Origin of the sequence: Sorangium sp. So ce117 (assembly GCF_051524395.1) — a bacterium.
Classification (GTDB): domain Bacteria; phylum Myxococcota_A; class Polyangia; order Polyangiales; family Polyangiaceae; genus Sorangium; species Sorangium cellulosum_B.
Window position 1 is genome coordinate 3,827,843 of the sequence record NZ_CP150309.1, and the last position, 57,671, is coordinate 3,885,513.

General features: G+C 72.9%; 36 protein-coding genes (1 of these 36 cut by a window edge). 19 read left to right on the forward strand and 17 right to left on the reverse strand.

What is annotated here, in order from left to right:
* The 6 genes in view from WMF46_RS14410 to cheB are tightly spaced (at most 10 nt apart) and all read left to right on the forward strand, a layout consistent with a single transcriptional unit that may run on beyond the window.
* Window positions 1-638, forward strand: the 3' end of a protein-coding gene (locus tag WMF46_RS14410) for a chemotaxis protein CheA (RefSeq protein ID WP_437986133.1). Its footprint begins 1,465 nt before the window's first position; the window shows 638 of its 2,103 coding nt (coding positions 1,466-2,103); its start codon lies off the left edge, out of view; it ends in the stop codon at window positions 636-638.
* Window positions 635-1,072, forward strand: coding sequence for a chemotaxis protein CheW (locus tag WMF46_RS14415; RefSeq protein ID WP_437986134.1), 438 nt, complete (start codon window positions 635-637; stop codon window positions 1,070-1,072). Before WMF46_RS14410 ends, WMF46_RS14415 begins: the two co-directional genes overlap by 4 nt.
* Window positions 1,062-3,608: a methyl-accepting chemotaxis protein gene (locus WMF46_RS14420; RefSeq protein ID WP_437986135.1), complete on the forward strand. Its 2,547-nt coding sequence runs from the start codon at window positions 1,062-1,064 to the stop codon at window positions 3,606-3,608. The genes WMF46_RS14415 and WMF46_RS14420 overlap by 11 nt, the downstream gene beginning before the upstream one ends.
* Window positions 3,605-5,962, forward strand: a complete 2,358-nt coding sequence (locus WMF46_RS14425) for a HEAT repeat domain-containing protein (RefSeq protein ID WP_437986136.1) — start codon at window positions 3,605-3,607, stop codon at window positions 5,960-5,962. The genes WMF46_RS14420 and WMF46_RS14425 overlap by 4 nt, the downstream gene beginning before the upstream one ends.
* Window positions 5,963-5,972: 10 nt before the next feature.
* Window positions 5,973-6,803, forward strand: a complete 831-nt coding sequence (locus WMF46_RS14430; protein WP_437986137.1) for a CheR family methyltransferase — start codon at window positions 5,973-5,975, stop codon at window positions 6,801-6,803.
* On the forward strand, window positions 6,800-7,834 hold the full coding sequence (cheB, locus tag WMF46_RS14435; RefSeq protein WP_437986138.1) for a chemotaxis-specific protein-glutamate methyltransferase CheB: 1,035 nt from the start codon (window positions 6,800-6,802) through the stop codon (window positions 7,832-7,834). The genes WMF46_RS14430 and cheB overlap by 4 nt, the downstream gene beginning before the upstream one ends.
* 157 nt (window positions 7,835-7,991) lie before the next feature.
* On the opposite strand, the gene WMF46_RS14440 is transcribed toward cheB, so the two are convergent.
* Window positions 7,992-9,194, reverse strand: coding sequence for a putative sensor domain DACNV-containing protein (locus WMF46_RS14440; RefSeq protein WP_437986139.1), 1,203 nt, complete (start codon window positions 9,192-9,194; stop codon window positions 7,992-7,994).
* Between the two features lie 72 nt (window positions 9,195-9,266).
* Window positions 9,267-10,241 carry a Ku protein gene (locus WMF46_RS14445; protein ID WP_437986140.1) on the reverse strand — a complete coding sequence of 325 codons (975 nt, stop codon included), beginning with the start codon at window positions 10,239-10,241 and terminating at the stop codon, window positions 9,267-9,269.
* 270 nt (window positions 10,242-10,511) lie between these two features.
* Between WMF46_RS14445 and WMF46_RS14450 the strand changes: the two genes are divergently transcribed.
* On the forward strand, window positions 10,512-11,111 hold the full coding sequence (locus WMF46_RS14450; RefSeq protein ID WP_437986141.1) for a cysteine hydrolase family protein: 600 nt from the start codon (window positions 10,512-10,514) through the stop codon (window positions 11,109-11,111).
* Window positions 11,112-11,178: 67 nt separating this feature from the next.
* On the opposite strand, the gene WMF46_RS14455 is transcribed toward WMF46_RS14450, so the two are convergent.
* The 3 genes from WMF46_RS14455 to WMF46_RS14465 form a co-directional block, all read right to left on the reverse strand.
* The gene (locus tag WMF46_RS14455; protein ID WP_437552490.1) at window positions 11,179-11,724 is read right to left on the reverse strand and encodes a DUF3341 domain-containing protein; all 546 of its coding nucleotides are present in this window, start codon (window positions 11,722-11,724) and stop codon (window positions 11,179-11,181) included.
* A gap of 34 nt (window positions 11,725-11,758) precedes the next feature.
* Entirely contained in the window at window positions 11,759-12,199 is a 441-nt protein-coding gene (locus WMF46_RS14460) for a BON domain-containing protein (protein ID WP_437986142.1), read from the reverse strand.
* 370 nt (window positions 12,200-12,569) lie between these two features.
* On the reverse strand, window positions 12,570-17,654 hold the full coding sequence (locus WMF46_RS14465; RefSeq protein ID WP_437986143.1) for a sigma 54-interacting transcriptional regulator: 5,085 nt from the start codon (window positions 17,652-17,654) through the stop codon (window positions 12,570-12,572).
* Window positions 17,655-17,866: 212 nt separating this feature from the next.
* Here WMF46_RS14465 and WMF46_RS14470 point away from each other — a divergent pair, with 212 nt between their 5' ends.
* From WMF46_RS14470 to WMF46_RS14490, 5 genes are all read left to right on the forward strand, one after another.
* On the forward strand, window positions 17,867-18,505 hold the full coding sequence (locus WMF46_RS14470) for a hypothetical protein (RefSeq protein WP_437986144.1): 639 nt from the start codon (window positions 17,867-17,869) through the stop codon (window positions 18,503-18,505).
* 141 nt (window positions 18,506-18,646) lie between these two features.
* Window positions 18,647-19,768: a Kazal-type serine protease inhibitor family protein gene (locus WMF46_RS14475; RefSeq protein WP_437986145.1), complete on the forward strand. Its 1,122-nt coding sequence runs from the start codon at window positions 18,647-18,649 to the stop codon at window positions 19,766-19,768.
* Between the two features lie 118 nt (window positions 19,769-19,886).
* A complete protein-coding gene (locus WMF46_RS14480; RefSeq protein ID WP_437986146.1) occupies window positions 19,887-21,596 on the forward strand; it encodes a hypothetical protein in 1,710 nt (569 codons plus the stop codon).
* Entirely contained in the window at window positions 21,593-23,743 is a 2,151-nt protein-coding gene (locus tag WMF46_RS14485; protein WP_437986147.1) for an SWIM zinc finger family protein, read from the forward strand. The genes WMF46_RS14480 and WMF46_RS14485 overlap by 4 nt, the downstream gene beginning before the upstream one ends.
* Before the next feature lie 286 nt (window positions 23,744-24,029).
* Window positions 24,030-25,658, forward strand: coding sequence for a reverse transcriptase family protein (locus WMF46_RS14490; RefSeq protein ID WP_437986148.1), 1,629 nt, complete (start codon window positions 24,030-24,032; stop codon window positions 25,656-25,658).
* Between the two features lie 297 nt (window positions 25,659-25,955).
* Here the strand turns inward: WMF46_RS14490 and WMF46_RS14495 are convergent, their stop codons facing one another.
* Window positions 25,956-26,918 (reverse strand): alpha/beta hydrolase family protein, encoded by a 963-nt coding sequence (locus tag WMF46_RS14495; protein ID WP_437986149.1) that lies wholly within the window; start codon window positions 26,916-26,918, stop codon window positions 25,956-25,958.
* A gap of 146 nt (window positions 26,919-27,064) precedes the next feature.
* Between WMF46_RS14495 and WMF46_RS14500 the strand changes: the two genes are divergently transcribed.
* The 3 genes from WMF46_RS14500 to WMF46_RS14510 all read left to right on the forward strand — a co-directional run bounded on the left by WMF46_RS14500 (window position 27,065) and on the right by WMF46_RS14510 (window position 34,191).
* Complete coding sequence (locus WMF46_RS14500; RefSeq protein WP_437986150.1) at window positions 27,065-27,952, forward strand: helix-turn-helix domain-containing protein; 888 nt, start codon at window positions 27,065-27,067, stop codon at window positions 27,950-27,952.
* 285 nt (window positions 27,953-28,237) lie between these two features.
* Window positions 28,238-33,679, forward strand: coding sequence for a trifunctional serine/threonine-protein kinase/ATP-binding protein/sensor histidine kinase (locus WMF46_RS14505; RefSeq protein WP_437986151.1), 5,442 nt, complete (start codon window positions 28,238-28,240; stop codon window positions 33,677-33,679).
* Between the two features lie 14 nt (window positions 33,680-33,693).
* The gene (locus WMF46_RS14510; protein ID WP_437986152.1) at window positions 33,694-34,191 is read left to right on the forward strand and encodes a response regulator; all 498 of its coding nucleotides are present in this window, start codon (window positions 33,694-33,696) and stop codon (window positions 34,189-34,191) included.
* On the opposite strand, the gene WMF46_RS14515 is transcribed toward WMF46_RS14510, so the two are convergent.
* Window positions 34,192-36,105 (reverse strand): PAS domain S-box protein, encoded by a 1,914-nt coding sequence (locus WMF46_RS14515; RefSeq protein ID WP_437986153.1) that lies wholly within the window; start codon window positions 36,103-36,105, stop codon window positions 34,192-34,194. It lies immediately after the preceding gene.
* Window positions 36,106-36,239: 134 nt separating this feature from the next.
* On the opposite strand from WMF46_RS14515, the gene WMF46_RS14520 reads away from it, so the two are divergent.
* Together WMF46_RS14520 and WMF46_RS14525 are read left to right on the forward strand one after the other, a co-directional pair.
* Entirely contained in the window at window positions 36,240-38,390 is a 2,151-nt protein-coding gene (locus WMF46_RS14520) for a hybrid sensor histidine kinase/response regulator (RefSeq protein ID WP_437986154.1), read from the forward strand.
* A gap of 100 nt (window positions 38,391-38,490) precedes the next feature.
* On the forward strand, window positions 38,491-39,690 hold the full coding sequence (locus tag WMF46_RS14525) for a hypothetical protein (RefSeq protein ID WP_437986155.1): 1,200 nt from the start codon (window positions 38,491-38,493) through the stop codon (window positions 39,688-39,690).
* 169 nt (window positions 39,691-39,859) lie between these two features.
* On the opposite strand, the gene WMF46_RS14530 is transcribed toward WMF46_RS14525, so the two are convergent.
* The 10 genes from WMF46_RS14530 to WMF46_RS14575 form a co-directional block, all read right to left on the reverse strand.
* A complete protein-coding gene (locus tag WMF46_RS14530; protein WP_437986156.1) occupies window positions 39,860-41,227 on the reverse strand; it encodes an MFS transporter in 1,368 nt (455 codons plus the stop codon).
* A gap of 281 nt (window positions 41,228-41,508) precedes the next feature.
* The gene (locus WMF46_RS14535) at window positions 41,509-41,655 is read right to left on the reverse strand and encodes a hypothetical protein (RefSeq protein WP_437986157.1); all 147 of its coding nucleotides are present in this window, start codon (window positions 41,653-41,655) and stop codon (window positions 41,509-41,511) included.
* 302 nt (window positions 41,656-41,957) lie between these two features.
* Window positions 41,958-42,671: a formylglycine-generating enzyme family protein gene (locus WMF46_RS14540; protein ID WP_437986158.1), complete on the reverse strand. Its 714-nt coding sequence runs from the start codon at window positions 42,669-42,671 to the stop codon at window positions 41,958-41,960.
* Window positions 42,668-43,150, reverse strand: a complete 483-nt coding sequence (locus WMF46_RS14545) for a CoA-binding protein (protein WP_437986159.1) — start codon at window positions 43,148-43,150, stop codon at window positions 42,668-42,670. The genes WMF46_RS14540 and WMF46_RS14545 overlap by 4 nt, the downstream gene beginning before the upstream one ends.
* A 47-nt stretch (window positions 43,151-43,197) precedes the next feature.
* Entirely contained in the window at window positions 43,198-45,147 is a 1,950-nt protein-coding gene (locus tag WMF46_RS14550) for a metallophosphoesterase (RefSeq protein ID WP_437987896.1), read from the reverse strand.
* A complete protein-coding gene (locus WMF46_RS14555) occupies window positions 45,147-52,082 on the reverse strand; it encodes an eIF2A-related protein (RefSeq protein ID WP_437986160.1) in 6,936 nt (2,311 codons plus the stop codon). Before WMF46_RS14555 ends, WMF46_RS14550 begins: the two co-directional genes overlap by 1 nt.
* A gap of 63 nt (window positions 52,083-52,145) precedes the next feature.
* On the reverse strand, window positions 52,146-52,313 hold the full coding sequence (locus tag WMF46_RS14560) for a hypothetical protein (protein WP_437986161.1): 168 nt from the start codon (window positions 52,311-52,313) through the stop codon (window positions 52,146-52,148).
* Between the two features lie 127 nt (window positions 52,314-52,440).
* Entirely contained in the window at window positions 52,441-54,714 is a 2,274-nt protein-coding gene (locus WMF46_RS14565) for a hypothetical protein (RefSeq protein WP_437986162.1), read from the reverse strand.
* A 24-nt stretch (window positions 54,715-54,738) separates the two neighbouring features.
* Window positions 54,739-55,398 (reverse strand): class I SAM-dependent methyltransferase, encoded by a 660-nt coding sequence (locus WMF46_RS14570; protein ID WP_437986163.1) that lies wholly within the window; start codon window positions 55,396-55,398, stop codon window positions 54,739-54,741.
* Window positions 55,391-56,209: a class I SAM-dependent methyltransferase gene (locus tag WMF46_RS14575; protein WP_272103694.1), complete on the reverse strand. Its 819-nt coding sequence runs from the start codon at window positions 56,207-56,209 to the stop codon at window positions 55,391-55,393. Before WMF46_RS14575 ends, WMF46_RS14570 begins: the two co-directional genes overlap by 8 nt.
* Window positions 56,210-56,445: 236 nt before the next feature.
* Between WMF46_RS14575 and WMF46_RS14580 the strand changes: the two genes are divergently transcribed.
* Window positions 56,446-56,661: a hypothetical protein gene (locus WMF46_RS14580; RefSeq protein ID WP_437986164.1), complete on the forward strand. Its 216-nt coding sequence runs from the start codon at window positions 56,446-56,448 to the stop codon at window positions 56,659-56,661.
* A 123-nt stretch (window positions 56,662-56,784) separates the two neighbouring features.
* Entirely contained in the window at window positions 56,785-57,240 is a 456-nt protein-coding gene (locus WMF46_RS14585; RefSeq protein ID WP_437986165.1) for a hypothetical protein, read from the forward strand.
* Window positions 57,241-57,671 lie beyond the last annotated feature (431 nt).

Here is a 57,671-nt window from a genome sequence, read left to right on the forward strand (position 1 = left end):
TGGACATCGTGCGCCGCATCGCCGTGGAGCAGCTCAGCGGGGAGCTCTCGGTGAGCACGTCGCCCCGCGCCGGCACCACCTTCACCCTCCGGATCCCGCTCACGTTGACCATCGTGGACGCCTTCTCCTTCCTGTGCGGTGACCAGCTGTTCGTGACGCCCGTCGCGGGCGTCGAGGAGGTCGTGGAGATCGACGCCGCGCGCATCATTCGCGGCCCAGCGCCGGGCGAAGCGCGGGGCGGGGCGATGTCGCCAGCCCTGGGCGAAGCGCGGGGCGGGACCAGGCTGCCGGCGCCCGGCGAAGCGCGGGGCGGGACCATGTTGATCGAGCGCCGCGGCGAGGTCGTGCCCCTCGTCGATCTCGGCGCCCTCTTCGAGCTCGGGGCCTCGCCGGCGCGCAGGGCGCTCGTCGTCCGTCGCCACGGCGCGCCCTTCGCGTTCGGCGTGACCCGCGTGATCGGCCAGCAGGAGGTGGTCGTGCGGCCGCTCGAGGACCCGCTCGTCCGGGTGCCGGGCGTGTCGGGCTCGACGGATCTCGGCGACGGGCGCCCCACGCTCGTCCTCGACCTCGTGACCCTCAGCGGCAGGGTCTCCGCTGGCCGCGGCGGCCGCGGCGCGCTCGCCCGGGTGGCCTCGTGAGCGATCTGCACGTGGTCCTGAAGGTGGCGGACACCGAGTACGTCATCTCGGCGGCGGACGTGCTCCACATGGAGTCGTTCGCCGGGGCGACCCGGGTGCCGGGGGCGCGATCGTACGTCGGCGGCCTGGTGCAGATCCGGGGCCGCGTGGTCCCGGTCGTGGATCTGCGCGTCCGCTTCGGGCTCCCGAGCGCGGAGCCGACGCTGGACTCGCGCGTCATCGTCGTTCATTGCGGCGGCCGCACCGTGGGCCTCCTGGTGGACAGCGCGCGCGAGGTCGTCAACATCGCCGAGGGCGAGCTGAGGCCGCCCCCCGAGGTCATGGCGGAGGAGAGCGCCGGGTTCGTCAGGGCCGTCGCGAAGCTCGGGGAGCGCCTCGTCATGCTCGTCGACGTCGGCAGGATCATCGGTGAGGAGCAGGATCATGGCATCTGATGCAATCGCGGACATCGACGGCGCGCTCGCGCGGGCGGAGCAGACCGAGCGCGCGCTCCGTCAGGCGGTCGCGACCGTCGCCGGCGTCGAGCAGGCGGCCGCGCGGCTCGCCGCCCTCGGCGCCGAGCAGGCCGCGGCCGGCAGGGAGCAGGGGGCCATGGCGGGGGCGCTCGCGGGCGAGCTCGAGGAGGCCGGGTCGGCCGCCCAGGCGCTCGCCCGCTCCGGGCAGCGGGTGGGCGACGCCGTCATCGAGGTCGTGAGGGGGACCGAGGGCATGGCGAGCGGCATCGGCGCGCTCGCCCCCGCGCTCGCGAACGTGAAGGGCGACGCCGAGACGCTCGCCGCGTCGGCGGAGACGACCGCGGCGGCGCTCGAGGAGATCGCCCGCTCGGTGAAGGCGGTGAGCGCCAGCGCCGAGGAGCTCGCGTCCTCCAGCGAGGAGCTCCTCGGGTCGGTCTCCGTGACGAGCGGATCCGCCGACGAGGCGGCGGCCCGCGGCGAGAGCAACGCCGCGGCCATCGAGGAGATCGGGGCCACCATCGAGGAGATGTCGAAGGGCGTCGCGCGCCTCTCGAGCGACGCCAAGGGGGTCGGGGCGCAGATCTCGACCATGGCGGGGACCGTCGTCGGCGTGAGCGGCTCCCTCGATCGCGTCGCGAAGGACGCGATCGAGATGGCGAGCGCGGTCGAGGAGACCGCGGCGACCGCCGAGCAGATGGCGCGGTCGATCCGCGGGGTGGCCGAGAGCGCGAAGGCGCTCGACTCGAGCACGTCGACGACCGCGAGCACGATCACGGAGATCGCGAGCTCGGTCGAGGAGGTCGCGGCCACCGCCGAGAAGAACGCCGCGACCGTCGAGGCGAACGCCGTCGCCGCCGAGGAGCTCGCGCGGACCGCGCAGCAGGTCGCGCAGAGCGCCGAGCAGATCAGCGGGCTCGCGGCCGGCAACGCCGCCACGTCGTCGCAGGTCGAGGCCTCGACGCGGCGGATCGTCGCCATCGTCGAGACCGCGCGCGCGACCGCCGAGCAGGGGGTCGCGACCGCGCGCCAGGGCGCCGCGACGGTCGGCAGGTCCATCGCCGGGCTCGGGAGCATCCGGCAGGCGATGGCCGACTCCGCGTCGGTCATGAAGGAGATGGGCAAGCGGGCGGAGGAGATCGGCGACATCGTCCAGACGATCAACCTGATCGCCGACCGCACGAACCTCCTCTCGCTCAACGCCAGCATCGAGGCCGCGCGCGCGGGGGAGCACGGCCGCGGCTTCGCCGTCGTCGCCGAGGAGATCCGCAACCTCGCCGATCGGGCCGCCGTCTCGAGCGCCGAGATCGCCAAGATCGTCCGCGCGCTCCAGGCGAGCGCCCGGGAGGCGGTGGCCGCCTCGAGCGAGGGCGTGAAGGTCGCGGACGAGGGGACCCGGCTCGCGAGCGACGCCGATCGGGCGCTCACGTCCATCCTGCAGGGGGTCGAGGAGCTCGGCCGCTCGATCCGCGACATCGACCGGGCGAACGCCGATCAGGTGCAGGCGGTGGCCTCCCTGACCCAGACGGCGTCGCGCATGAGCGACGAGGGCAGGGCGGTCGCGCGCTCCGCGGCCGAGCAGACCAAGGCGATCCAGTCGCTCGCGCAGGGCAGCGCGGAGATGCGGCGCATGGCCCGGCAGACGAAGGACGCGACCGCCGAGCAGGCGCGCGCGCTGCGGGACGCCGTGAAGGCCAACGCGCAGCTCACGTCCAGCGCCGAGCGGGTGTCGCGGGCGATGGACGAGCAGGCGACGGGGGCGTCGCAGCTCGCCAAGGTCGCCGCGCAGATGCGCGCGCTGACCCAGCAGACCAGCGTCGCGATGGTCGAGCAGACCCGCGCCCTGGCCGGGATCACCGCGCTCACGCAGGAGGTCTCGGGCGCGTCGCAGCGCATGGTCGCCGGCCTCGCGGAGCAGGCGGGCGGCGCGAACGAGATCGCGCGCGCCATGGACGACATCCGGCGGCTGTCGGCCCAGTCGGCGCGGAGCACCGGCGAGCAGGCGCGGGCGGCGAAGCAGCTGGAGGCGTCCGCCCGCCAGGTCGCGCGGCTCGCGGCGGCGGTGACCGCTGCCATGGCGGACCAGGGCAAGGCGACGGCGTCCCTCGCGAAGGAGGGGGAGTCCGTGCGCCGGATCGCCAGGCAAACGGCGCGGGCCGTGGCCGATCAGGCGGAGGCGATCGCGGCCCTCGCGTCGGGCGCGAACCGGCACACGTCGTCGCTCCAGGCCGCCGAGAAGGGGGTGGGTGAGCTCTCGACCCGGAGCGAGCAGCACGCCGCCTCGCTCTCGCGGCTGCGCGACCCGGTCCGGGAGCTGCTCGCCTCCACGGCCAGGCACGCGAGGGACACCGGCGCGATCGCGAGCGACGCAGGCCAGGTGCTCGATCAGCTCGGCAGGATCCGGCTGGCGAGCGCGGAGCACGCGGACGCGGTCGCGGGCGTCGTCGCGACGGTCGCCCACGCCGTCGCCCACATCAAGGCGAACGGGACGCCGCACCCCGCGCCGGAGACGGCATGATCGCTCGTCGACACGCGCCCGCGGTCTCGGACGCGGAGCGGCAGCGCGTCGAGCAGGTCGAGCGGCTCGCCGCCTCGGGGCCTCCGGGGGCGCCTGAGCTCATCGAGATGCTCGCGGATCCGAGCTGGACCGTGCGGCGGGCCGTCGTCGCGTCGCTCGCGGCGCTCGGCGACGCGGCCGTCCACCCCCTCTGCGCGTGCCTCTCCTCCCGGCGCGACAGCGAGGCGCGCATCGCCGCCACGGTCGACGCGCTCGTCGCGTCGCTGGGCGACGTCGACGTCGCCGTGCTCGCGCTGACCCTGGATCCTCGCCCCGCGCTCGTCGCCGACGCGGCGCAGATCCTCGGCCGCCGCGGCAGCGCGAAGGCCGTCCCCCGGCTCGCGGAGCTCACGTCGCACCCCGACGACAACGTCGCGGTCGCCGCGATCGAGGCGCTCGGCCGGGTCGGCGGCAGGTCCGCTGTCGACTCGCTCGTGGATGCCGTCTCGAGCGGAAATTTCTTCCGTGTCTTCCCCGCGATCGACGTGCTGGGCCGGAGCGGCGACCCGCGCGCGATCGGCCCGCTGGCGGTCCTCCTCGAGGATCCGCGCTACGTGCTCGAGGCGGCGCGGGCGCTCGGCCGCACCGGCAGCCGCGGCGCCGCGGCGCCGCTGGTGCGCCTCCTCGGGCGGCCGAGCGACGGCGTCGTGCGTGTCGCCGCGGCGGCGCTCGCCGAGCTGCGCGAGCGGTACCGCGAGCGCTACGCGACGGTCGCGCCGATCGACGAGGCGCTCCGGAGCGAGGCGCCGGCGCCCGGCGTGGCGCGGCGGCTCTCCCAGAGCCTCGCGGGCGCGGATCCGGCCGAGCAGGCCGCCCTCTGCAGCGTGCTCGGCGCGATCGGGGGCGAGGAGGCCCTGCTCGAGCTGACGCGCCTGCTCGACGCCGATCCTCCCGTCGCGAGCGCCGCCGCGGAGGCGCTCGGCCAGCTCTCGCGGAGCGCGGACCCCCGGGTGCTCGCGGCGCTGCGCGACGGCGACAGCGCGCGCAGGCTCCTGCTCCTGCCGCTCGTCCGGGGCGTCGCGGCCGCGGGCGACGTGGAGCGCTGCCTCGCCGATCCGGACGCGGAGGTCCGCGCCGCGGCGTGCGACGCGCTCGCGCGCATCGCGGAGCCCGGCTCGGCGCGCGCGCTGTTCCAGGTCCTCGACGACCCGAGCCCCCGCGTGGTCCACGCCGCGACGACCGCGATCCAGGGCCTCGGCGGCCCGGACGTCGAGGCGCTCGCGCTCGCCGCGGCCCGCGACGGGGCCCCGGCCGCGCGGCGGACGGCCCTCCGGATCCTCGGGCACCTCGCGCCTCCGTCGGCGCTGCCGGTCTTCCTCGACAGCCTCGGCGACCCCGACGTGCGGGCGCGCGAGCAGGCGATCCATGGCCTCGCGTCCCTCGCGGCGCCGGCGGCGCTCGACGCGCTCGTCGCGGTCGCGGCCGATCCCGCGGCGCGGATCCGGGCCGTGGCGATGCGGGCGCTCGGGCAGTCGCGCCGGGATCCCCGCGTGATCGACGCGCTCCTCGCGGGGCTGGGCGACGGCGACGCGTGGGTCCGGTACTACGCCTGCCAGTCGCTGGGGAAGCTCGGGTGGGAGGCGGCGGCAGGGGTCATCGCCGAGCGGCTCCGGGACGAGAGCGGCCAGGTGCGCGTGGCGGCGATCGAGGCGCTGTCGGGGATCAAGGGCGATCTCGCGCTCGCGGCGCTGGAGCAGGCGGCCCGGGACGGCGACACGGACATGCGGCGGTCGGCGCTGATCGGGCTCGGCATCGCGGGGCGGGAGGCGTCGCTGCCGACGTTGCTCGACGCGCTCTCGTCCCCGGACGTGGCGACCCGGCTGGTCGCGGTCTCGGCCATCTCCGGCTTCTCGTCGCCCGAGGTCCTGCCCGCGCTCGTGCGGGCGGCGAGCGACTCCGACGAGAGCGTGCAGGCGGCCGCGACCAGCTTCATCGCCGGGCGGCCCGGCGTCGAGGCGACGAGGACCCTGGTCGCGCTGCTCGTCACGTCGCGGGCGCAGGGGCCGCTCCTCGCCGCGCTCTCGACGCCCGTGCCGGGCCGGATCGAGGGCATCCTCGACGCGCTGGGGACGGCGGACGACGAGCTCTCGCCGCTCCTGACCGCGGCGCTCGCGCGGATGCGGCTCCCCGGGGCGCACGCCGCGCTCCTCGAGGCGCTCCGGCTGCCGCGCGCGCCGGCGCGGAAGGCGGCCGCCACGACGCTCGCCGCGGTGGCCACCCGCGAGGGCTTCGCGGCGGTCGAGCGCGCCGCGCGGACTGATCCAGATCCCGAGGTGCGGCGCGTGTCCGCGTCCGTCCTCGCGCAGTGGGCCTGATCCCGTGGGCATGACGAGCCGCCTCCCCATCTCTCCGCAGGTCTTCGCGATCTTCAGCGCGCTCGTCGCCGAGAAGATCGGCTTCCACTACGACGCGGGCGATCGCGAGCTGCTCGGCGACAAGCTGTCGGCGCGCGCCCTCGACGCCGGCTTCGACTCGCTGCTCGATTACTACTACTTCCTCCGCTACGACCCGGGGGGCGCGGCCGAGATGGACGCGCTGATCGACGGGCTGGTCGTGGGCGAGACGTACTTCTTCCGCGAGCTCGCGCAGCTCGAGCTCGCGGTCTCGGAGTTCGTCGCGCCGCGCGTGGCGGCGGGCGGCCGGCCGCGGATCTGGTCGGCGGCCTGCTCGAGCGGCGAGGAGCCGCTCACGCTCGCGATGCTCCTGGCCGAGCGGGGCCTGCTCGACAAGGTCGAGCTCATCGCGAGCGACATCAGCGCGCGGGCGCTCTCGCGGGCCCAGGGCGGCGTGCACGGGCCGCGCTCGCTCCGGAGCAACGCCCCGCCGCCTCCGTTCGCCGAGCGGTGGCTGCAGGTGACGCCCGAGCGCGTCGTCGTGAGCGCCGAGCTGCGGCGGGCGATCGACTGGCGGCGGATCAACCTGCTCGACGCGTCCCAGGTCGCGTCGCTCGGGCAGCTCGACGTCGTGGTCTGCCGCAACGTGCTCATCTACTTCCACGACAACACGGCGCGGTGGGTGGTCAAGAACCTCTCGGGGACGCTCTCCGCGGGCGGGATCCTCCTGGTCGGGGTCTCCGAGTCGCTCTTCAGGCTCGGCACCGCGCTCGCCTGCGAGGAGCGGGGCGGCGTGTTCCTGTACCGGAACGTGGAGCCATGAGGCGCCCCGCGGTCCGCGTGCTCGTGGTCGACGACTCGGCCTTCGTGCGCAAGGTGCTGCGGCAGGTCCTCGGCGCGAGCTCCTCGATCGAGGTCGTCGACACGGCCATGGACGGCCTCGACGCGCTGGAGAAGATCGCGCGCTACAAGCCGGATGTCGTCACGCTGGATCTCGTGATGCCGAACCTCGACGGCCTCGGCGTGCTCGCGTCGTTGCCGCGCCAGGGCGCGCCGCGGGTGATCGTCGTCAGCAGCGCCGACGCGGACAGCGATGTCGGGGTCAGGGCGCTCCAGGAGGGCGCGACGGATCTCATCGAGAAGCCGACGGCGCTCGCGACCGATCGCCTCTTCGGCCTCGCGGACGAGCTGGTCCGCAAGGTGCTCGCCGCCGCCGAGGCGAAGGTCCACCGCGTGGAGCCGCCGCTCGCCCCGCCGCCCGCGCCCGGCGCGATCCCGGCGCTCTCGCGCACGCGGCTCGTCGTGATCGGCGCCTCGACCGGCGGCCCGCTGGCGCTGACGCGCCTCCTCGCGGCGATGCCCGCCGGGTTCCCGGTCCCCATCGTCGTCGCGCTGCACATCCCTCCTGGTTACACGGAATCGCTGGCGCGCCGCCTCGACGACGGGAGCGCGCTCTCGATCGTCGAGGCGTCGGACGGCCTCCCGCTCCGGCCCGGGCTCGTGGTCCTCGCGCGCGGGGGGACGCACATCGAGGTCCGGCGCAACCTGACGCGCGCCAGCGTCTGCTTCCCGGCGACGGCCGGCGCGTCCCTCTATTGCCCGTCGGTGGATCTGCTCTTCGCGAGCGCCGCGGCCGAGTTCGGGCCGGGCGTGCTCGGGGTCGTGCTGACGGGCATGGGGGACGACGGCCTGGAGGGCTCCCGGGCGATCCGCGCGGCGGGCGGGAGGATCCTTGCGGAGGCCGAGTCGTCCTGCGTCGTTTACGGCATGCCCCGCCGCGTGCTGGAGGCCGGGCTGGCCGCGACCGCGGCGCCGCTCGAGCAGATGCCTGCGGCCATCCTGCGGCATCTTTGATATCGCACGTCGTTACAGCGGTCAGCTGAGGCATCCCTCAAATTCTCCGGAAAATTCACAGGGAGACGGGGAGACGGGGAGGAAATCTTCGAAATACTCCCTGTCTCCCCGCCTCCCTGTTCAATTTCTCCTCAGAAAAGGGCTGCAAAATAATTCCTTAGAGGGGCCAGTAGACGACCTTCCCCTCGATCTCCTGGAACGTCGCCGCGTTGCCGTCCTGGGAGACGATGAAGGCGATCCGCTCCGGGTACCCCGCGACGAACGCCGCGGCCGCGCGGTGGCGGGTGCCGCGCGCGTCGAGGCTCAGGCTCGCGTCCATCCGCTGGTCGGGGGTGGCGGCGAAGACCTCGGAGATGATCGCCCGCGGAGGCGGCAGCTTCGCGCCGAACGCGAGCACGTCGAGGGCGTGGCTCATCACGACCGCGCCGTCGACGGTCGTCAGCCGCACGATGAGCTCGAGCAGCCGGCTGACGCGCTCGGATCTCTGCAGCGCGTGCTGCGAGTCGCGCGGCGCTGGCCTCCCCACGGACGGCGGGCATGGCCCGTCCGGCAGGTAGGCCTCGTGCGCGCCGGCGAGGTCGAGGATGGCAGAGCCGAGGCACAGGGCAGGGGCCAGCCGCTTCACCTCGGTGTCGAGCTGATTGCCCTCTTCCCCGAAGAGCTGCGGCAGGCCCTCGCCCGGCCCCAGGACGACGAGGAGCCCGCCGCGACCGAGCTCGACCATCCCCTCGACGATGCGCAGCAGGTAGCCGCGCACGTTGCGGGCGAGCGCGCTCGCCTGGTCCCGCGCGACGGTCCGCTCGATGGAGTCGAGCAGCGGCCGGTTCTTGGGCATCCACGTCCGCACGGCGCCGCGCTCGTAACGGACGACCTCCCATTCGCCGCGGTACACGGCCACGACGCCGGGCTTCGGGGCGACGACGCGCACGAGCTGATCGAGCGCGAACGACGGCCGGCCGTGCGGCACCGCGATGCCGGCGACGGCGAGCGACCCATCGAGCGGCACCACGGCCAGGAAGGCGCGCGGCCACGCGCTCGCCGGACCCAGGTTGGCCAGGTGCTCCGCGTCGAACGCCACCGGGGACCCGAACCGCACGAGATCCCACGCGGGCTCTCCGGACTCGAACTCGGCGAGGTGCTCGGCGAACACGACGCCGATCGGGTTGAGCCGCCCCTCCTCCGTCGCCATGGACGCGAAGAACAGCGTCTCGATGAGCTGCGTCAGGATCGCGGCGAAGGAGGGCGGCGCCTCGTCGGCGGCGACGCGGGCGCCGGGAGCCAGCTTCTGCGCCGCGAGCGGGGGCTGCCCCTGCAGCTCGAGAAAAGCCGCCGTGACGTCCGCCGGATACTTGGGGCGCATGATCTCGCTCTACCCTCCTCTGCGCCCCCGGTCAGACCGGCGGGCACCGTGCAGGCCGCTTCTCCGTGCGGGCTACGCGGCCCGACGCGAGCTGCCGCCCTTCCGCTTCGGGGCCTCCGCCTTTCGCACCCTGGACTTGCCGCCTTCTTCCGGCGCTCTTCTGCCGTTCTTCTCACCGTCTTTCGCACCGTTTTTCGCGCCGTCTTTCGCTTCGTCGTTCGCGGCCTTCTCGCCCTTCTGTCCGAGGCTCTTCTTGAGCAGCGCGATGAGGTCCACCGTGCCGGTGGCGCGGCGGTGGCGCTCTTCCTCGACAGGCTCCGCGGGCGCCGTCGTGCGGCCGGATTTCACCTTCTTCTCGATGAGCTTCATCACGTCGTCGCGGTACTCGTCCTTGTATTTCTCCGGCTCCCACGCGGTGGCCATCTCGGCCACCAGCCGCTCCGCCATCTCCAGCTCCCGCTTGCCGAGCCCCTTTCCCTGGGCGTCCATCTCGGGCAGGTCGAGCTCCTCGTCGGAGCGGAGCTCGTGCGCGAACCGGAGCAGGTTCAGCATGAGCCCTCTGCCGTGCGGCCTCACCGCGGCGATGTGCTCGCGCGTCCGGATCACGACCTTCGCGATACCGACCTTGCCCGTCTTCCGCAGCGCCTCGCGCAGGAGGACATACGCCGTCACCGGCGATCGCTTCTTGCCGTTCTGGGACGCGGGAGCGAGGAAGTACGGTTTGTCGTAGTAGATCGGGTCGATCTCCGAGGCGTCGACGAAATCGAGGATGTCCACGGTCTGCGTCGCCTCCACGTTCGCGCGGCGCAGGTCCTCGTCGGACAGGACGACATACTCGCCCTTCTCGTAGGGATAGCCGCGGACGATATCGTCCCAGCTCACCGGCTCGCCCGTCTCCCGGTTCACGCGCTCGTAGCGGATCGGCCCCATGGTGCGCCTGTCGAGCTGCGTGAAGTGGAGCTCGTCGGGCTCCTCGGCGGGGTAGAGGGCCACCGGGATCTGCACGAGCCCGAAGCTGATACTCCCTTTCCAGATGCTGCGAGGCATGTGCGCTCCTTCGACCCGGAAGGCGAACCGAGGGGCCCGCGCCAGGTCCGTCATGGCGAGCAATGCAAGCCGGCGGCCGACGACGCGTCCTCGCTGATCCTGCGCCGCGCGCCCGTCCTGGCCGCCTGGGGGCATCGCTGATCCCGCGCCTCCTGCCGCGCGTTGCCACGGCCGAGGTCGCGTTTCGCCACGGCGGACCGGGCGCGGCGGTGATCGGCGGTGATCGCTGCCCCACGCGCCCTCGCCCGCAGTATATAACCGGCGCACGACATGCCTCGGCGTTCCCACGATCTTCACGGCGCCGCGCCGGACGAGAGCCGGACAGCGCTGCTCCTCATCGACGTGATCAACGATCTGGACTTCCAGGGAGGTGATCGGCTGCTCGCCCACGCGCTCCCGATGGCGCACCGCATCCGGGCGCTGAAGCAGCGGTGTCGCGACGCCGGCATCCCGGCGGTCTACGTGAACGACAACTTCGGCCGCTGGCAATCCAACTTCCACCGTCAGATCGAGCACTGCCTGGAAGAGGGCGTGCGCGGCCGCGAGATCGCGGCGCTGCTGCGGCCTGGAGAGGACGATTATTTCGTGCTCAAGCCCAAGCACTCCGGCTTCTACGGCACCACGCTGGAGATCCTGCTCGAGTCGCTCGGCGCGCAGACGCTCCTCCTCACCGGCATGGCGGGGAACATCTGCGTCCTGTTCACGGCGAACGACGCCTACATGCGCGATTACCGGCTGCTCGTCCCGTCGGACTGCCTGGCCTCCGAGACGGAAGAGGACAACGGCCACGCGCTCCGGCAGATGCAGCGCTTCCTCAAGGCCGACATCACGCCGTCGGACGAGCTCGACCTCGAGCGGCTGCCCGCCTGACACCGGCCGATGCGCGGCGTCAGGCGGGCAGCTGCCCGAGATCAGGTTGGATGACAGAGCGTCACGCTCAGGCGACGGCTCTCTGCTTCGACGAGATCCCCTCTTCGGTGAGGACCGCGACGTCGGTCGCGCCGCCGCGCTCGAGGATCTGCTTGGCGAGCGCGCGCTCGTTGCTGTCCTCGACGTGGACGGAGATGAGGATGTTGCCGCCCTTGATCTTGCCCTCGTACTGCTTGGCCTCGACCTCGGGGATGCCGAGCCCGATCAGGGCGCCGGTCACGCCGCCGAGCGCGGCGCCTGCGGCGGCGCCGCTCAGCGCGGCCATGATGGGGCCGGCCGCGATGAACGGCCCGAGCCCCGGGATGGCGAGGGCGCCGATGCCGGCGAGCAGCCCGAGGGTCCCGCCGACCGCGCCGCCCGCGCTGGCGCCCGCCGTCGCGCCCTCGGGCGCCTTCGTGTGCTTCTCGTGCGCGAAGTCCCGCGTCCCGTGCTTGTCGGGGAAGAGCGCCGAGATGTCGCCGGTCATGAAGCCGGCGCGCTGGAGATCGCCGACGATGATGTCTGCCTGAGCGAGCGTGCTCACGAGGCCAAGGACCGCTTTCTTCGTTGCCATGGTGTCGTCTTCCTTTCGGACCGTTCGTGTCGGTTCAGTCAACGTCGACTTCGAGCTGGTTATCGACCCTCTGCACACCCGGGATCCCGAGGGCGATGGCGGCGATGTCGGCCTTCTCCTTGTCGCTCTTCACCGGGCCGCGCAGCGTCACCACCTGCCCCGTCGTGATGATCTTGACGTTCTTCGCGCTCATCGAGAGCGCGTCGTTCGCGATCACCGCCTGCCGGATCTTCTGGGTGATCGTGCGATCGGCCTCGTTCTCGCCCTGGTCCCCGGGGGTCAGCGCGGCGGGATCGCGATCGCGATCGTTCTTGCCTGTGTTGTCGGCGGCCGTCGTGGGGTTGTTCGCCCGCTGGGCGATCTCGCCTGGAACTGCGGGATTGCCGTCCGAGCGAGTCGTGCCTTCCGCTCGATCGCAGCCGGCCGCAGCGGCGATCGAGAGAGGCAGCAGCAGGACGAATTTTGCTGTGTTCATGCCCGGCACCCCTCGCAAGGCCCGGGCCATCCCCGGCGGAGAGCGCCTGTCGGTGCGTGTTCGTGGCCAGGGTGGAGCATGATCCACGTCACGCCGATGGATGAGATGGCTCTCTCCACGCCGTGTCGTGGGTGACTTTTCAATCGCGTCGGTGCGCGGCGCCGCGCGGCTGGCAAGCTCATGGCTGAAGAGAGGCCGGACTGCCCCAAGTGGGGCGAACTGCCCCGTGCCGGCGATGTCAGAAGGGCAGAACTAACGCTATCGGGCGGAGGACGGTGCGTGTGTACGCCTGTGACGGACGCCGTCCAGAGCGCCAGTCGCCAGCGTCCGATCGGGCCCGCGCTCGCGCTCGGGGCGCTGGAGGAAGGGCTCAGTCGTCGCTGGCGCCTTTCGGCCGTTCGGTCGTGCGCGCGATGGGCGGTTCGATCGGCCGTTCGATTCCGAGCCGCCGCAGCTTCCGGTAGAACGTCGCCCTCGACATGCCCGCCTCGCGCGCGGCCTGGAGCGCGTTCCAGCCGGTCCGCTCGAGCGCGGCGAGCAGCGCGGCGCGCTCGTCGCGCGGCGGTCGCGGCGCGCCGCGGCCGCCGCCTTCCTGCGCGCGGGGCAGGTCCACGTCGTCGGGGCCGATCCTGCGGCCGTCGCACAGCACGACCGCCTTGGTGATCACGTTCTCCAGCTCGCGCACGTTGCCGGGCCAGCCGTGCTGGCCGAGCCGCCGCAGCGCCTCGTGGGACAGCTGCGGCGCCGGGCGGCCCAGCTGCTCGGCGGCGCGGCGCACGAAGTGGAGCGCGAGCTCCGGCAGGTCCTCCAGGCGATCGCGCAGCGCGGGCAGCCGGATCTGCACCACCGCGACGCGGTAGTAGAGGTCCTCCCGGAAGCGCCCGCGCGCGGCCTCGGCCAGGAGATCGCGGTTCGTCGCACAGACGAGGCGGAAGTCCACGCGCACGGCCTCGGCGCTGCCCACCGGGCGCACCTCCCGCTCCTGGAGCACCCGGAGCAGCTTCGCCTGCACCTCGAGCGGCATCTCGCCCAGCTCGTCGAGGAAGAGCGTGCCGCCGCGCGCCGCGACAACGAGGCCGGTCCGGTCCCGGTCGGCCCCCGTGAACGCGCCGCGGACGTGGCCGAAGAGCTCCGACTCGAGCAGCGCGGCGGGGAGCGCGGCGCAGTTGATCCCCATGAAGGGGCCGCTCTTCCGCGGGCCGGCGAAGTGGATGGCGCGCGCGACGAGCTCCTTGCCGGTGCCGCTCTCGCCCGTCACGAGCACGCTGACCGGCGCCTCGACCACGCGGTCGAGCGTCGCGAACACCGCGCGGAGCGCGGGGCCGCGCCCCACGATGGCGCCGTAATCGTAGCGGTGCTCCAGGGCCTGCTGGCGGACGAGCACCTGCTCCTGCAGCCGGTCGATCTCCGCGGCCTGGCCGCGCAGGAGCTCCTCGACGCGGCGGCGCTCGGCCTCGAGCTCCACGGTGCGGCGGCGCAGGTCGTCGACGAGCCGCGCGTTGCGCAGCGCGAGCGCGACCTGGTCGGCGAAGGCGAGGAGCAGGTCGACGTCCTCCGGCGCGAAGCGCGCGCGCCGGAAGCGGTTGTCGAGGTAGAGCGCGCCGAGCACGCCGTCCGGCGAGCGGATCGGCACGGCGATCACGGACCTGAGCCGCATCGCGTGCACCGACGCGTGCTCGTGGAAGCGCGGGTCCTCCTGGGCGTCCACGGTGACAACGGGCTCCTGCGTCGCGATCGCGCGCTCGGCGATGCCGTAGCTGAACTTGAGGTGGCTCCTGCCGACCTTCTCCCGGTCGACGTTGCGCGCGACCGCCACGCGCAGCTCGCCGCCCGGCTGCTCGATCAGCAGGAACCCGCGCTCCGCGGCCGTGAGGTCGATCGCGGCGTCCATGGCCATCGCGAGGATGTCGGCGATCTCGACGGAGGAGTTGAGCCTGCGGAACACCGCGAGGAGCCGCTCGAGCTTGGCCGTGCGCTCGGCCGTCGGCGGCGCCGCGGCCTCGGCCGCCGCGGGCGCGCGCGCCGGCTGCGCCGCGCGGCGCCGGGGGTGGGTCCAGAAGGCGTGCTGCAGCGCCTCCGGCAGCGAGCGTGCCATGGCGGTCCAGGCGGCGGCCGCGCGCTCCCGCTGCGCTGCGGCCGCCTCCGGCTCGCCTGCGAGCTCGTGGGCTTCGGCCAGCGCCAGGCGGACGTCCGCGGCGAGGTCGGGCTGCGCCGCGCGCTCGGCGAGGCCCAGGGCGTGCTCGAGGCGCTCCCGGGCGGCGGTGAGGTCCTGACCGAGGTTGGGCTGACCGAGGTTGGGGGTGCCCTGACCGAGGTTGGGTTGACCGAGGTTGGGCTGACTGAGGTTGGGGGTGCCCTGACCGAGGTTGGGTTGACCGAGGTTGAAACCGCCCTGGTCGGAATCGCCCTGACCGAGGTTGCCGTCGCCCTCGCCGTCGAGCAGCGCGAGCCGCCCCTCCAGCAGCGCCGCGCGCGCCCCGAGGTCGGGCGCCTCCCGGGCGGCGCCGTGCTCCCGCGCCCGCCCCAGCGCGGCCCGCGCGTCCCCCACCGCGCCCCGCGCGAGGTGCGCCCGGCAGAGCTCCAGCTCCTCCTCCACCACCTCCCGCTGCGCCCCTTGCGCCTCGAAGCCGCGCCGCGACCGCTCGAAGCAGCGCGCCGCCTCCTCCGCGTCGCCGGCCGCGAGCGCGCAGTCCCCGAGGACCGAGGCCGCCGCCGCCGCGAAGAACGGCGCGCCCCGCCGCGCGGCCTCCGCCTCCACCCGGGATGCCACGCGGGCGGCCCGCTCGAACGCCCCCACGTCCGCCCAGAGCTTCGCCAGATCGAAATCGAGGACGAGGACCAGGTCCGCCTGGCCCAGGGCCGAGGCGAGCCGCGCCCCGCGCTCGTAGGCGGCGAGCGCTTCCCCGAGCTCGCCCGACTGGTGGCACGCCGTACCCACGTTGAGGCTGCAGCGCGCCACCAGGTCGCCGAGCCCGTGCTCCTCCGCCGTCGCCAGCGCCTGCCGGTAGCCGACGAGCGCCGCCTCGACCTCCCCGGCCCGGAAGGCGTCGATCGCCTGGTACGACAGCGCCCGCACCAGCGCCCTCGGCGCCCGCCGATCGCGGTGCAGCCCGGCGGCGAGCCCGAGGTGCAGCCCCGCGAGCCGGCGCTCCCCGAGGTAGCTCGCCGCGACGCCGACGTCCTCGTGGAGGCTCGCCAGCACCTCCGGCTCGTCGCACCACGCGAGCGCCGGCTCGGCGCGGGCCCGCGCCTCCGCGTGGGATCCGAGCCGCAAGAGCGCCCGGCTCGCCAGATCGGCGAGCCCCGCGCGCTCGCGCGGGGTGGATGATGATGATGACGACGCCGAGCCCTCCCCGCCGGCCTGCTCGCTCCGCTCGGCCTCGTCGAGCCGCGCGAGCGCCGCCGTGGGGTCGCCCAGCTCCAGCAGGCACGCGCCGAGCCGGACGAGCGCCTGCGCGCGCCGCGCGCCGAGCTCTCCGGCCTCGTCGCTCGCGAGCAGGTGCTCCAGCACCTCGCGCGCCCGCGCCGCGCGGCCGACGCGCTGGAGGGTGGACGCGATCTCGAGCCGCGCCTCCGCCGACGTCGCCACCTCGAGCAGCGCCTCCGCGGTTGCGCCCCATGGCCTGGGATCGGCCTCGCGCTCCGCGCGGCGCTCGAGGAACAGGCGCTCGGCGGCCGCCGCGTCGCCCGACAGCGCGAGGTGCAGCACCCGCTGCTCGGCGTGCGCCGGCAGGGCGGCTGCCGCCCGCGCGTGCGCCGCGCGGACCACCTCGCCGCCGAGGGCGCAGAGGAGGGCGGCGAGCGGCCCGGCGCGCGTCAGCGTCCACCCCCCTGCGGTGCGCGCGGCGACGCCGCGGGCGGCGAGCTCGGCCAGGTGCGCGACCGGCAGCCCGAGCGGCGGCAGCTCCTCGTCGGCGACCGCGCCCCCCTGCACGGCCAGCGTCGCCACCGCGTCCCGCAGCGGCCGCCCGAGGCCTCGCAGCCGCAGCGCGTAGCGCGCGCTCGCCCCGGGCGTCGTCGCGTCGAGCCCGGCCACGTCCCCGCTCTCGGCGAGCCGCCCCGCGATCACCACGAGATCGGCGGGCCACCCCGCGCTCGCGCGCAGCACGACCTCCGTCGCGTCGCCCAGGCCGATGTCGTCCATCCAGCGCTGCACCGCCTCGCGCCCGAGCGGCGGCAGCGCGACCTCGCGCGCGCTCCGCCCCGCCTCGGCGGCCACCGCGGCGAGCGGCGCCCGGCCGCCGCCGTGCGGGACGCGCTCGGCGGCGAGGAGCAGGACCGGATCCTCGGGGCCGAGCAGGCGGGCGAGCGCCTCGAGCATCTCCCGGTCCGCCCCGCTCACCTCGTCGGCGTCGTCGAGCACGAGCACCAGCGGCCCGGCCCCCGCCCCCGCGTGTCCTCCCCGCGCCCGCGTCAGGCGCTCGTGCGCGCGCAGGGCGCCCAGCGCGCCGGCGGGGAGCGCCTCCTCGCCGGTCGCGCGGCGCAGCATCGAGGCCACCGGCGCGCTGGCCCTGGCGAAGCCCTCCACGGCCTCCATCCGGAGCTCGGCGCTCCACGTCGCCTCGCGCAGGAGGCGGCTCTTCCCGCAGCCCGGCTCCCCGGCGATCACGCAGACGCGCGGGCCGCGCTCGCCTCGCTCGAGCGCGGCGAGCGCCTCGGCGACCGCGCGCATCTCCGCGTCGCGCCCGACGAGGTGGGGCGGCTCCGGCGGCGGCGGGGCCACGGCGCGCGGCGCGGCGCCCACCCAGTCGAGCACCTCGCCCGCGTCGGCCGGTCGGTCGCGCGGCTCGGACCGCACGAGGCGCTCGACGAGCGCGCCGATCGCCTTCGGCAGCGGCTCCGCGAGCAGCGGGGCGATCGCCTCGAGCGTGCGGCCGAGCGAAAACAGGTCCGCGCGACCGTCGGCCGGCTCGCCGCGGATCACCTCGGGCGCGAGGTAGCCCCGGGTGCCGGACACGCCCTCGTCGGGCCTCCCCCCGAGCCGCGCCGCGCAGGACAGGTCGATCAGGACCGCGCGCCCCGAGGCCCCGACGAGGATGTTGGCCGGCTTCACGTCGCCGTGGCGGATGCGCGCGCGGTGGAGGAACCGCAGCGCGTCGAGCACGTCCACGATCGCGGCCCGCGCCTCCTCGAAGCGGCGGCCTGTCACGTACTCGTCGAGCGGCGCGCCCAGCACCGCCTCCGACGTGAAGTAGAAGCGCGGCTCGCCGGTCTCCCGGAGCATGCCGAAGTCGAGGACCCGGACCAGGTGCGGATGGAAGAGCCCCGCCAGCATCCTGAACTCGCCGCGGAACGCCGCCCGCTCCGCCGTGCGCGCGTGGCCGAGCAGCTTGAGGCACAGGTCCCGCCCGAGCGCCTCGTCCCGCGCGAGCCACGCCGTGGCCAGGCCCCCCCGCCCCAGGGGGCGGAGCAGGCGGTAGCGGCGGGCGAGCAGGGTCCCTTCGGCTTGGCTCACCCGCGTAGTGTCTCATGGATGTGCCATCTGAGACAGTGAGACACTAGATGAGACACCTGTGCCTCGCATTTCACGACGATTTCCGTCCTTTTTCATTCGGCACCAGGTTTGCTCTAATGGCCGGCATGGCGATGCGGACGACATACGGACACCGAGGGCGGCGGGGCGCGCGCGTCGCGACGCTCCTCGGAGCGCTCGTTGGCGGCTGTGTCGTGAGCCCGCAGCCGAGCCCGCCGGTCCACGAGCCGATCCTGGACACAGGGCTCGTCGGCGTGTCGGGCGACCCCCAGGTCTTGCGGCAACAGGTCTTCCTCAAGGGCGAGCCTGGGGCGGTCGAGCCGGCGGAGGGCGTGGTCGTGGTGACGAACCTCGACAGCGCGGACGCGCCCGTCATCGCGGAGATCAACCGCGACGGCAGCTTCGTGGCCGCGGTGGACGCGTCGACGGATCAGGTCCTGCGGATCCAGGTGAAGCAGGACGAGCGCCGGTCGGAGCCGGTGGACCTGCTGCTCGCGGGGGAGCCCATCAACGCGACGCAGACGATGCTGGCGCACCTGCCTTGCCTCACGATCGAGCCCGCCGCGTGGGTCGTGCTCGAGGCCGGCGAGCGCGACGTCGTCGTCCGCAACACGTGCGCCGAGGAGGTGTCCATCGGCGCGCCGCGCTTGCGCCGCGGCGCGGGGCCGTTCGGGGTCAGCCCGGCGGAGGCGTTCGTGGTGCCGGCGGGTGAGTCCGCCGCCGTCACGGTGCGCGCGGACGGCGAAGGGGTCGAGCGCGAGGACGTGCTCTTCCTCGAGGTCACGGCGCCCGAGCCCGGGCGCCGCGTCCTGACACTGACGCTCCCCGACTGAGCGGTCGGGGAGACGAACATCGAACTCACGCGCCGCGCTCGACGTACTGCGGGCGGCGCGAGGCGCCCTTCCTCTGGAGGGGAGGGGCTCGTGGATGTCTATTGCCTCGCCGGTGACGGCGGGGCTCTTTTGGAGGAACCCATGAACGTCCAGAATCGTATCAAGAGCAGCCGTATCGGATCCTTCCTCTGGCTCGCGCTGTCGATGCTCCCGCTCGCCGTGGGCTGTCAGGTGGCGATCGCCGACGACAGCACCGCCACCGACTCGGCGGAGGTGAGGGGCGGCGGCGGGCAGGGCAAGGCCTGCGGCGGCCTCCTCGGCCTCTCCTGCAAGAAGGGCCTCTTCTGCGACTACGAGCTCGACGCCATGTGCGGCGCGGCCGATCAGACGGGCACCTGTCAGCCCATCCCCAAGGCGTGCACGAAGGAGTACAGGCCGGTCTGCGGCTGTGACGGCAACACGTACGGCAACGAGTGCATGGCGAACGCGGCGGGCACGTCGGTGTCGTCGGTCGGCGAGTGCGCGCCTCCTCCGGGGGACGTCTGCGGCGGCCTCCTCGGCCTCTCCTGCAAGGACGGTGAGTTCTGTGACTTCGCGCCGGACGCCCAGTGCGGCGCGGGTGACATGACGGGCACCTGCCTGCCCACGCCGGGCGGGTGCACCAGGGAGTACGACCCCGTCTGCGGCTGTGACGGCAACACGTACGGCAACGCGTGCACGGCGAACGCGGCGGGCGTGTCGGTCGCGTCGAAGGGCGAGTGCGCGCCGCCTCCGGAAGAAGGCAAGGCGTGCGGCACCCGCGGCGGCTGGACGTGCGAGAAGGGCGAGTTCTGCAACTTCCCGCCCGAGGTCGAGTGCGGCGCGTGGGACGGGCCGGGGGTTTGCACGCCCATCCCGGGGGCGTGCACGTTCGAGTACAACCCGGTCTGCGGCTGCGACGGCCAGACGTACGGAAACGCCTGCGCCGCCGCCTCGGCGGGCGTGTCGGTCGCGTCGAAGGGCGAGTGCGCGCCTGCTCCCGGGACGTTCTGCGGCGGCATCGCGGGCTTCGCCTGTGAGAAGGGCGAGTTCTGCAACTACAGCCTCGAGGCCATGTGCGGCGCGGGCGACATGACGGGCACGTGCGAGACCATCCCGGAGGCGTGCACGGAGCAGTACGACCCGGTCTGCGGCTGCGACGACACCACGTACGGCAACGCGTGCTTCGCGCACGCGGCGGGCGTGTCGGTCGTGTCGCGCGGCGAGTGCGCTGAGCGCCGGTAAGGCGGTATCGCAGGCGCCGTCCGCGCCGCGCGTCGCGTGACCCCCCCTCGCGCGACGCGCGGCGCGGCGGCGCCGCCCTTGACCGGCTCCGGGCCGGTTCCCTAGCATCCTGCCGCGCATGAGCGCCGCTCGATCCCAGACAGCGTCGACGCTCCTCCTCGACGAGCACTTCGAGGCCGGCGACGACCGGTTCGTGGACGAGGTGCTCGCCTCGGAGGCGGGCCGGAAGCTGAAGGCGCTCGCCCCGCGCTGGTACGAGGACCGGCGCCCGTTCGCGCGCCGCGCGCTGCTCCGCTACATCGACGACGGCTGCGACCGGCCGCACCACCGCGGCCTCGTCAAGGTCCTTTACAAGCTCGCCGAGCAGGCGGGAGACGACGAGATCGTCGGCCGCTTCATGGTCGCCTTCGATCGCCTCGTCCGCCGCAAGCTCGTCAAGGTGACCCGCTACGACTGGGTGACAAGGACCTCCAGCGACGAGCCCTGCCTCGTCAGCGACACCGGCGTGCCGGTCAGCCTCCCGCAGGGCGACGTCGCGTCGCCGCGCTTCTCGATGCGGACGCGCCAGTACCTGCGGCGCCGCGCGTTCCGCTACTTCCGGCGGCTCGGCCGGCGCGACGCCGCCCGCTACGGCCGCGCGATCCGCGCCGCGCTCGCGCTCTACCGCGACGAGCACCTCGACAGGCCCGAGCGCCTGCTCGACGCCTGGGGGCTGCTCCACGCGCTCTACTGGGGCTCGCCCGCCCTCGAGCGCCTCCCGCGCGGCGTCCGCCTCGCGGAGGGCGCCGCCCTCGCCGAGCTCGAGCCCGCGCCGATCTACCCCGAGGCGTGGCAGGGCGCCTTCGACGAGGTGCTCGGCCTGGTCACGGCCGCGAGGAGCCGCACCGTCCGGGCGTTCGCCGTGGGGCTGCTCGAGCGCGGCTACGCCGCCGAGCTCCGCGGCCTGCAGCTCGCCCGCGTGCGCGCGCTCCTCGAGAGCCCGCACGACGAGGTGCAGACCCTCGCCGCCGGCCTGCTCCGGCAGATCCCGGGCCTCGGCAGCCTGCCGATCGCGGACTGGCTCTCGCTGCTCCAGACCGAGAACGCCGCGGCGCTCGCCTTCATCTGCGAGGCGGTTGTCGAGCACGTCTCGCCGGCGCGGCTCTCGCTCGCCGAGTGCGTGGCCCTCGCCTGCGCGCGCGCCGCGCCGGTCGCGGAGCTCGGCCTGCGCTGGGCGAGGACGAAGCCCGTCGAGACCGCCGCCGATCTCGACACCCTCGCGCGCCTCGCGACCGCGGTCGCCCCCCGGGTCCGGGAGGAGGCGGTCGCGTGGCTCGTCGAGGTGCTCGGGCGCTCGCCCCACGGCCGGGCCGAGCACGTGCGCGATCTCCTGGATTCCCGCCACGAGGACGTCCGCGCCCGCGCGCTCGAGCTCGTCGAGGCCGACGCCCGCTTCCGCGACGACACAGGCCTGTGGGCCGCGCTGGCCGAGACGCCGCACGCCGATGCCCGCGCGTTCCTGATCCGGCACCTCGCCGCGCGCAAGGCGGCCTTCTCGCCCGAGGCGCTGCGGCACGTCTGGGCGGCGGCGCTGCTCGCCGTCCACGGCGGCGCGCGCGACAAGCGCGCGGTCGTCCGGCAGATCGCGGACCGCGTTGTCGCCCGGCCCGGCGAGGCGGACGCGCTCCTGCCGCTGCTCGGCGTCGCGCTCCGCAGCGTGCGCGCGCCCGAGCGGCGCGCCGCCCTCGGGGCGCTCGCCCGCGCCGCGTTCCGCGCCCCCGCGCTGCGCGACGCCATCGCGCGCAGGCTCCCGGAGCTCCGGCTGTTCGAGGGGGAGGACGCGGCGTGAGCTTCGATCTCCGCTACCTCGGCACGAGCGGCATGAAGGAGCTCGGCGGCGCCGCCGCGCTCAGCTTCGCGCCCAACCTCGCGCGCCCCAGGGTCTTCTTCGACGGCGAGCTCGCGCGGCCGGTGCGCTTCCGCGAGGCGATCAGCGCGCTCCACGACGTCGTCGTGGGCGACCTGCGGCGCCTGCCGAAGGATCGCTCCGCCCACGAGGCGTGGAAGCAGCAGGAGGCCGAGCGCGAGGCCCGGCTCCGCCGGGAGCTCCACGGCGAGGCCATGAAGGCCGAGCTCGCGCGCCTCGGGAGCGCGCCGCGGCCGCCGAACCTCGAGGCCGACTTCCGGAAGATGCACAAGCTCTACTGGGGCGCGCGCGTCCGCTGGGCGAACGAACTCGCGCGGAGCGACCCGCAGCTCTTCCGCCACCTCGTCCCCTGCGATCCGGTCGTGACCGTCGCGCCCGATGTCGTCTTCTTCGAGTGCTTCTCCAAGGACGAGTCGAGCTACGGCTGCCTCTCGGTCGATCGCGACGCGTTCCGGGGCGCGCAGGACGCCGGCCTCGGCACGACGAACGTCGACTACTCGCTCGCGCTCTACGAGCACTTCCAGACGCTCCGCAGCTACCGGCCGACGCGGCTCCTCGTCGATCCGACCGGCTTCGAGGTCGCGGTGGAGGGCCGCGGCGATTACCGCGAGGAGAAGATCGATCTCCCTCCTTCGTGGCTGCGCGGCTTCGGCCAGCTCCAGGCGGCGATGTGCCTGCCGTGCCGGAGGGTCGACGTCCCCGTGGAGGCGGTCTACTCGCTGCTCGCGCACCTCGATCGGCACCGCGAGCGCACGGGCCCGCGCAGCCTGCGCTTCCAGCTCACGCCGGGCAAGGCGCCGATCCTCGTGCTCGACCCCTGGGGCGTCTCCATCCCGTGCCGCGGCGTCACCTGCGACGATGTCCCCGTGGCCGTGGGGCCCGCGGCGGGCGCGGGCGGGCTCGGCCCGTACCGCTCCGGGGCGCCGAGGGGCGCCCCGGCGGCGGAGGCGACCGAGGAGATCAAGGTGTGGGGGAGGCGCCGTCTCTCGGTGCTCGCGCGGCTCTTGCCGCTCGCCGATCGCATCGAGGTGCGGCTCCTCGGCTCCGGGCTGCCGAGCCTGTGGATCGTCTTCCTGGGCGAGATGCGCTTCACCCTCGCGCTCTCGGGCTGGACGGCGAACGACTGGACCGCGGGTTCTCACCTCGACGTCATGGCGGACGCCTTCACCCCGGACGCGCAGCTGGCGGACCGCGTCGCGCGCCACCTCGAGATGGTGCGGCGCGCATCCTACGGCGAGCTCGCCGTGTCGATGGACGCGCCGGACGGCGCGCTCCGCGGCGCGCTGCACCTCGCCGCGAAGCAGGGGCAGGTGGTTTACGACCACGCCGCGGAGTGTTATCGCTGCCGCCCGGTGATGCCGGTCGCCCTCTCCGACGCGCTGCTCGGCCCCGAGCCCCCGGAGCTCGCGGAGGGCCGGCGCATCGCCCGCGACGGGGTGGAGATCGCGCGGGAAGAGACCCTCTCCGGCGGCCGCCGCGTCGTCATGGCCAGGGCCAAGGCGACGAGCTGCGAGCTGCTCCTCGACACCGACGGCGCGATCAAGAAGGCGAAGTGCAGCTGCTCGTACTTCTACAAGAACCGGCTGCGCGCGGGCCCGTGCCGGCACCTGCTCGCGGTCAAGCTCCACCTGTCCGGCCGCGGTGACGCGGCGCCGTCGCTGCAGCCTCCGGAGCCGCCGGGGCAGGCGGAGGCCGGCTCGCGCGGCCCGCGGGCGCCGACGGCCGCCCCGCGAGGCGAGGCCGTGCCGTTCCCCGCGGAGCTCCTCGTCGAGATCGAGCGCGCCGCGGCGGCCCGGCGGGCGGGGCTCGCGGAGGTCGTCGAGGTGTCGTGGGATCTCGCGTTCGAGCGCATCCAGGGCTGCCGCTCCTGGGTCGAGGCCGTCGCGCTCGGCGGTCCGGAGGCGGAGCGGGCGCTCGGCGCGCGCGAGCTCCGCGCGCCGGTCGTGAGGACGCTCCCGGTCCACGCGGACGTGCTGGCCGAGATCCGGCGCGTCGCTGACCAGTTCAAGGCGAGCCCCGCCGCGGTGGTGGGCCTCGCGTGGCTCGTCGCCAGGCGATCGACGAAGTGAGGTTCACCAGAGACCTGAGAGTCCAGCCCTGCAAGGAGGTCCGTCCGCTCGAGCCCAACATGCTGCGGCGCTCCGCCGCGGTGGAGGTTGTTCTTCCATGCATCCCCACCCCCGATGTTCTTTGGGCGCCTTTAGCAGCTGTGCGGTTCCACTCAGAGGGACCTGACGGTCCTGGAACCGCACAGCTGCCCGGCGCCTGGGTGATCGGGCGTGGTCACGAGCAAGTAGTCGGGCGGGCGGGCCTCCTTGGAGGGCTGGACCGGGTGCTGTCCACAGGAACGGTCGAATGGGCTTCTGGGATAAGCTGAAGTCGATGCTCGGCCTGGGCGGGGCCGAGCGGGGCGAGCGAGCGCCGGGTGGGGCCGAGGCGGAGCAGGCCCAGGCGGCGCAGGCCGGGCCCGCGGCCGCGGCGCAGCCGGCCGCCCGCGCGGGGCAGCCCCGCGCCGCGGCGGCGGGCGCGAAGCCGCGCCCCGCGGACCCCTACGACGCCGGCGGGATCCTCGGCCTCTCGGCGGACGAGCTGCGCAGGCGCGCGCTCAAGATCAACCCGCGCCTGACGGCCTGGATCGGCCGCGTGGACACGATCCCGCCGCAGAGCGACGAGCGCACCGCCCTCATCGATCGGGGCCTCATCCTGCGCGGCCTGCTCACCGAGGCGCAGCTTGCCGAGATCCACCGCGTCGGCGATCTCTGGCTCAGGCACAAGGACGCCGCGGCGCTCGCCGGCACCGTCGCGGCGCGCTCGGCCGACGAGGCGATCGAGCGGCTCAAGCGCGAGAAGCTCGCCCGCAAGGAGGAGAAGCGGCGCCAGAGCGCCGAGCGCAAGCGGCAGCGGGCCGAGGCGGTCGCGCGCCGCCGGGCCGAGGACATCATCTTCCTGGGCACCGACGTCTCGGCGGGCCTCGCGGACCGGCGCTCGCACGTCGAGTCGCTCGCCCAGCGCGGGCTGCCCGTGCTGTCCACCCCGTCCGACCTGGCCGCGGCCCTCGGCGTCGCCGTCCCGCGCCTGCGCTGGCTCTGCTTTCACGGCGAGGCCGTCGAGCGCCCGCACTACGTGTACTTCGACGTCCCGAAGCGCTCGGGCGGGACGAGGCAGCTCGCGGCGCCCCACGCCTCGCTGGGCGCGGCGCAGGCCTGGGTCCTGCGCGAGGTCCTGGAGAAGCTGCCCGTCGAGGAGCCCGCGCACGGCTTCGTGAAGGGCCGCTCCACGGTCACCAACGCGCGCCCGCACACGCGCCGCGACGTGGTCGTGAACCTCGACCTGTCCGAGTTCTTCCCGACCATCACGTTCCCGCGGGTACGCGGCGTCTTCCATCGGCTCGGCTACTCGCCGGCGGTGGCCACGCTCCTCGCCCTGCTCTGCACCGAGCCGCCGCGGCGGCCGGTCGAGTACGACGGGCAGCGCTACTGGGTCGCTGTCGGCGATCGCGCGCTGCCGCAGGGCGCTTGCACGAGCCCGGCGATCTCGAACCAGGTCGCGCGGAAGCTCGATCGCCGCCTCGCCGGCATGTGCGCCCGCGCGGGCTTCACCTACACGCGGTACGCGGACGACCTCACCTTCTCGGCGCCCCCGGGCAAGCGCGGCGATATCGCGATGCTGCTGGCCCGAGTCCGCCACATCGTCGAGGAGGAGGGCTTCGCCATCAATCCGGCGAAGGGCCGTATCCAGCGCGCCGGCGGTCGGCAGGTGGTGACGGGCGTCGTGGTCAACGACAAGCCCTCGGCGCCGCGCGAGGAGGTGCGCCGCCTGCGCGCGATCCTCCACGCGGCGAAGAAGACCGGCCTCGCCGCCCAGAACCGCCGGGGTGTGCCGGACTTCGAGGCGCACCTGCGCGGCAGGATCGCCTATGTGCAGATGATCGACCGCGAGAGGGCCGCGCCGCTGCTCGCGGCCCTCGACGCGCTCACGGGGTGAACGCGGGCGCATCTTCGTGCCGCGTCGTTCGGCTCGATGCGTGGTACTTTCGTACGCCTCACTCGCCTGCCGAGTACCTCGGGTCAGAGATCCTGCCAGGGACCGGTGTCGCGAGGGGAGAAAGATTTCAACGCAAAGCCGCAAAGGCGCAAAGCCGCAAAAAAGAACAGATTCTTGTGCAGGTTTGCGCCTTTGCGCCTTTGCGCCTTTGCGTTGAAATCTCTCCCAAGATCGCTGGCCGGACTTCTGGCGGGCGGAACTAATGCTCGGCAGGCCTCGTCCGCGAGCGCTCGATCATCACGACTTGGACTCGACTCGTCCGAGCGGCTTGGCAGCGCCCGCCAGCGCGCTCTGTGCGTCCTGCCAGGCGGGGTCTCCGGGGTAGAGCGCGGTGTGGAGGTAGGCCCGCGTGAGGAGCTGGACGGCAGCCACGCGATCGAGGTTCTCGTCGGTGGTCTCGGCGAGGTCGTAGCCCGCGACGCCCCCCAGCCCGTGCTCTGCGTCGACCAGCATGAGCAGCGACTTGGGGCCTGGGGAGAGGAAGTAGGGATCCGCGTGCCAGGCGGCGCCTGCGGTCGTCAGGTGGGGAGAGCCGTCCTTGTCGCCGGCGACCACGAGCGCGGGCGTCGTCATGGTGGAAAAATCGATGTTCGCGAAGAATGGGTAGTTCTCTGCTGCGTACCTGCTGAGGGCGTCGCCTCGGCCGGGCGCGGCGAGCAGCACGCCCGCCTTGATCCGCGGCTCGGCGACGCTCACCTCGCTTCCGTCGTGGGGGTCCACGTTCCGCGCGCCGAGCAGCACGCTCGCGGTGTGCCCGCCCATCGAGTGGCCGAGGACGGCCACCTTGCTTCGATCCACACGCCCGGCGATCGCAGGGACGGCGCGCTCGATCCCGTCGAGCTGGTCAAGGATGCGGCTCATGTCCTCGGCGCGCGCGCGCCAGAAGAGAGGCGCATCGGGATGGTCCGAGCCTCTGAAGGGCAGCGTCTTCGAGTCGAGATGCGTGGGCTGGATCACGACGAAGCCGTGCGCCGCGAAGTAGTTGGCGAGCGGGGCGTAGCCGTGGAGCGACGACACGAAGTTGGAGGGGCCGTGGCCGTGCGAGAGCAGCAGGATGGGCAGCTCGCTTCCGGTCACGGGCGCGGAGAGGCGCACCTGGAGATCGACGGGGCGGCCGGGAGCGGGCAGCACGATGGGGTGGATCGAGGAGACCTGCGCGGGTGCGCTGGAGGCGTTCGCTGCGGGAGTCGGTTGGCTCATGATGTGGAGTTCCTTTCGGGGGCTCGGCCCCGCTCATCGCCTTGGTAGCTCCCGCCACCGCTCTCTCATTGGAAGGACCGGACATTTTCGGAGCGCTCGCTGCGCGTCGGCTTGAACGATCGCAGCCGGCGCGCGACACTGCGACGGTGCTTCACACGACGGACACCGCGGCGACGTTCTCGCTCTCGCGCTTCGTCGAGGGGGTTCACTCGCTCCTGCCGGTGGGTGGGCACACTCGTCATGAACGGCTGCCCGACGGACGAACGATGCTCGTCTTCCGCGTGCTCGAGGAGGGCCGGAGAGGCGACGTGTGCGTCGCGGGGCCGCGCACGCACGCGCTGTTCAAGAACGCCGGCGGCGTGGCGCGGGCGATCAGCATCCAGTTCAAGCCAGGCTGGTCGGCGCCGCTCCTCGGCGTGGCCGCGAACGCGCTGACGGATCGGATCATCCCGCTGGAAGACATCTGGGGCCGCCCGGGCGGCGATCTATGCGACGAGCTGCTCGCGGCGCGCAGCCTGCCGGAGCTCCTCGACCGAGTGTCCCGCGCCGTCGCCCTTCGCACCCGCCAGACGTTCGAATCGGCATCGGCGCGGCTCGCGCGCCGCGCGGTTCGCTTGCTCGAAGGAGACGAGGTCCGGGTGGAGAGAGTGGCGGAGCGGCTGGGCGTCACGGCGCGGCATCTCCGCCGTGCCTTCACCGAGAGCGTCGGCGTCTCGCCGAAGGATTTCGCGCGCACCGTTCGCCTGCAGCGTGCCGTGCGGATGGCAGCGACCTCGAAGGACTGGGCGCGCATCGCGAGAGACGCGGGCTACTACGACCAGGCGCACCTCATCGCCGACTTCCGGGAGCTCGTCGGGCTCACGCCGGGCGCCTTCGTGAAGCGAGCGGGCGACGACGGCGCCGCGAGGCGACTTCTCGGCCCATCGGTTGAGGATGCGCGAGCCTGCGCCGAGAGCGGCTCGAACGCCCGCCATGATGTCGGCGAGAGCGGCGTGGTCACGGTGCGAGCCCGCATCGAGCGCGCGGCGCCGTAGGGCGACGGAGCTAGCGTATCGGCAGCATCTCGGCTCGATGGGGCCATCGCCCTCTGTTCCCTGCTGCTTGTCCGGAGACCTCGCAGGCCCGGCTCCCAAAGTGGCACCTTGGACCAGAACAGGTATCAACGGCGGATATCCACCCACGCCGTCCCGCGAGATTCGTCCAGCCGCGAAGTGTCTTCGTGGTACCATCCAGGACACATTCGTGGCGGGGGCATGCCACGACGTGGGCTGTTGACCGGGCCTGACCGCGCCAGAGCACGTCTGACGTCAAGGGGAGTGATGCTGACGATCTCGGGGTATCAAGCGACCGACACGATCTACGAGAGCGGCAGCTCGCGCGTCTACAAGGGCCAGCGCGCCGCAGACGGGCGCGCCGTGATCCTCAAGCTGCTGCGCTCGGACTATCCCAGCCAGACGGAGCTCACGCGCTACCGGCATGAATACGCGGTGCTCCGCAACCTGGATGCGCCGGGCGTCGTCCGGGCGCTCGACCTGTGCAGGCACGAGAACGGGCTCCTCCTCGTCCTCGAGGATTTCGGCGGCCGCTCGCTGGCGCACCACCTCCACCACCTCCAGCGCCGCCCGTTCGACGCCGCGGACTTCGTCCGGCTTGCGATCCAGATCACGAGCGCTCTTCGCGAAGTCCACAGAAGCGGAATTATACACAAGGATATCAATCCATCCAATATCGTAGTCAACCGCGAGACGGGCGTCGCCAAGATCATCGACTTCGGCATCTCGACGCGGCTTTCACGGGAAGAGCTCTCGATCAAGAGCCCCGCGGTGCTCGAGGGGACCCTCGCCTACATCTCTCCCGAGCAGACCGGTCGCATGAACCGGTCGCTCGACCATCGCACCGATTTCTACTCGCTCGGCGCCACCTTCTACGAGCTCCTCACGGGCGCGCCGCCCTTCAGCGCGACGGACGCCATGGAGCTCGTCCACTGCCACGTCGCGCGCGCTCCCGCCCCGCCGCGCGCGCGATGTCCGGGTGTCCCGGAGGCCCTGTCGGACCTCGTGATGAAGCTCATGGCGAAGGCGGCCGAGGGCCGTTACCAGAGCGCGGCGGGCCTCCTTCACGACCTGGAGGAGTGCGAGCGGCGCCTCGCGGCCACGGGCGAGATCGCCCCGTTCCCGCTGGGCCGCGCCGACGCCTCCGGCGCGCTCCGCATCCCGCAGCAGCTCTACGGGCGCGAGCGCGAGGTGCAGGCGCTGCTCGAGGCGTTCGATCGCGCGGCGCGGGGCGGCGCCGAGCTGATGCTCATCGCCGGGTACTCGGGGATAGGCAAGTCCGCGCTGGCGCACGAGCTGTACAAGCCCATCACCGAGGCGCGCGGGTATTTCGTCGCGGGCAAGTACGACCAGCTCCAGCGAAGCACCCCGTACACCGCGATCACCAGCGCGTTCCGCGACCTGGTGCGGCAGATCGTCGCCGAGCCCGAGGCGCAGTTCGCGCTCTGGCGCTCGAAGATCAAGGCGGCGCTCGGGGCGAACGGGCAGGTCCTCGTCGACGTGATCCCGGAGATCGAGCGCATCGTGGGCGACCAGCCGGCCGTCCAGGCGCTGGGGCCCGCCGAGTCCCAGAACCGCTTCGTGCGCGTCCTCCAGAACTTCGTCCGCGTATTCTGCGACGCCGAGCGCCCCCTGGCCATCTTCCTCGACGACCTGCAGTGGGCCGACGCGGCGTCCCTCCGGGTCATCGAGCTCTTGATGACCGACGCGAAGCTGCGCGGCCTGCTCGTGATCGGCGCCTACCGCGACAGCGAGGTGGGGGCCGCGCACCCGCTCTCGGCCGCGATCGCCGCGCTGCGAGGGGAAGGGGCGGTCGGCCGGGTGCGCGAGATCTCCCCGGGGCCGCTCGGCGCCGAGATGGTCTGCCGGATGCTCGCCGACGCGCTGCGCGCGGACGCCGCGGCGGTCATGCCGCTCGCCGCGCTGGTCACGCGGAAGACGGGGGGCAACCCGTTCTTCGTCAACGAGTTCCTCCGCACGCTGCACCACACCGGGTGTTTGCGGTACGACGCCGGGCTCGCGGCGTGGACATGGGACGTCGAGCACATCGAGTCCAGGAACATCACGGACAACGTCGTCGATCTGATGATCGGCAAGCTCCGGGAGCTCCCCGAGGACACGCAGCGAGCGCTGATGTCGGCGTCCTGCCTCGGCAACCGCTTCGACCTGGGCAGGCTGGCGGTCATCCGCGAGGAGACCCGCGCCGATGCCTACAGGCACCTCGTGCCCGCGCTGCAGGAGGGCCTCCTCGTCCCGCTCTCCCCGATGGAGCCCGCGGCGCCCGACGATCTCGCCGCGCCGCTCGTCTTCCCGGACTACAGGTTCCTCCACGATCGCGTCCAGCAGGCCGCGTACGCCATGATCGAGGACGGCGAGCGCAGCGGCCTCCACGCCGACATCGGCCGGCTGCTCCTGCGGAGCCTGGGCGGGCGCGCCCCCGAGGAGAAGGTCTTCGACGTCGTTTACCACCTGAACCGCGGCGCCGACCTGCTGAGCGACGCTGCGGAGCAGCGGCGCCTCGCGGAGCTGAACCTCCTCGCGGGCCGGCGCGCGCAGCTCTCCGCCGCCTTCGACGCGGCGCGCGGCTACTTCGCTCGAGGCCTCTCGCTGTTGCCTGCGAGCGCCTGGCAGGGCGATCCTGCGCTGATGAGCGCGCTCCACGTCGGCGCGGCCGAGGCGGCGTGCATGAACGCCGACTGGGGCGCGATGAAGGAGCTCGTGGACGCCGCCCTGTGCGAGATCCACGACGTCATGAACAGGAGCAAGCTCTACGAGCTCCTGATCCTCTATCACCACACCCAGGCGGAGTTCCGCAAGGCCGTGGACATCGCCGTGGAGGCGCTCGCGCAGCTCGGAGAGACGTTCCCGGCGAGCCCCGGCATGCAGGATTTCCTCGACGCTTATACCAAGACGACGAAGCAGGTCGCCGAGATCGGCCTCGAGCGCCTCGGCCGGCTCGCCCCGATGACGGAGGCCCCGAAGCAAGCCGCGCTCGTGATCCTCCGGCGCGCGATCCATGCGTCGTATTTCGCCGCGCCGGAGATGCTCGGGCTCTTCATCTGCCGCGCGCTCGACCTGACGATGGAGCACGGCGAGTCGCCGCTCTCGTCCTATGCGTTCGCGGCGTTCAGCGTGCTCGTCAACGCCGGCGTGGGCGACATCGCCACGGGATCCCGGTTCGGCGAGCTGGCGATCGCCGTGCACAGGCGCCGGGACGAGCCGTTCTACAAGGCGAGCGTCTACAACTTCTATTACGGGCTCTCCCGGCACTTCTACCGTCCGGCCCGCGAGAGCCAGGCGCCGCTCATCGAAGGGTACCTGAGCTACGCCGAGAACGGCGACGCCGAGAGCGCCGCGTACTGCCTGATCAACGCCTTCGTCTGCGGCGCCGTCTCCGGGCAGAACCTCCTCGACCTCGAGGCGATGTTCGACAGGCACATCGAGGAGGTGTTCAGGTTCAAGCAGGAGCAGGTCATCAACCAGCTCAGCGTCTGGCGGCAGGTCATCCGGAACCTCACCGGCAGGTCCGAGCACGCGGCGAAGATCAAGGGAGAGTTCTTCGACGCCGAGCAGGCGCTCCCCGGCCTCTACGCGACGAAGAACTTCAACACCGTCAATTATATCCATACGGCGCAGGCCATGCTCTATTTCGTCTTCGGCGAATACGAGCTCGCCTACAGGCACGCCGCCGAGACGGAGCCGACCCTCGGCGCGAGCACGGGCAAGGTGTTCACGCCGCTGCACACCTTCTATTACTCTCTCGCCATGACAGCGCTCTACCCGGCGGCCTCGCCGGAGGACAAGGCGCGCTACCGCGAGAAGCTGTCGGAGAACCAGGCGAAGCTCAAGGCGCTGTCCGCGACGTGCGCCAGCAACTTCCTGCACCGGTACCTGCTCGTGGAGGCCGAGCTCGCGCGGATCGACGGCCGCGCGGCCGAGGCGCTGGACCTGTACGACCGCGCCATCGCGTCCGCCTCGGAGCACGACTACGTGAACGAGGCCGCGGTCGCCTGCGAGCTGGCGGGGCGGTTCTGGCTCGCGCAGGGGAAAGAGAAGCTCGCGCGCGTCTACCTCGCGGACGCGAGTTACCACTACGACCTCTGGGGCGCCGCCCGCAAGGCGCAGGACCTGGAGGAGCGGTATCCGCAGCTCGCCGCGCGCGAGGCGCACGCTCCGCGATCCTCGGAGATCGCGCCCTCGCGGACGTTCGTCACGACGACCTCGCTCGGCGCATCTCGCCTCGACCTCAGGACGGTCCTGAAGGCGGCGCAGGCGATCTCCGGGGAGATCGTGCTCGACAGGCTGCTCGCCAAGCTCCTGTCGGTCGCCATGGAGAACGCCGGCGCCCAGCGTGGCTGCCTCGTCCTCCGGGACGGCGACGGCCTGCGGATCGAGGCCGAGGTCGACTGGACCGACGGCCGCGACGAACCGCGCTTCCCGGGGCTGCCCCTCGACAAGGCCGCGGCGCACGAACGCCCGCTCCTCTGGGCCGCGATCGTGCAGTACGTCGCGCGGACGGGCCAGTGCGTCGTCCTCTCCGACGCCTCGACAGATCGGCAGTTCCAGCGCGACGACTACGTCGCGCAGCGCTGCCCGAGGTCCGTCCTGTGCACGCCCATCACCCACCATAACGGCCTTTACGGGGCCATCTACCTCGAGAACAACACGGCGACCGGGACGTTCACCCAGGATCGGCTGGAGCTGCTCTCGATGCTGTCCTCGCAGATGGCGATCTCCATCGAGAACGCGAGGCTCTACACGGGCGTGGAGCAGAAGGTCCGCGAGCGCACGGCGGAGCTCGAGCAGGCCCACGCGACGATCGTCCGCCTGGAGCGGGAGGCGGTCGAGAACCAGATGGCGGGCGGCTTCGCGCACGAGATGCGCAACGCCCTCTCGGGGGCCGCCATGGTGCTCGAGTCGGTGACCCAGGGCGGCGAGACGCTGTGCGCGAAGAACGCGGCCCGGCTCGGCGAGCTGTTCGACTTGCTCAAGGGCGATATCCCGGAGGGCAAGATCAAGGCGGCCCTCGCCCACCTGGGCGACATCGAGGAGGCGGAGGAGACGCTCGACAGCGTGCTCCGGATGGTGGGCGACTGCACGGAGCGCGCGCTGAGCGTCACGAACAGGATCCTTGAGTACTCGAAGCTCGGCGTCGCGCTCGCCGGCAACGAGGTCGTGAGCCTCCGCCGCGTCATCGAGTCCGTCGCGGCGCGGCACCGCGACGAGTTCGCGCGCCAGGGCGTGTCGGTCGAGCTCGATCTCCGGGGCGGCTCGGCGGTCGTCGGGTACGAGTCGCACTTCGACTCCATCGTGAGCAACATCGTCCTGAACGCGCGCGACGCGCTGCTCCTGGTCGGCGACGGCCGCGGGCGGCGGATGCGGGTCGAGACGGTCGACGAGGGGGAGCTCCAGGTCCTCACCATCAGCGATAACGCCGACGGGATCTCGTCCGACGACCTCTCGAGGATCTTCCAGCCGTTTTTCTCGACGAAGCCGACGACCGGCGTGGGCCTGGGGCTCAGCTTCGTCTCCCGCCTCGTCGCGATGTACCGCGGGACGATCGACGTCGAGAGCGCGGCGGAGCGCGGAACGACGTTCGTCGTCCGGCTTCCGCGCGCGGCGCTCCACCACCAGCCGCAGCAGCCGCAACAGCCGCAGCCGGCCGGCGCGCCCGTCGGCCGGATCGATCTCAACCTCTCCGGGAATTGAAAGGAGGCGCCAAGATGACATCGGCGAAATTCACCAGGCGCTTCCGCGAAGCTTCGGACGAGGCGCCGGAGGCGCCCGACAAGGAGCGGGCGATCGTGGTCGTGATCGACGACGACCCGCGGATGCGGTCCGCGCTCGAGTTCACGCTGCGGCGTGATTACGACGTGCGCCTGTACGCGAGCGCGCAGGAGGGCATCGCCGCCATGACGGAGATGGTCAGCCTGGTCATCCTGGATATCCGCATGCCGGGCATCGACGGGCTCACTGCCTACCTGAAGATCAAGGCGCTGTTCCCGAAGGTGCCGATCATCTTCTACACAGCGTTCCAGGACATCCTGGAGAAGCAAGACCTGCTCTCGACCCACAAGGCGTTCGGCTATTTCGACAAGAATGGCGACGTGTCGGGGCTCATCGCGGCCGTCGAGAAGGCCGTCCAGCATTACAGCCTGGTCTCCAGCATGGCGAGCGCGCAGAAGCTCGTGCGCGGGATCATGCCCCCGGACGCGAGCTGATCAGCGGCCGGCGTGCCGCCGCGCGCGCGGCAGCTCGACAGTGAACCTCGCGCCCTCGCCCAGGCGGCTCTCCACGCGGACCGCCCCGCCCATCGCCTCCGCCGCCTCGCGCACGATCCAGAGGCCGAGCCCGAACCCGCTGTATTGGCGGGACGTCGTCGCCCGCTGGAAGCAGCGGAAGATCCGCTCGTGATCGGCCGCCGCGATGCCGATCCCGCGGTCGCGGACGGTGAGGCGCGCCATGTCGCCGGACGCCTCGAGCGCCACGTCGACGGGCTTGCCGACGCCGTACTTGGACGCGTTGGAGAGCAGGTTGGTGATGATCTGCTCGAGCCGCACCGGGTCCCAGTGGCCGCGGAGGGCGCTCGGCGCGTCGACGGTGACCGGGCACGCCGCGCGCCGGAGCAGCGCCGCGTGTCCGTTCAGGATGTCCCGGAGGAGCGCGCTGAGGTCGACCTCCTCCGGCGCCACCGTCATCGGCGCCGCCGTGATCTGCGAGATGTCGAGGAGCTCCTCGACGAGCCGGTTCAGCCTGTCGAGCAGCGCCTCCACGGCCTCGAGCTTCGGGATCACCTCCTCGGCGGCCGGCGGCGGCCCGCCGGCCCTCCGGTACATGCGAAGGAGCGCCTGCACCCGGAGCATCACCGGGGTAAGGGGCGTCTTGAGCTCGTGCGACGCGATGGTCAAGAACTCCTGGCGCGTCTCCTCGACGTGCTTCCGGTCCGTGATGTCCTCCGCGATGACGACGAAGTAGGCAGGCGCCCCGGAGGCGTGACGGACCAGCGAGACCGTGACCTTCGCCCAGACCAGCTCGCCGCCCTTCCGGACATAACGCTTCTCCCGCGAGACCGTCTGGACCTCCCCCGACAAGATGCGGCGCACGTTCGCGATATCGGTGGGCAGATCCGGCGGATAGGTGATCTGCTGGAACGTGAGATCGGTCATCTCTGCATGGGAGTAGCCCACGAGATCGCAGAATTTCTCGTTCAACCGGAGCCACCGGCCCTCGACCGACACCTGGCCGATGCCGACCGCGGCCTGGTTGAATGTGGCGCGAAAGCGCTCCTCGCTCCTCCTCAGCTCCTCCTCGGACCGCTTGCGCTCCGTGATGTCGTGGAACGACGCGACGACCGCGTAGGGGAGGGCCTCGCCAGCGCGGAGCAGCGGCTGCGAGTTGATGGAGATCCACGCCATCTCGCCCTCCGGCCGGTGGACCCCCATGATCACGTTCTTCTGCGGCGCCCCCGTGCGGAGCGTCACGATGGCCGGGTGCAGGTCGCCGTTGAACGGAGAGCCGTCCTCGTGGACGGCGCTCCAGCGGGGATCGCGGCTCTCCCGGCCCGCCATCTCCGCGGACGTGAGCCCGAGGATGCGCTCGGCGCTCGCGTTGCACGCCTCGATCGAGCCGCTCGCGTCCTGGAGGACGATCCCCTCGTCGAGGGCGGCGATCACCGAACGATAGCGCTCCTCGCTCCTCCGGAGCGCCGCTTCCGTTGCCCTCCGCTCCGTGACGTCGGCGCAGATCATGAGCAGGGTGGCGACGCGGCCGCCGCACAGGATGGGGCTGACCCTCACCTCGTAGCGCGCCGCGTGGCCGTGCTCGCCGGGGATCGTGCACTCGCAGCTGTCGGGCGCCCCCGACCGTACGACGCGCTCGACGCAGGAGCGGGCCGCCTCGCGCGTCTCCGGCGCGATGTGCTCGTAGATGCTCGTCCGCAGCAGGCTCGTCGAGCTCGCCCTGGGCAGCGCGCGCCCGGAGAGCAGGATCGTGCCGTCCGGGGAGATCACCAGGATGCAATCGGATGCGCTGCCCAGGATGGCCTGCAGCAACGCCTCGGAGCCGCCGAGCTCGGCCAGCTGTCGCTTGAGCGCGTCGGCGGCGCCTTCTTCCGCGGATTTCCCCAGCGCGGCCACGCTCTATGCATTGTTACCAGAGGCCGCGGCCGCAACCGCGCAGGCGAGCTCGCGTCGGCTGACGGGGCCCGCGCGGGGGCCCGCGTCGCCGCGGTCCCCGGCATCGTTTCTCGGCGCGACGAGCGCGTCGGCGGGTGGCCAAACGCCGAGCGCGCCACTACGCAAACCTCCGGGCGAGGACGATGCGGAGCTCACGGGTGGACGGGACTGGCCGCCAGCGCGCCGAGGGCGCCACCGCGGCCGGGCAGGCCGAGGTGGCGCTGCGGGAGAGCGAGGTCCGCGACCGCGCGGCCAGCGCAGAAGCCGCCCGGCTGGAGGCCGAGGCGGCCGTCCGGCGGAGCGAGGAGCAGTATCGCCTCGTCAACCGCGCCACGAACGACGTGATCTGGGACTGGGATCTGGAGACGAACCGGGTCTACTGGAACGGAGCGGTCGTCCAGCACTTCGGCTGCACGCCGGAGGAGCTCGGCGACGGCCCCGAGGGCTGGTACGACCGCATCCACCCCGAGGACAAGGCGCGGGTGACCGAGGGGATCCGCGCGGCGATCGAGGGCAACGGGGAGAGCTGGACCGACGAGTACCGCTTTCGCAGGGGCGACGGCTCGTACGCGCCCGTCCTCGACCGCGGCTACATCGGCCGGAGCGCGAGCGGCGCGCCCACCCGCATGATCGGCTCGATGCTGGATCTGACCGAGCGCCACCGGGCCGAGGCCGCCCTCCGCGAGAGCGAGCTCTTTCACCGTCAGACCCTCGAATCGATCCCGGGCATGGTGTGGGCGACGCGGCCCGACGGCTACTGCGAGTTCTTCAGCGAGCAATGGGTCGAGTTCACCGGCGTGCCCGCCGAGCGGCAGTTCGGCGACCGGTGGCTCGAGGTCCTGCACCCGGACGATCGGGAGCGGGTCTTCGCCTCCTGGCGCGCCGCGGTCGGCGGGCTCGCCCCGTATGACCTGGAGTACCGTATCCGGTGGCGCGACGGCGGATACCAGTGGTTCAAGGTGCGCGGGCGGCCCATCCGCGACGCATCGGGCCGGATCGTCCGCTGGTTCGGGATCGCGATCAACATCCACGATCTCAAGCTGGCAGAGCAGGCGCTGCGGGACGCGGACCGGCGGAAGGACGAGTTCCTGGCCATGCTGGCCCACGAGCTGCGCAACCCCCTCGCGCCCGTCCGCACGGCCGTCGCGATGCTCCGGAGGGTCGGAGCGGCGGATCCCGTGCAGCGGCGAGCCCGGGACGTGATCGATCGCCAGGTCACGCACATGGTCCGGCTGATCGACGACCTGCTCGACATCTCTCGCATCGCCCGCGGCCGGATCCAGCTCCGCAAGGCGCGCTGCGATCTCGTCGGCATCGTCCGCCAGACCGCCGAGGATTACCGGGCGAACCTCGAGGCGGAGGGCGTGGCGCTCCGCGTGAGCGCGCCGGACGAGCCGCTCTGGGTCGAGGGGGACGACACCCGGCTGGCGCAGATGCTGGGCAATCTGCTGCAGAACGCCGGCAAGTTCACCGACGCGGGCGCGAGCGAGGGCGGGCGCGTGTCGGTGCGCGTCGAGGCGGGCCCTCGGGCGCCCGGGCGCGAAGGGGGCATGTCTGGACAGGCCGTCATCACGGTCGAGGACAACGGCGTCGGGATGGATCCAGGGCTGCTATCGCGCATCTTCGATCCGTTCAGTCAGGCGGATCAGGGGCTGGCCCGGAGCAAGGGGGGGCTCGGGCTCGGCCTTGCGCTGGTGAAGGGGCTCGTCGAGCTCCACGGCGGGACGGTGGCGGCTCACAGCGAGGGGATCGGCCGCGGCTCGGTGTTCACGCTGCGGCTGCCGCTCGCGGCGCCGGTCGCCCGGGACCTGTCGGCCGCCTCCGACGGGGAGGACGCCAGTCGCCAGGGGGTTCGCGTCCTCGTGATCGAGGACAACCACGACGCGGCCGAGAGCCTCGAGATGCTCTTGACCCTGAGCGGCTACGACGTGGAGACGGCGTTCGACGGCCCGACCGGCCTGACGGCGGCCCGGACGCGCCCTCCGGATGTGGTCCTGTGCGACCTCGGGTTGCCGGGCGGGATGGATGGGTACGACGTGGCCCGCGCCATCCGCGCCGAGCCGTCGCTCGCGTCGACGCGCCTCGTCGCCCTGAGCGGCTACGGTCAGGACGAGGACCGGAGGAGATCGCGAGAGGCGGGCTTCGACAAGCACCTCGTCAAGCCAGCCGAGGACACCGCGCTGATGGAGGCCCTGTCGGCGGGGCGCCGCGAGCTGCGCAGCTCGGCGAGCCCGCTCTCGCGCTGACCTGCGGCCGCGCGCTCGCGCCCCCGGTTGCGAGGGCGCCTGGGTTTGGCGTCGACCGCGTGAAGGTGGCATTGTAGGCACAGCGACGCCGAGGCGAACGATGAACGACAGAGAGCTCGAGGCCGCGCTGCGGCGTGATCCGTCCGATGCGCAGGCCTGGCTCGCGTACGCCGGGACGTTGACGGCGGCGGGTGATCCGCTGGCTGAGCTGATCGAATGGGAGCGGCGGGTGAGAGCCGACGAGGCGGGAGCGTGGCAAGCGCGGCGGAGGGCGCGGGAGGAGCTGCGCGGGGCGTGGGGGCTGGACGACAAGGATGGGGTCGACGGCGAGTTCGAGTGGGGGTTGTTCAGGGTGCGTCGGGTGAGGAAGCATCATGCGGCGTGCCTGTGGCGTCTGACTCGAGTACGGCTGCTGGACGCGAGCTCGCTGGAGATCGAGCAATTGCCGCGCGCCGAGCTGGAGGAGTGCCTGGCTGCGCTCGAGTCGTTGAAGCCGCGACGGCTGCTGTTGTCCGATGCCTTGCTCGACGCAGGAGATGCGTTGACGCTGGCGCGAGCCCCCGCGGCGACGATGCTGCGGCAGCTGGTGTTGGAAGCGAGCGGCGCGAGCTTCGAGGGGGACGCCGTGATGGCGGAGTTTGCTCGCGTGCTGCCGAAGGAGGAGCTCGAGCAACTGGGGCTGTGGAATCTACGGATCGGGGACGCCGGCCTGGAGGCTTTGCACGGCGCGGGCGCCTGGCCGCGATTGCGGCACCTGTCGCTCGGCTTCAACGAGCGGGTGTTGAGTGGATCGCTGCGCACGCTGTTCGAGGGCGCATGCTGGCCCCGGCTGGAGCGGCTGGCGCTCGGCTGCGGTGAGGTGGACGCCAGCATGATGCCGTGTCTGTCGGGTCTGCCGCTGGCGGCACGGCTGCGCTCGCTGAGCTTGTGGGGAACTCCGGCGGGCCCGGCGTTCTGGCGTGACCTGGCGGAGAGCGCGAGCTGGGCATCGCTGCAGCGGCTGAACGTGGAGGAGGGTGACTTCGATGACGCGGCCGCGTACGCGCTGAGTCACGCTCGAGATCGGTCGCTCGAGCTGCTCATGTCATTCTTCACGCCGCTCGGCGCGGACGCGGCGCTGTCGCTTCTGCGCGGCGAGGGGCTGCCGAGCTTGCGGCTGCTGGCGAACATCACCTCCGCGACACCCGAGCAGATGGCGGCGCTGCGCGGCTTTGGTCAGCGGTTCACGCTGGGCAGCGTCCACGACTGCGGAACGCCTCAGTGGATCGTGCGCGATCACTTTGAGATGGAGCAGTGGTAGGTCCTCCGGGGCAGCGGCCGCGGGCGCGGTGAGCTCCTGCTGCATCTTCACGGGCGGGCTCCGCGCTCGACCGCGGGTCGTGGAGGCCGATGACGAGGCGCCCTGCGCTCCCGCCGACAGGCGACGCCGCGAGACCCTTGAGAGTTCGCGGCGATCACCTAAAGCGTGCTCAGCTCGCGCGCGCGAGGCCGACCGGGGCCGGGGCGCCGCTCTGGGCGAGGCGCTCGGCGAGGGCCTTGTCGTAGAGGGCCTGTTCGCTCGCCTTGTGGGCGGCCGTGAAGCGCACGAGGATCGCGCACACCGACGAGACGAGCGCGGCGAAGCCCAGCACCGCAAAGCAATCCTGGGTGTCGCCGACCGCCTTGAGCAGGAAACCCGCCGCGACCGCGCCGACGTTGCCGCCCGCGCCCACGATACCCGCGACGCCGCCGAGCGCCTTGCGATCGATGAAGGGCACGAGCGCGTAGGTGGCGCCGCAAGCCATGTGCGTGAAGAGCCCGAAGACGATCATCGCGAGCACCGCCATCCCCGCGGTCTGCATCCGGGAGAACCAGAGCAGGCCGAGCCCCTCGCCGACCATCAGCGCGAACAGGAGCGTCGTGCGGGCGTCCAGGCCCTTCCGGTGCGCCAGCCGATCGGAGAGTATGCCGCCCACCGCGCGCGCGAACAGCGCCAGCAGCCCGAAGCTGCCCGCGGCCATGCCTGCGGTCTGGAGATCCAGCTTGAAGCGGTCCACGAAGTAGCTGGCGGCCACGTTGTGCACGAAGAGCTCGATCCCGAAGCAGGCCCCGTACGTGACGAACAACATCCAGGACCGGTAGTTGCCCATCGCCGCCTTGAAGATCGCCCATCCGCCCTTTTTCCCGCCCTCGATCTCGACGCCCGCCGCGCGAAGGTCCTTGTAGTTCCCTTGCGGGCAGTCCTGGGTGTATTTCCAGTAGAGGACCGCGACGACGAGCATGAGCGCGCCCGGCACCACCATCGCGAGGCGCCAGCCGAGCGATGAGCTGACGCCCAGGCTCAGCACCGCCGCGAGCACCCAGGGCATGGTCGACTGCGTGACCCCCCCTCCGGCGTTGCCCCAGCCCGCGCTGGTGGCGTTCGCGGTGCCGACCACGTTGGGAGCGAACATGACGGACGTGTGGTACTGCGTGATGACGAAGCTCGCGCCGATCATGCCGATCAGCAGCCTGAAGAACAGGAAGACCTCATAGCTCTGCGCGAGCGCGATCCCGAGCACGGGGATGGCGCCGAGCGCCAGCAAGCACGTGTAGGTCGCCCGCGGGCCGTACTTGTCGCAGAGCGGCCCGATCACCAGACGACCCGCCACCGTGATGCCCACCGCGGCGATGTTGATGTTGGCGATCTGCTCCTTGGTCAGCCCGAATTCACCCTTGATGACCGGCATCAGCGGTGCCACCGCGAACCACGCGAAGAAGCAGGCGAAGAACGCCAGCCAGGTCAGGTGGAATGCGCGCATCGCTGGAGTCGACAGCGAAAATAGCTCGATCTTGGTCGCCTTGGTAGCCTGGGTCATGGGTCCTCGTAAGTTGCAAGTTCTGGAGGACCTCGCGGTGCGGCGATCGAGGCCTCAGGACGGATTCATAAAACAAGGACCGTGAATGAATCGTAAATCGTATGTTTCCGGTCGATGTCGAGCCCAAAATAGGTTGTAGATCATATGTTTCCGTCTGATGTCATGCCCCAGGTGGGTTGTCGACCCTATGTTTCCGTCTGATGTCATGCCCCAGATGGGTTGTCGACCCTATGTTTCCGTTTGATGTCCGCGCCGCGCCCATCACGGCACGTGAGGCGCGCTCAGGGCGCCTGCTGGTCAGCCATCGCGATCGGCGGACAGGCGTGCGCGAGGCGCGTCGGGTCTTCGCCTGCGTCGGACGCGTCCGTCTTGCTGGCGCCGTTCACGAGCTGTGCCGGTGGGAGGATGCCGGTGATGGCGACCGTCACCCAGCCCGCAACAACCTCGACCCGTCGGGCCGCAACCAAGGCGTCGGGGCCATGCATCGTACGGCCGCGGCCGGCAGAGGCGGGGATGAAGGATACGACCTGACCCAGGGTATGCCAGGCGCCCGCCGGGGCCCACGGCAGGAGGCAGGATGAGGGCGTTGCCACGCGGAAGGCACGAGCGTGCCGTGGACCCGCGTAAGAGCGCGTCCGTCGCCGCGGTCCTGCTCGGCATCCCCGCACCCCTCGGCATCCCCGCCCTCGCCGGCTTCACGCGAGCTGCCTTCCTCTTGACAGCCTTCGCGTCAAACAGTCGAGATGCAGAGGCGAAAGCCGATCGTGGTATGTCGCGCGACCTCGTGGCTCCAGTTGCGGTACGCCGACTGGAGCCTGCTCTCGATGCTGCGCCAGCACCCGCCTCGCAGCGGGCGCACCCGCGTCGCGCCGCCCACGCACGGATCGCGGCCGAGGCGCATTCGTTCGAGGTGCGCGTCCGCGCGAAACGCGTCCAGGCACCAGCTCCAGACATTGCCGGCCATGTCGTGACAACCAAAAGGGCTCACGCCGGCCGGGTGCGCGCCTATCGGGCTCGGCCCGCCGCGATTCCAGTCCTCGGCGAAGCAGGCGCGTCGTTCGTCCGGGGGGTCGTCTCCCCAGGGATATCGCCGCCCATCGAATCCGCGCGCGGCGAGCTCCCATTGCGCCTCCGTGGGCAAGGTCCCCCCGGCCCAGGCGCAATACCGCAGGGCTTCCGCGTAACTCACGTTCACCACGGGCCGGTCGGGCGCGTCGAGCTCGGGCCGGCCCGCGGAGGGCGGCGCTGCGGCGCCCGTCGCCTCGATGAAGACGTTGTATTCGGCGCGGGTGACCGGGTGCGCGCCGATCCAGAAGGGCGACAGCTCGACGGGATGCGGTGGGTTTGGCGCCTCGGATTCGAAGATCGGCGCTTGGCCCATCGTGAAGGTGCCGCCAGGGATCCACACGAGGCCGGAGGGCGTCGAGCGTGGGGCTGTTTTCATGGCGTCCGGGAGCTCGCCGCCGAGCGTTGTGCTTCGAATGGCTCGATGGAAGGCCACATCGACGCGCGCCGGCAGCCGATGCAATCCTCCGCGACCGGAATCCCCGCGTCGAGCAGCCTGCGCGCCGCCGAGAGCTCGAGCAGCCCGGATTGAAACCACACCAAAGACGGGCGCAGCACGAGCGCATCCTCGACGTGGGGCACGAATTCCTCGGGCTTGCAGAAGACGTTCAGCACGTCGATGGGCGCGGGAAGCTCGATCAGGCGGCGGTGGACGGGCACGCCGAGGATCCGGGTCGCCTCGGGATAGCGGGTCGGGACGGGGAGGATATGGTAGCCGACCTTCTGGAGGTAAAGCGGGATCTGGTGCGCATCGAGGTCCCGGCGGCTCTCCGGCTTGATCCCCAGCACCGCGATCGAGCGCGCATTCCTGAGCGTCCGTTCCATGTCCACGGTGCCGAGTAGAGGGACGTCGAGCATGTTCTGCGCCGCTCCCCGCCGCAGTCGCGCGCCCCCCGGCCGCGGCGCTACTTCCCCGGCGCGAACGGCCCCATCGACGCTCGTCGCGTCCAGGTCGCGCCCTCTCTCACCATGCGCCTCACGTGGATGTGATAGCCGACCTCGCCGCCCGCGCCGTCGCGCGCTACCTCGATCTCGTTGTAGCCGTTGTGCTCCTGCACCTCCCGGCTCGAGAGCGACGGCGCCGCGGCGATACGGATCGTCCAGTCCTCGTGCCGCTCCGGCCATTGCTCCTTGCCGAACCAGCCCGTGTGGCTATGGCCGTGGAGCACCAGGCAGAACTCCTTGTGGGCCAGCGCGTCCTTCACCTCACCGGCGTTGATCAGGCCGCCGAAGCGGGCGAGCTCGGTCGACGGCAGCGGGGACACCGGGTGATGCAGGACCGCGATCCGGATCGGCGCGTGCCACTGCGCCCTGCGCAGGCGCTGGAGATCCGCGTTGTGGACCAGGCCGGGATCGATGCGCGCCACGTGGTCGCGCAGCGCCGCGGCGCGCTCGGCGTCCGGCTCTTCCATGGCGCCTTGCCGCAGGCGGCCGATGAGCGAGAGGAGCTCGTCCCGGACCGGATCCTCCTCCTCCTGGCCGCCGAACTCCGCCGATCCGAGCAGCGCGAACTCCACCCCGAGATCCGCATACCGCGCCACCGCGAGCGCCCGCGTCGCGGGCGGCTCCTCGAGCGGCGGCCGCGCGCAGCGCGGGTGATCGCCGAACGCCCGCGCGAAAGGGACGTGGCGCGCCTGCGTCCCGGCCTGCGCGGGCCCCGTCGCCTGCCGCCAGTCGACGTCGTGATTGCCGCCCACGAGCAGCACGTTGGGCTCGTCGGGCGGCAAGCGAGGGTGAGCCGCGAGGTGCCTGGAGACCTGATCGAGCCAGAGGCGGGCCTCGGCGTACTGGTCGTCGTCGGCCCACTCGGCGACGTCGCCGGACACGACGAGCAGGTGCGGCGCGCGGCCGGCCGCGGCGAGCTCGGCCACGTGCTCGACGTAATGATCGCAGACGCGCGGGGGGCCCAGCCCGCCCTTCATGGCGTTGCCGTGCTGGTTCCTCTCCTTCACGTCGACGCGCTCGGCGGATTTCGGGCCGAAATGGATATCCGAGACGTGGTGGATCCGCAGCGGGCACAGGTTCGCTTCGAGGATCGGATCGGCGAGGACGGGGCGCCCGCCGCGGCGCTCCACGAGGCCGCAGCGCTCGAGCAGATCGACATTCTCGTCGCGGGGAGACGCGCCGCGCGCGATCTCGCGGAGGACGCACCGCTGCGCGTCGGTCAGCCCGTCCTCGAATACGGCGCGGTGATAGGCGAACTCCATGCGCTCGCTGCGCACGCGCGCCATCCACTGGAGCGTCCATGGGGCGTTCGCCAGATCGGGAGATTGCTCGGCGAGCTCGAAGACGAACTCGATCAGGAAGGGATTCCGGCGCCAGATCTCGGGCAGCTCGGGGAGGAGCGCCCTCGACGCGTCGGTGCGGGCGAGCTTGAGCGTCTCGGCGGGCGTGAGCGGATCGAGGAACCGCATGTCCCGCGAGGAGAGCAGCCCGGCGTCTCCGGCGGCCGCGCGCTCGAGCGCTATCCACTCGGCGGGGCTCATCGCCAGGAGGATCTTTGTGTTGTCGCTGTAGAGATCGCGGCACCAGCGCAGGAAGGCGCTCGCGTCGCGCGGGGTGCCGCCTTGGCCGGCGAGCTGCGGTTCATCCAGGAGGAGCGTTATCCCCGGCGGCACGCTGGGAAGCGCCGGGCCGACCCTACGGAGGTCGACGTAGCGCACGCTCGTCTTGTCGGCGAGGCCGAGGTGGTGAGCGAGCGCCTTGAGCGTCCACGTCTTGCCGGCCCTGCGCGCGCCTACGAGCGGCCAGAGCACGCCGTTCGCGGGCAGGGACATCAAGCGATCCAGGAGGTGGCCGTGATCGCGGACGTCGCGCTCCGGCGAGTAGGGTCTCCTCACGTCGAACACGCGCATCAAGGCTCTCTCCTTGGTTCGCTGGCCACCCGTCGAATCCAGTCGAAGAACGGCGGATCCGCGAGCCATGTCCCGAGCGCGTCGCAGAGACCCGCGTCGCAGAGGACGGTGACGTCCTCGGAAGGCAGCCTGCGCACCTCGGGCAGCGCCGCGTCGGGGGCGGCGCGGAGGGCGCCGAGGACGGCGCGCGCGCGCTCGGGCAGCTCGGCCCAGCGGGCGCGGAAGAAGGCGGCGTCGCGGTCGAGCAGCAGGCGTAGCTCGTAGAGCTCGCGCACGCCGGCGCGCTCGACCAGGGCGCGGCGCTGGCCGGCGCGGACGGCCTGGACGAGGGCATAGCCCATCACCTGGAGGTAGAAGGGCCATGGGCCGCAGAGCTCGACGATCCAGCGGGCGGTGCGCTCGGCCTCCATCGGGACGTCGGGAGGCGCGGTGTCGACGAGGAAGCGAATCGCGTCGGCCTCGGGGAGCGGACCGAGGTTGATCGGGGTGACGTCGTTGCCGAACGAGGAGCCCGGGGCGGTGGCGAAGGCGTGCTCGACGATGGTGACCCAGTCCCAGTGCGAGCCGACGAGCACCACGCTGGTCCTCTCCTGGCCGACGGCGCGGAGCCAGGCGAAGACCGTGGCGTCGGCCTGATAAAGATTGGCGACCTCGTCGAGGAGCAGGACGGCGTTGCCGGCGCTGGAGAGGCGGTCGCGGAGGGTGAACGCGGGGGTGGCGTCGGACTGGAGAGAGGGCTCGAGGACGCGGGCGAGATCGTCGGCGGTGCGGATGGGCTGGGCCCGGCCCTCAAGGGTCTTGTGGTGAACCGCGTGGGTCGGGGAGAGGCGTGCGGCGAGGTGGTGAAGGATGGACGTCTTGCCGGAGCGGCGCGGCCCGCGGAGCATCGCGGGGCTGCGGCTCTCGATCAGGGCAAAGAGCTCCGCCAGCACCGGGGCGCGGCCGGGGAGGGAAGGGGCGTCGATGAGCGCCGGGCCGGGACGGAAGGGGTTCGCGATGGCGCTCGAGAGCGGAGCGTCGGGCGCGGGGGGGCCGTCCGTGGCCGCGCGCGGGGGCACGGAGCTGACCGTCCGCGGCAGAGGCGCGCCTGGAGCACCGGAGGTGAAGAGCTCCTCGCCGTCCCAGGGGACTCCGCCCGCGTAGCCGTGGCGCGCGAGCTCCTCTGCGACGTTGTCGCCGGTGAGATCGCCGGCGAGCGCGGCGAAGACCTTGTCCGGGCGCCGCAGGATGTCCCGGAAGCCGGCCAGGGGCAGGTACAGCGTCGTCCGCGAGTCGGGGCGGCGGAGGGCGAGGCGGGCGCGCTCGGGCTCCGCGCCGTCGATCAGGCAGAAGCCTCCGGGCGTGCGCGCGAGCGCGGTCATGCCGGCGGAGACGAAGCTGGCGAGGAGCCTGCGCTGATCCGCGCTCCAGATCCGGACGGTGCCGTCGTGCCCCGCGCTCGCCAGGCGGTTGCCGCGCGGCTGCCAGGCCATGGCCATGACCCGCCGCGTGTGGCCCTCGAGCCGGTCGATCTCCTCGCCCGTGGCTGCGTCCCAGATCCGGACGGTGCCGTCGTGCCCCGCGCTGGCCAGGCGCTCGCCGCGCGGCGACCAGGCGACGGCCGTGACCCCGAGCGTATGGCCCTCGAGCCGGGCGATCTCCTCGCCGGTACCCGCGTCCCAGATCCGCACCGTCGTGTCGTCGCCAGCGCTGGCCAGGCGCTCGCCGTCCTGGCGCCACGCCAGGGCCTTCACGTCGCGCGTATGGCCCTGAAGCCGCGCGAGCTGCTTGCCGGTGTCCGGATCCCAGATCCGCACCGTCGTATCGTGCCCTGCGCTCGCCAGGCGGCCGCCGTCCGGATGCCAGGCCAGCGCGAGGATCCAGTCGGAATGGCCCTCGAACCGAGCGAGCTCCTGGCCCGTGGTCGTCTCCCAGATGCGCACGGCGCCGTCGTGCCCGGCGCTGGCCAGGCGATTGCCGAGGGGGTGAAAGGCGAGGGCCAGGACGCCGTTCAAGTGGCCCTCGAGCCGGGCGATCTCCTCCCCCTGGCTCGCGTCCCAGATCCGCACCGTCTGGTCGTCTCCGGCGCTGGCCAGGCGGTTGCCGTCCGGGTGCCAGGCGAGGGCCAGCACCCAGTTGGAGTGGCCCTCGAGCCGCGTCAGCTCCTTGCCGGTGCGGGTGTCCCAGATGCGCACCATCGAGTCGTTCCCCGCGCTGGCCAGGCGGTCGCCGCTCGGGTGCCAGGCGAGGGCCAGCACCCAGTTGGAGTGGCCCTCGAGCCGCGTCAGCTCCTTGCCGGTGCCGGTGTCCCAGATGCGCACGGTGTTCCCGTCGCCCGCGCTCGCCAGACGCCTGTTGTCCGGGTGCCACGCCATGGCCCTGACCCAGTTGGTATGGCCCTCGAGCCGCGGGAGCTCGCTGCCGGTGCTCGCATCCCAGATGCGCACGGTGTTGCCGTCGCCCGCGGTGGCCAGGCGCCTGCCGTCCGGGCGCCACGCGACGACCCTGACCCCGCTCGAGCGGCGCTCGAGCCGGGCGATCTCGCCGCCGGTGCCGATGTCCCAGATGCGCACAGTGTTGCCGTCGCCCGCGGTGGCCAGGCGCCTGCCGTCCGGGTGCCACGCCACGGCCGAGACCCCGCGCACATGGCTCTCGAGCCGCGCGATCTCCTTGCCGGTGCCGGTGTCCCAGATGCGCACGGTGTTGCCGTCGCCCGCGGTGGCCAGGCGCCTGCCGTCCGGGTGCCACGCCACGGCCCTGACCCCGCGCGCGTGGCCCTCGATCTGGGCGAGCTCCCTGCCCGTGCTCGCGTCCCAGATGCGCACGGTCTGGTCGTCGCTCCCGCTGGCCAGGTGCTCGCCGTCCGGGTGCCACGCCACGGCCCTCACCCAGTCGGCGTGGCCCTCGAGCCGGGCGCGCTCCTTGCCGGTGCCAGCGTGCCAGATCCGCACCGTCAGGTCGTATCCAGCGCTCGCCAGGCGCTGGCCGTCGGGGCGCCACGCCACGGCCAGGACCCAGTCGGAATGTCCCTCGAACCGGGCGAGCTCCGCGCCGGTGTCCGCGTGCCAGAGGCGCACCGTATGATCGTACCCCGCGGTTGCGAGGCGCTGCCCGTCCGGCGACCATGCGAGCGCGTTGATCGTGCCGGTGTGTCCGGACACCAGGTCGACGCGCGCCAGCGGCGGCGTCGCGGCGAGCCTGCGCGCGCGCTCCGGGTGAGCGCCCCTGCCCGCGATCAAGCTAGCGCTCAGGTCGGTCCCTTCAGCCTGCGCGCCGTTCCAGCGGCATCCGGTCCAGGTCGATTGCCGCAGGACGGCGCCGCCCAGCTTGGCCAGCTCGACGATGGCCCCCTTCGCCTCGGCCTGCGTGAAGTCCGCCCGGTGCGCGATCGCGCGCCGGAGGATCGTCCCGTGGAGCTTCGCGCCGGACAGCATGGCCCCGCTCAGCGCGGCGTCCGTCAGGTCGGCGCCGGACAGGTCGGCGCCGGACAGGTTCGCGTCCCGCAGGTTCGCGCCCGCGAGGGGCGCGCCGCGCAGGTCCTCGCCGGCGAGTTGCACGCCGTGGAGATCGGCCCCCTCCGGGATCCACCCGGCGGTCTCCTCGGCCCATCGCGCGAGGCCGAGCAGCAATCGGAGGGCGTTCTCGGCCGGCTCCCTCGTCGAGGGAGTCAATTGACGGTCCATCTTCAGGAACGACTGGACCGCGTGCACCGCCCCCGCGCGCCTCGGCTCGCCGAACGTCCTCAGGAGCTCGCCCACGAACGCCGCGACCTCCCGCGTGATCGGCTTGGTGCGGAGCGCCTCGATCGGCCGCTCGGCCAGCGTCGCCACCAGCGCGCGCGCCAGGAAGTATTCGAGGAACGCCTTGTGCGCGAAGCGGTAGCCGTCGCTTCCTTCCTGCACAAGGAATGTCCCGCCCTGGATGTCCAGGAACGCGGCGTCGGTCGGCATGCCTTCGGGCAGGAAGCGAAAGAGCCGAGCGCGGACCGACTGCTTGAGCTCCTGCCAGGTGCACGCCGGCTGGCCGGACCGCCAGAGCTGCTCGGCGAGCGCCTCGGCGAACTCCTTCTTCTGCTCGTCGGTGAAGCTCTCCGGGTCGTCCTTCCGCGTGTTGTCGAGCCACCGCTTCAGGTACGCCTCGTAGAGATCGGCGCGCCCGACCTTCGCCCCGGAGGCGAACTCGTCCAGCGTGGCCAGCACCATCCCGAGCAGCAGCGGCCGGTGCACGAGGTCCCTGAGGTCGTAGATCGCGGCGATGCGCGAGAGCGCCGCCGCGGCGCCGTCCTCGCCGCGGATCTGCCGCACGAGCTCGCGCACTTGCGCGTCGGTGAACGGCAGGATGGTGAAGCGACGTATCCCGACGGACGTGCCTGGCGCCTGGGAGGGCCCGAACTCGCCGGTGGTCGGGAGGTGCGCGTCGGCGGGGAAGTGGTCATCGCGCGAGGAGACGACCACCTTGCCGCCGCCGACCGCGACCTCCAGCAGGCTGGCGCGCCGCCCTGCGAACTCGGAGGCCTCCAGGCGCGTCGCCATCTCGTCGAAGCCGTCGAAGCAGGGGACGACGAGCCGGTGGCGGATGAGCAGGCGCAGGGCGGCGCGGTTCGCAGGGAGGTCCGGGGCGCCGGCCGCCTGGAGCAGGAGCTGCTCCGGGCTCGCGTGCGGCGAGGCGCCAGCGAGGTTGACGAGCAGGGGTCTCGGCCCTTCGGCGGACGCCCATCGCCGCTCGGCCCACGCGGCGAGCGCGGTGGACTTCCCCAGGCCGAACTCGCCGAGGACCAGCGCCATCTTCTCGCTCGACGAGAGCCACGCGTCGAGGGCGCCGAGCAGGGGCGTGGGCTCGCAGCGCCCGTCGACGAAGGCGTCCGGCTCCACGAACCGCCCCCCGACCTCGCGCAGCCGCTGCTCGCGGAGCGCCGCGATGACGCCGCGCGCGCCGTCGAAGCGCGGCGCCAGGCGCGCGATCCGCCGCGCCAGGGCGTCCTGCGGGATCGCCTCGAGCGTGGCGTTCGCCAGCCCTGACCGGACGGCGGCGGAGCGGAGCGTCTCCCACGCTCGTCGGGGCCCGGTCCACCGCTCGAGGCCGTCGATCCACAGCAGGGCCCACCCCTCGTCCCGGAGGGCCGCGACCATGAGCGTGCACCACGCCGGCCGGCCTTCAGGCCAGACGCCGACCGCCGCCACGTGCTCGCGCCCCTCGGCGAGGGCGAGCAGAAACACGTTCTCCGCCGAGAGGATCTGGTTCTCGGAGAACCGCGGGGCAAGCGCGCCCTTGTCCGGCTCGGCGGTGGGGCCGAGCGCCGCGCGGGCATCGCCGGAGGCGCGCGGCGCGGCGTCGTCCATCGGGGCCCGGAAGTCGGATGGATGCCGCTGGAAGGAGAGCACCCAGCCCCGGTGCTGCTGCGTTCCCAGCGCTGTCGGGTCGAGCCTTCGCGGCAGCTCGACCAGCAGATCCGGCGGCGACGAGCTCTCCCGCTCGTCGTCGCCGGCCTCCGGCGCGCCGCGCACCGCCTGCGCCACCGCGCCGAGCGCCGCCATTCCGTCGAGCGTCCACTCGCCGTTGCCCCGCTTCGCGTCCACCGCCTTGCGGAGCCGCGCCTCGACCTCCACGAACCCGGCCTCGCGCGCTTCCCGCTCGGTCATCCACCCGAACACGACGTCCGCGGCCGCCGCCGCCGTCGCCGCCCGCAAGGCCTCGAGCGGCAGCACCTCCGCGGGGACGATGATCTCCCGCGTGAACTGCCGTATCTCCTCGACGCGGGTCAGCTTGTCGAGCTCGTCGTAGAGCCGGCGCAGCCGCCTCCCGCGCGCCGCGGCTCCTGACAGGGCGCCCGCGTTCAGCAGCACGTCGCGCGCGTCCTCGATCCGCGCGACGAGCGCCTCGAGCGCCTCGTCGTCGTCGCGCCCAAGGAGCTCTCTGGCGCCGTCGAGCCACTGCGCATAGGCCTCTCCCGCCGGGTGGCCTCGGTACACGAGCGTCGCCTCGGCGACCGGCACGACCGGCCGCGGCGCCGTGGGGCGCGTGGCGCGAGCGAGGTGCGCGCTGGCCTGCTCGTACCGGAGATCGACGTCCGCGACGATCACGCCTTCGTCGCCCGGATCGAGGTACCCCGCCCGATCCGGGAAGCGCCGCAGCTCGTGGGGCTGGGCCTCGTCGACGTAAATCGAGGTGCCGCCGCCTTCGGCGCCGTCGCAATAGAGCGTGGGTCGCCCGTACCGGCGCGCCTCGTCCCACACCTTTCCTGCGAGCTCTGGCAGCGTGGTGTGCGGCGTCGCGCTGGGCACGGCGAGGAAGCGGCACTCGCCGAGCTTCTCCGCGAAGGGCGAAAGGTCGTGCGCGCCGTCCCGGAGGAGGAAATCGAGACAGGGCAGCACGCCCATGGGGCCCGGGATGCCGTCCGGCATCTCCACGGGCGCCCACGTGTCGCCTCGGCGCATCGCGCTCCGCTCCACCGCCGCCGCGGTCCGCTTCGCTTGCAGGCCGAGGAGCCGACTCCGGTGGAGCACCGGGCACACCGACTGTCCGAGCGCGGGGAGCCGCGCGGCGCCAAGGCGCTCGTACACGCCGGAGCGGCGCGCCGCCCGGTCAACCGAGTGCGTCCCCGCCACGATGACCATTTCGCCCGCCGCGTCGGCGACGCCGCCGAGGATCTCCCAGGGGACGCTGTACTCGGGAAAGACCACGATCCTCGCCCCGTACTCCGCGCAAGCGGACAGCACCGCGTGGATCCGCGCGAGGAGCTGCGCATTGTAGGCCTCACGGATGCGCCGCCGGAGCGCCTCGAGCTTCGGCTTGATCGCGCTGGGCACATCGGCGCGCGCGGGGAGCAGCGAGTCCGCTGCTCGCCTCGGATCGAACAGCGGGTCCTCGAGCGGAGACCGTCGATCGATGATGATCGCTGGGTAATAGGCGAGCTGTACGACAGCAACCCGCGTATACATCGCTCCCCCCGCCGCCATCTGCATTCGTTTGCTCGCTCTCCGCGGGCGTTCTCCGCGTGCGCGCCGTCCCGCTCGCGTCCGCTACCCGCCGAGGAGCGCGGCGGCCGCCTCGATCGGCACTTCGACGCGCAGCCAGAAGCTGCCTTTCGCTCGGACTCGGGCGAGCGCCGCGCCTGCTGGAGCCGCCTTCGCGCCCGTCGGCGTTTGCCGCCCCGCTGCGTCCGACGCCTTCGCCGTCTTCCCCGCCATCCGGTGTTCCCTTGTCCGCGCGTCGATCGGCGAGGTTATCGCGCGAGCGCGGCGCGTGGAAGCGAAAGCGGCGCGCCTGGCCGCCGTGGCCAAGGCGTCTGGCTGTCTGTGCCAGACGTCGTGCCCGTCAGGGGCGCCTGGTGACTAGGAGCCGGCCACGGCGGAAGATCGGCCGCCGGAGCCGCGGCGCCCCCAGCGCGAGCGCGGCCCCGCACGCGAGCGCGAGCGCCGGCAGGTAAAACCGCGGCAGCGCCACCACCGCCTCCAGGTGGTGCCGGCCAGGCCCGACGCGCACCGCGAAGAAGCCCGGGGCGACGCGCCTCGGGGCCAGCTCGACGCCGCCGTCGCGCACGCGCCAGCCGCTGTACGCCGTCGCGCGGAAGACCACGTCGACAGGCGCCTCGGCGTCGACGATCGCCTCGTACGCGCCCGGCTCGCGCGGCGCCTCGCGCACGCTGGCGCGGGCCGCGTCGCAGCCGTCGTCGGCCACGGCCACGCGCTCGAGCGGGCCGCGGGCCGCCTCCAGCGCCACGAGCTCGCCAGGCGTGTCGAGCACGGTGCGCGGCTGCTCCAGGTGCTCGAAGAGCGCCGCGAGCAGATCCGCCTCCCGCCCGCGCCACACCTCGCGCACGCACCCGAGCCCCACGTAGTCCGTGCCGCCCACCCGCCGAGACAGCTCGACCTCGCCGCGCCTGTCCACGAGCGCCCACGCCTCGGGCGGCCCCGGCCGCTGCGTGGTCAGGTGGATGAGCGTGCGGATGCCGAGCGCCTCCGCGCGCGCGGCGCTCCCGGGGCGCTCGGGCGCCACCTTGAGGAAGGCCGCGGCGTGAACGCCCACATGCGCGCCCGCGCCGGTCGAGAAGGCCATCGGGACCGCGCGGCGGAGATCGGCGGCGTGCATCATCGAGCAGGTCGCGAACTCGTCCTCGACGGCGTAGCTCGCGCGGCCGTGCGGCGCCTCGGCGAGCCAGCGGGCGATGAGATCGGGATCGAAGCCCTCGGCGGGCGGCGGGCAGCCGCGCGACGCGACGAGCGCGGCCTGCTTCTCTGCAAGGACGTGGAGCTCGGCCGCGCGGGCGGGGATCTCGAGGGCCGCGACGAGCGCGAGCGCGGCCGGCAGGACCGCGGCGAGCGCGGCCGGCAGGACCGCGGCGAGCGCGGGGCGCGAGCGGCGCGCGCCCCGCGCTGCCAGCGCGGCGCCGATGCGCGCGAGCGCCGCCGCCGCGAGGTCGAGCGCGCTGAGGATGGCCGCGGCCGCGACGAGCGGCAGGAGGGCGAGGGCGCGCATCGGCTGGAACAGCGAGAGCAGCGCGCGGCCGAGCGGGCCTGCGCCGGCGATCCAGCCGCCGCTCATCGACAGGAGCAGCGCGACCGCCGACGCCGCGAGGACGGCCCGCGACGCCGGGGCCCGGAGGTGCGTCGCGTGCAGGAAGCAGGCGGCGATCCACGCGGAGCCGATCACCGGGGCGTGCTCGTAGTCCAGCAGGTCGCCCTCGAGCATCCACGGCAGCACGCGCTCGGGCCCGAAGCCGATGTGCCGCCAGCCGAGGCCTGCAGGCCAGCCGAAGGGCGCGGCCATCGACGCGATGCCGGGGCTGTAGAGCGCGGCCGCGACAAGGCCGCCGCCGGCCAGCGAGCGGAGCACGCGCGCGCACAGCCGCCGATCCCACGCGGCGATCGCGGCCGCGCCCAGGACGGCGGCGCTCACCGTGAAGACCTGCGGGTGCGTCGCCGCGCAGGCGGCGGCGAGCGCCGGCCCGAGCTCGAAGCGGGCGGGGCGGATCACCGCGGCGGCCCACGCGATGACGAGGGGGATGACCAGGATCTGCGAGAGCAGCCCGAGGAGGAAGAACGACGGCCACCCGCCGGCGAACTGCACGTACGGCGCGACCCACGCGAGCGCCACCGCGCCGGCGGCGGTCGACGCGGGCCGCGCGCCGACCGCGCGGGCCGCGGCGAGGACGACCAGCGGGGCCCCGACGAAGGCGGCGAAGCCGAGCCCCTTCACCGCGACCACCGGCGCGACGCCGAGGCGGATCAGCGCCGCCACGAGCAGCCAGCCGACCGGCGGGTAGTGCAGCGCGACCGGGAAGCCGCCGTTGTTCGTGGCGATCCACCCGTGCGGCAGGCCGCTCGTCGCGATGTCGTACGCGATGGCGAGGTGCGAGATCGTGTCCTTCGACAGCGCGGCGCCGGGCCCGGCGAGCGCGGGCGCGTCGCGCAGCGCGGGCAGGAGCGCCACCGCCACCGCCGCGGCGGCGGCGAGCCAGGCGAGGCGCGGCGCGGGCCCGGGCGCGGCGGCCACGGCCGGCGAGGGCGCGGCGGGCCCGGCGGCCGCGCCGGCGCGGAGCTCGGCCAGCCGGAGGACGAGGACGCCGAGCGCGAGCAGGAGGTAGAGCATCGACAGAGCTCGCCGTCGCCCGCGTCAGCCCGGGGCGCGTTGCCAGGTGCCGAGGAGCGACCAGCCGGTGAGCGTGCGCCGCACCGACACGAGCCGCATCCGCTCCCCGACGTCGAGCGCCGCCAGGCTGCGCTCGTCGAACTTGCTCGGGTGGATGTGCTTTCGCGAGAAGCCGTCGCGGCGCGCGATCCACTCGAGCACCGTGGCCTCGAGGAGCGGCAGCGTCGACAGGCGGCCGTAGTTCGGGGTCGTGAGCAGCAGCGCGCCGCCCGGCGCGAGGCGCGCCGAGAGCCCGCGCGCCCAGCGCGACGGATCGAGGGTGTGCTCGACGACCTCCTTCGCGAGCACGACGTCGAACGGCCCGTCGAACCCGCCGCCCGTCGGGAGCTCGTAGGGCCCCGGACAGACGGCGAAGCGCGGTGCGCGCGCCGGGTAGAGGCGCCGGCACGCCTCGATGGCGCGCGCGTCGAGATCGCAGCCGTGGAGCTCGGTCGCGGGCGGCGCGCCGGGGATCTCCCCTTCGAGGCCGCAGCCGACGAGGAGCACGCGCGGGCGCGGGCCGCGCGCGGCGATGGCGCGGGCGAGGGGGCGGGTGAGCGCGCCGTGGTAGAGCGACCACGGGAACCGCTCGCGGCGGCGGTGGTTCGAGAAGTAGTCCCCGGGCGGCGCCGCCGTTTCAGCCATCGGGCCCCGCCTGCGCCACGAGCAGGTACTCGGCGGCAGCGTCGCCGCCCGGCGCGAGGCGCCCGAGCGCGTTGACCACGGCGCGCGCCACGTCGACGGTGAGCGGGCGGAGCGCTGGCATGGCGATCCAGCGGCCGGTGAGCTTGCGCATCACGTAGCCGAGCAAGCTCGGGTACAGCATGAAGTCGAACGCCCACGAGGTCGGCCGGCCCGCGATGGGGCGTGTCTCCACGAGGTCGAAGCCCGCGCGCGCGAGGTGATCGCGCCAGCCCGCCTCGTCGTAGAGGTGGACGTGCGAGAACACCCGGTCGAGCGCGTCGCCGTACGCCCGCGAGAGGCCGACCAGGCCCACGGAGCGGAGCGCCTCGGGCAGGGCGAGCTGGTACGTCCAGTCGGGCGTGGGCACGATGAGCACGAACCGCGCCCCGGGCCTGAGCGCGCGCCGGATGTTCACGAGGGCGCCGTGGAGATCGGGCACGTGCTCGAGGCTGCAGTTGGCGATGGCGCTGCCGAAGAACCCCTCGGGCAGGTGGACGTTGACGATGTTGCCGCAGATGAGCGTGCGGTACGACGCGGTCCGCTGCGCGCGCTGCACCTCGGTCGGGTTGATGTCGATGCCCCACGCCTGCTTGTCCGGGTAGGCGAGGCGCGCGAACAGGCCGTCGCCGCAGCCGACGTCGAGCAGCGGCTCCGGCAGATCGAGCTCGCGCACGGCGCGCAGCCGCACGCACTCGCGGATGGCGAGCGCCGCGGGCGCGAAGGCGTAGTAGGCAGAGAAGTCGTCCGCGTCGAGCGGCCACTCTCGGTCCACGGGAGCGCTCATCACGCGTCGAGGCGCAACGAGCGCCGGTGCGCGCAGACCGCTCCCGTCGGGTGTGGCTCATCGGGGGACTCGACGATGGCCTTGAGCGCTCCGGGATCGAGGTGCGGCAGGGGCATGCGCCGCATCCTAACATCGGCGCGGCGCTCGTCGGGTACGGCCGAATTTCTCCGAGACCGGGGACGTCGAGGGCCGTGTTACCGAGGGCGGGGTCGGCGTTCGCGAGCTTGGAGAGCCCGCCCTGCGCGGGGCTGTCGCGCGAGGACGCGCCCATCTTCTTCGAGGTCGAGCGTGCGACTCCGGAAAGCGTCTTTCAGAAGCTTGCCGCGACCGAGCCCACCACGGGCTTCGGCGAGACGTTCCAGTACAGCAACAGCATGGCCTCGGCCATGCACGCCGGCGTCTTCGGGCCGCTCGGCATACGCTGGACGACAGCTCGATAGGGGAATCGCACCCTCCGGCCACGGGCAGCCAGATGTCTGGTCACCGTGTGATCACAGCTGTTGGTGGCACTTGGCGCGTCGAAAGGGAAATACATTGTGCCGAGCGCGCGTAAGCGGTTTGCGATGCCCGCCGCGCGGGCGAGCATGCATTTGGCCCTGCTGATGCGGCTGATGGGCGGAGGGCGCGTACTGCGAGAGGCGATCGAAGATTTCCGGCGGCTGCCGGAGGACGCGTCGGAGCGCGACATCGCGCTCGGTCCTCTGCTACGCTTCCGAGCGGAGGTCGCCCAGCGCGGGCCAGCGACACCGGAAGAAGAGGAGTTCGTGATGACCACGCAGGAACTCGTCGAGCAATTCATCGAGCAGGGACGCACGCAGGGGGTCGCGCAAGGGATGGCGCAGGCGACGATCGAGCTCTACGAAGCTCGGTTCGGCCCCATGCCGCCGCCGCTGCGGTTGGCCGTGGAGGCCATACGCGACCTGCCGACGCTCCGGGCGTGGCTTCTCCTTGCCGGCACCGGGACGCGCGAGGCCGTGCACGAGGCCCTCGCCGCCGGTCCCTCCGAGCGCTCGTCCTGACCCCCGCCGCCTGCCGCCCCGGGGCGCGCCGCGTGCGCCGGCCTGGCCGAAGCGCCGCCCGCGCGAGCCACGGCGGCCTCGGGTCACGGGTCGAAGCACCTCGACGACGCGTTGCGCCGGGTGTTACCGAACGTAACGCGAGCGCATCGAAGCGTTACCGAACGTAACGCCATGTGGCCGGACGACGCCACCGGGGCGTTCTCCCGGAGATGAACCGAGTAGTAGTTCGACCCCTCGTGTGACACACTCGATGGCGCGTGTGAGGGACATGGCATCAGCCCGCGCTCTCCCGCGCGCCTCCGGACATCGACGGTGGGCAGCGCAGCCATCCAGATGAGCTCTTCGATCGATCGGGGCTCGATCCGGGCGACGCTGCGCGCACGAGCGAACCGGCGCGCTATCGGCTGAGATCAAAAAATTCGAAAGTTCGA

Excerpts from the sequence above, each read along its gene's own strand:
- WMF46_RS14525 (WP_437986155.1), top strand. The coding sequence starts at position 38,491 with ATGAACGACAGAGAGCTCGAGGCCGCGCTGCGGCGTGATCCGTCCGAT.
- WMF46_RS14490 (WP_437986148.1), top strand. The coding sequence starts at position 24,030 with ATGGGCTTCTGGGATAAGCTGAAGTCGATGCTCGGCCTGGGCGGGGCC.
- WMF46_RS14460 (WP_437986142.1), bottom strand. The coding sequence starts at position 12,199 with ATGAACACAGCAAAATTCGTCCTGCTGCTGCCTCTCTCGATCGCCGCT.
- WMF46_RS14505 (WP_437986151.1), top strand. The coding sequence starts at position 28,238 with ATGCTGACGATCTCGGGGTATCAAGCGACCGACACGATCTACGAGAGC.
- WMF46_RS14495 (WP_437986149.1), bottom strand. The coding sequence starts at position 26,918 with ATGAGCCAACCGACTCCCGCAGCGAACGCCTCCAGCGCACCCGCGCAG.
- WMF46_RS14565 (WP_437986162.1), bottom strand. The coding sequence starts at position 54,714 with ATGCTCTACCTCCTGCTCGCGCTCGGCGTCCTCGTCCTCCGGCTGGCC.
- WMF46_RS14570 (WP_437986163.1), bottom strand. The coding sequence starts at position 55,398 with ATGGCTGAAACGGCGGCGCCGCCCGGGGACTACTTCTCGAACCACCGC.
- WMF46_RS14445 (WP_437986140.1), bottom strand. The coding sequence starts at position 10,241 with ATGCCTCGCAGCATCTGGAAAGGGAGTATCAGCTTCGGGCTCGTGCAG.
- WMF46_RS14440 (WP_437986139.1), bottom strand. The coding sequence starts at position 9,194 with ATGCGCCCCAAGTATCCGGCGGACGTCACGGCGGCTTTTCTCGAGCTG.
- WMF46_RS14550 (WP_437987896.1), bottom strand. The coding sequence starts at position 45,147 with ATGCGCGTGTTCGACGTGAGGAGACCCTACTCGCCGGAGCGCGACGTC.
- WMF46_RS14510 (WP_437986152.1), top strand. The coding sequence starts at position 33,694 with ATGACATCGGCGAAATTCACCAGGCGCTTCCGCGAAGCTTCGGACGAG.
- WMF46_RS14455 (WP_437552490.1), bottom strand. The coding sequence starts at position 11,724 with ATGGCAACGAAGAAAGCGGTCCTTGGCCTCGTGAGCACGCTCGCTCAG.
- WMF46_RS14480 (WP_437986146.1), top strand. The coding sequence starts at position 19,887 with ATGAGCGCCGCTCGATCCCAGACAGCGTCGACGCTCCTCCTCGACGAG.
- WMF46_RS14450 (WP_437986141.1), top strand. The coding sequence starts at position 10,512 with ATGCCTCGGCGTTCCCACGATCTTCACGGCGCCGCGCCGGACGAGAGC.
- WMF46_RS14475 (WP_437986145.1), top strand. The coding sequence starts at position 18,647 with ATGAACGTCCAGAATCGTATCAAGAGCAGCCGTATCGGATCCTTCCTC.
- WMF46_RS14545 (WP_437986159.1), bottom strand. The coding sequence starts at position 43,150 with ATGCTCGACGTCCCTCTACTCGGCACCGTGGACATGGAACGGACGCTC.
- WMF46_RS14585 (WP_437986165.1), top strand. The coding sequence starts at position 56,785 with ATGCCCGCCGCGCGGGCGAGCATGCATTTGGCCCTGCTGATGCGGCTG.
- WMF46_RS14540 (WP_437986158.1), bottom strand. The coding sequence starts at position 42,671 with ATGAAAACAGCCCCACGCTCGACGCCCTCCGGCCTCGTGTGGATCCCT.
- WMF46_RS14420 (WP_437986135.1), top strand. The coding sequence starts at position 1,062 with ATGGCATCTGATGCAATCGCGGACATCGACGGCGCGCTCGCGCGGGCG.
- WMF46_RS14425 (WP_437986136.1), top strand. The coding sequence starts at position 3,605 with ATGATCGCTCGTCGACACGCGCCCGCGGTCTCGGACGCGGAGCGGCAG.
- WMF46_RS14430 (WP_437986137.1), top strand. The coding sequence starts at position 5,973 with ATGACGAGCCGCCTCCCCATCTCTCCGCAGGTCTTCGCGATCTTCAGC.
- cheB (WP_437986138.1), top strand. The coding sequence starts at position 6,800 with ATGAGGCGCCCCGCGGTCCGCGTGCTCGTGGTCGACGACTCGGCCTTC.
- WMF46_RS14555 (WP_437986160.1), bottom strand. The coding sequence starts at position 52,082 with ATGGCGGCGGGGGGAGCGATGTATACGCGGGTTGCTGTCGTACAGCTC.
- WMF46_RS14560 (WP_437986161.1), bottom strand. The coding sequence starts at position 52,313 with ATGGCGGGGAAGACGGCGAAGGCGTCGGACGCAGCGGGGCGGCAAACG.
- WMF46_RS14530 (WP_437986156.1), bottom strand. The coding sequence starts at position 41,227 with ATGACCCAGGCTACCAAGGCGACCAAGATCGAGCTATTTTCGCTGTCG.